At 70.8% G+C, this 56434-nt stretch carries 53 protein-coding genes and 3 tRNA genes (2 of these 56 running past the window's edge); 33 read left to right on the top strand and 23 right to left on the bottom strand.

Annotation, left to right across the window (positions count from 1 at the left end; all coding sequences use genetic code 11):
* A protein-coding gene (locus U5C87_RS00855; protein ID WP_330474774.1) for a CDP-alcohol phosphatidyltransferase family protein crosses the window boundary here: on the bottom strand, positions 1-384 show its 5' portion. Its footprint begins 444 nt before the window's first position; 384 of the gene's 828 nt are visible here — the first part of the coding sequence; it begins with the start codon at positions 382-384; the stop codon falls past the left edge of the window.
* An 84-nt stretch (positions 385-468) separates the two neighbouring features.
* Here U5C87_RS00855 and U5C87_RS00850 point away from each other — a divergent pair, with 84 nt between their 5' ends.
* The 10 genes from U5C87_RS00850 to U5C87_RS00805 all read left to right on the top strand — a co-directional run bounded on the left by U5C87_RS00850 (position 469) and on the right by U5C87_RS00805 (position 11631).
* Positions 469-1461, top strand: coding sequence for a zinc-dependent alcohol dehydrogenase (locus U5C87_RS00850; RefSeq protein WP_330474773.1), 993 nt, complete (start codon positions 469-471; stop codon positions 1459-1461).
* 11 nt (positions 1462-1472) lie between these two features.
* A complete protein-coding gene (locus U5C87_RS00845; RefSeq protein WP_330474772.1) occupies positions 1473-1871 on the top strand; it encodes a 6-pyruvoyl trahydropterin synthase family protein in 399 nt (132 codons plus the stop codon).
* A 56-nt stretch (positions 1872-1927) separates the two neighbouring features.
* Entirely contained in the window at positions 1928-2962 is a 1035-nt protein-coding gene (locus U5C87_RS00840) for a glycosyltransferase family 4 protein (protein WP_330474771.1), read from the top strand.
* Positions 2963-3022: 60 nt separating this feature from the next.
* Positions 3023-3988: a lysylphosphatidylglycerol synthase domain-containing protein gene (locus U5C87_RS00835; RefSeq protein ID WP_330474770.1), complete on the top strand. Its 966-nt coding sequence runs from the start codon at positions 3023-3025 to the stop codon at positions 3986-3988.
* On the top strand, positions 3981-4676 hold the full coding sequence (locus U5C87_RS00830; protein WP_330474769.1) for a RibD family protein: 696 nt from the start codon (positions 3981-3983) through the stop codon (positions 4674-4676). Before U5C87_RS00835 ends, U5C87_RS00830 begins: the two co-directional genes overlap by 8 nt.
* Positions 4677-4756: 80 nt before the next feature.
* Positions 4757-5392 carry a GTP cyclohydrolase II gene (locus U5C87_RS00825; RefSeq protein WP_443082118.1) on the top strand — a complete coding sequence of 212 codons (636 nt, stop codon included), beginning with the start codon at positions 4757-4759 and terminating at the stop codon, positions 5390-5392.
* Positions 5393-5486: 94 nt separating this feature from the next.
* Complete coding sequence (locus U5C87_RS00820) at positions 5487-7004, top strand: xanthine dehydrogenase small subunit (protein WP_330474767.1); 1518 nt, start codon at positions 5487-5489, stop codon at positions 7002-7004.
* Positions 6997-9480 carry a xanthine dehydrogenase molybdopterin binding subunit gene (gene xdhB, locus U5C87_RS00815; protein ID WP_330474766.1) on the top strand — a complete coding sequence of 828 codons (2484 nt, stop codon included), beginning with the start codon at positions 6997-6999 and terminating at the stop codon, positions 9478-9480. The genes U5C87_RS00820 and xdhB overlap by 8 nt, the downstream gene beginning before the upstream one ends.
* A 1-nt stretch (position 9481) precedes the next feature.
* On the top strand, positions 9482-10324 hold the full coding sequence (xdhC, locus tag U5C87_RS00810) for a xanthine dehydrogenase accessory protein XdhC (RefSeq protein WP_330474765.1): 843 nt from the start codon (positions 9482-9484) through the stop codon (positions 10322-10324).
* The gene (locus tag U5C87_RS00805) at positions 10321-11631 is read left to right on the top strand and encodes a guanine deaminase (RefSeq protein WP_330474764.1); all 1311 of its coding nucleotides are present in this window, start codon (positions 10321-10323) and stop codon (positions 11629-11631) included. The genes xdhC and U5C87_RS00805 overlap by 4 nt, the downstream gene beginning before the upstream one ends.
* 82 nt (positions 11632-11713) lie before the next feature.
* On the opposite strand, the gene U5C87_RS00800 is transcribed toward U5C87_RS00805, so the two are convergent.
* Positions 11714-13042, bottom strand: coding sequence for a glycosyltransferase (locus U5C87_RS00800; RefSeq protein ID WP_330474763.1), 1329 nt, complete (start codon positions 13040-13042; stop codon positions 11714-11716).
* The gene (locus U5C87_RS00795) at positions 13039-15276 is read right to left on the bottom strand and encodes a glycosyltransferase (protein WP_330474762.1); all 2238 of its coding nucleotides are present in this window, start codon (positions 15274-15276) and stop codon (positions 13039-13041) included. Before U5C87_RS00795 ends, U5C87_RS00800 begins: the two co-directional genes overlap by 4 nt.
* A gap of 184 nt (positions 15277-15460) precedes the next feature.
* Between U5C87_RS00795 and U5C87_RS00790 the strand changes: the two genes are divergently transcribed.
* Together U5C87_RS00790 and U5C87_RS00785 are read left to right on the top strand one after the other, a co-directional pair.
* The gene (locus U5C87_RS00790) at positions 15461-15736 is read left to right on the top strand and encodes a hypothetical protein (RefSeq protein WP_330474761.1); all 276 of its coding nucleotides are present in this window, start codon (positions 15461-15463) and stop codon (positions 15734-15736) included.
* 6 nt (positions 15737-15742) lie between these two features.
* On the top strand, positions 15743-16459 hold the full coding sequence (locus tag U5C87_RS00785; RefSeq protein WP_330474760.1) for a DUF6338 family protein: 717 nt from the start codon (positions 15743-15745) through the stop codon (positions 16457-16459).
* 154 nt (positions 16460-16613) lie between these two features.
* Here U5C87_RS00785 and U5C87_RS00780 read toward each other — a convergent pair whose 3' ends face one another.
* Entirely contained in the window at positions 16614-17447 is an 834-nt protein-coding gene (locus tag U5C87_RS00780) for a tyrosine-type recombinase/integrase (RefSeq protein WP_330474759.1), read from the bottom strand.
* 278 nt (positions 17448-17725) lie between these two features.
* Positions 17726-17926, bottom strand: coding sequence for a helix-turn-helix domain-containing protein (locus tag U5C87_RS00775; RefSeq protein ID WP_330474758.1), 201 nt, complete (start codon positions 17924-17926; stop codon positions 17726-17728).
* Between the two features lie 341 nt (positions 17927-18267).
* Here U5C87_RS00775 and U5C87_RS00770 point away from each other — a divergent pair, with 341 nt between their 5' ends.
* The 8 genes from U5C87_RS00770 to U5C87_RS00735 are packed head-to-tail and all read left to right on the top strand — an operon-like array spanning position 18268 to position 26631.
* On the top strand, positions 18268-19731 hold the full coding sequence (locus U5C87_RS00770; protein ID WP_330474757.1) for an MFS transporter: 1464 nt from the start codon (positions 18268-18270) through the stop codon (positions 19729-19731).
* Positions 19732-19766: 35 nt separating this feature from the next.
* On the top strand, positions 19767-20513 hold the full coding sequence (locus U5C87_RS00765) for an SDR family NAD(P)-dependent oxidoreductase (protein ID WP_330474756.1): 747 nt from the start codon (positions 19767-19769) through the stop codon (positions 20511-20513).
* On the top strand, positions 20510-21892 hold the full coding sequence (locus tag U5C87_RS00760) for an aldehyde dehydrogenase family protein (RefSeq protein WP_330474755.1): 1383 nt from the start codon (positions 20510-20512) through the stop codon (positions 21890-21892). The genes U5C87_RS00765 and U5C87_RS00760 overlap by 4 nt, the downstream gene beginning before the upstream one ends.
* 20 nt (positions 21893-21912) lie before the next feature.
* Positions 21913-23346, top strand: a complete 1434-nt coding sequence (locus tag U5C87_RS00755) for a UbiD family decarboxylase (RefSeq protein WP_330474754.1) — start codon at positions 21913-21915, stop codon at positions 23344-23346.
* Entirely contained in the window at positions 23339-24013 is a 675-nt protein-coding gene (locus tag U5C87_RS00750; protein WP_330474753.1) for a UbiX family flavin prenyltransferase, read from the top strand. The genes U5C87_RS00755 and U5C87_RS00750 overlap by 8 nt, the downstream gene beginning before the upstream one ends.
* Positions 24010-25209, top strand: a complete 1200-nt coding sequence (locus U5C87_RS00745; RefSeq protein WP_330474752.1) for a cytochrome P450 — start codon at positions 24010-24012, stop codon at positions 25207-25209. Before U5C87_RS00750 ends, U5C87_RS00745 begins: the two co-directional genes overlap by 4 nt.
* Positions 25210-25219: 10 nt before the next feature.
* The gene (locus tag U5C87_RS00740; RefSeq protein ID WP_330474751.1) at positions 25220-25414 is read left to right on the top strand and encodes a ferredoxin; all 195 of its coding nucleotides are present in this window, start codon (positions 25220-25222) and stop codon (positions 25412-25414) included.
* On the top strand, positions 25411-26631 hold the full coding sequence (locus U5C87_RS00735; RefSeq protein WP_330474750.1) for an NAD(P)/FAD-dependent oxidoreductase: 1221 nt from the start codon (positions 25411-25413) through the stop codon (positions 26629-26631). The genes U5C87_RS00740 and U5C87_RS00735 overlap by 4 nt, the downstream gene beginning before the upstream one ends.
* Before the next feature lie 10 nt (positions 26632-26641).
* Here U5C87_RS00735 and U5C87_RS00730 read toward each other — a convergent pair whose 3' ends face one another.
* Positions 26642-27175, bottom strand: a complete 534-nt coding sequence (locus U5C87_RS00730; RefSeq protein WP_330474749.1) for a PadR family transcriptional regulator — start codon at positions 27173-27175, stop codon at positions 26642-26644.
* A 71-nt stretch (positions 27176-27246) separates the two neighbouring features.
* Between U5C87_RS00730 and U5C87_RS00725 the strand changes: the two genes are divergently transcribed.
* From U5C87_RS00725 to U5C87_RS00705, 5 genes are read left to right on the top strand one after another with little or no spacing between them, the layout of a single operon-like run.
* Positions 27247-28821, top strand: a complete 1575-nt coding sequence (locus U5C87_RS00725) for a class I adenylate-forming enzyme family protein (RefSeq protein WP_330474748.1) — start codon at positions 27247-27249, stop codon at positions 28819-28821.
* Positions 28818-31220: a xanthine dehydrogenase family protein molybdopterin-binding subunit gene (locus tag U5C87_RS00720; RefSeq protein WP_330474747.1), complete on the top strand. Its 2403-nt coding sequence runs from the start codon at positions 28818-28820 to the stop codon at positions 31218-31220. The genes U5C87_RS00725 and U5C87_RS00720 overlap by 4 nt, the downstream gene beginning before the upstream one ends.
* A 1-nt stretch (position 31221) precedes the next feature.
* A complete protein-coding gene (locus tag U5C87_RS00715; RefSeq protein ID WP_330474746.1) occupies positions 31222-32001 on the top strand; it encodes an enoyl-CoA hydratase/isomerase family protein in 780 nt (259 codons plus the stop codon).
* Between the two features lie 7 nt (positions 32002-32008).
* The gene (locus U5C87_RS00710) at positions 32009-32917 is read left to right on the top strand and encodes an FAD binding domain-containing protein (protein ID WP_330474745.1); all 909 of its coding nucleotides are present in this window, start codon (positions 32009-32011) and stop codon (positions 32915-32917) included.
* Positions 32914-34143, top strand: coding sequence for a 2Fe-2S iron-sulfur cluster-binding protein (locus U5C87_RS00705; protein WP_330474744.1), 1230 nt, complete (start codon positions 32914-32916; stop codon positions 34141-34143). The genes U5C87_RS00710 and U5C87_RS00705 overlap by 4 nt, the downstream gene beginning before the upstream one ends.
* 14 nt (positions 34144-34157) lie before the next feature.
* Here U5C87_RS00705 and U5C87_RS00700 read toward each other — a convergent pair whose 3' ends face one another.
* A complete protein-coding gene (locus U5C87_RS00700; protein WP_330474743.1) occupies positions 34158-35597 on the bottom strand; it encodes a flavin-containing monooxygenase in 1440 nt (479 codons plus the stop codon).
* A 10-nt stretch (positions 35598-35607) separates the two neighbouring features.
* Complete coding sequence (cofG, locus tag U5C87_RS00695) at positions 35608-37803, bottom strand: 7,8-didemethyl-8-hydroxy-5-deazariboflavin synthase CofG (protein ID WP_330474742.1); 2196 nt, start codon at positions 37801-37803, stop codon at positions 35608-35610.
* A 972-nt stretch (positions 37804-38775) separates the two neighbouring features.
* Here cofG and U5C87_RS00690 point away from each other — a divergent pair.
* From U5C87_RS00690 to U5C87_RS00675, 4 genes are all read left to right on the top strand, one after another.
* The gene (locus U5C87_RS00690; protein ID WP_330474741.1) at positions 38776-39387 is read left to right on the top strand and encodes a hypothetical protein; all 612 of its coding nucleotides are present in this window, start codon (positions 38776-38778) and stop codon (positions 39385-39387) included.
* Between the two features lie 90 nt (positions 39388-39477).
* On the top strand, positions 39478-40644 hold the full coding sequence (locus tag U5C87_RS00685; RefSeq protein WP_330474740.1) for a helix-turn-helix domain-containing protein: 1167 nt from the start codon (positions 39478-39480) through the stop codon (positions 40642-40644).
* 207 nt (positions 40645-40851) lie between these two features.
* Positions 40852-41175: a hypothetical protein gene (locus U5C87_RS00680; protein ID WP_330474739.1), complete on the top strand. Its 324-nt coding sequence runs from the start codon at positions 40852-40854 to the stop codon at positions 41173-41175.
* On the top strand, positions 41168-41506 hold the full coding sequence (locus tag U5C87_RS00675) for a hypothetical protein (RefSeq protein ID WP_330474738.1): 339 nt from the start codon (positions 41168-41170) through the stop codon (positions 41504-41506). Before U5C87_RS00680 ends, U5C87_RS00675 begins: the two co-directional genes overlap by 8 nt.
* Before the next feature lie 326 nt (positions 41507-41832).
* On the opposite strand, the gene U5C87_RS00670 is transcribed toward U5C87_RS00675, so the two are convergent.
* Together U5C87_RS00670 and U5C87_RS00665 are read right to left on the bottom strand one after the other, a co-directional pair.
* Positions 41833-42216 (bottom strand): type II toxin-antitoxin system death-on-curing family toxin, encoded by a 384-nt coding sequence (locus U5C87_RS00670; RefSeq protein ID WP_330474737.1) that lies wholly within the window; start codon positions 42214-42216, stop codon positions 41833-41835.
* Positions 42213-42746, bottom strand: a complete 534-nt coding sequence (locus tag U5C87_RS00665; RefSeq protein ID WP_330474736.1) for a Panacea domain-containing protein — start codon at positions 42744-42746, stop codon at positions 42213-42215. Before U5C87_RS00665 ends, U5C87_RS00670 begins: the two co-directional genes overlap by 4 nt.
* A gap of 60 nt (positions 42747-42806) precedes the next feature.
* On the opposite strand from U5C87_RS00665, the gene U5C87_RS00660 reads away from it, so the two are divergent.
* Positions 42807-43235: a tyrosine-type recombinase/integrase gene (locus U5C87_RS00660; RefSeq protein ID WP_330474735.1), complete on the top strand. Its 429-nt coding sequence runs from the start codon at positions 42807-42809 to the stop codon at positions 43233-43235.
* A gap of 133 nt (positions 43236-43368) precedes the next feature.
* Here the strand turns inward: U5C87_RS00660 and U5C87_RS00655 are convergent.
* Positions 43369-43442, bottom strand: a tRNA-Phe gene (locus U5C87_RS00655).
* 223 nt (positions 43443-43665) lie between these two features.
* Here U5C87_RS00655 and U5C87_RS00650 point away from each other — a divergent pair.
* Entirely contained in the window at positions 43666-44241 is a 576-nt protein-coding gene (locus U5C87_RS00650; RefSeq protein ID WP_330474734.1) for a YceI family protein, read from the top strand.
* Between the two features lie 53 nt (positions 44242-44294).
* Here U5C87_RS00650 and U5C87_RS00645 read toward each other — a convergent pair whose 3' ends face one another.
* Together U5C87_RS00645 and U5C87_RS00640 are read right to left on the bottom strand one after the other, a co-directional pair.
* Complete coding sequence (locus U5C87_RS00645) at positions 44295-44816, bottom strand: hypothetical protein (RefSeq protein WP_030199468.1); 522 nt, start codon at positions 44814-44816, stop codon at positions 44295-44297.
* A gap of 118 nt (positions 44817-44934) precedes the next feature.
* Positions 44935-45966, bottom strand: a complete 1032-nt coding sequence (locus U5C87_RS00640) for a M12 family metallopeptidase (protein WP_030199472.1) — start codon at positions 45964-45966, stop codon at positions 44935-44937.
* A gap of 174 nt (positions 45967-46140) precedes the next feature.
* On the opposite strand from U5C87_RS00640, the gene U5C87_RS00635 reads away from it, so the two are divergent.
* Complete coding sequence (locus U5C87_RS00635; RefSeq protein ID WP_330474733.1) at positions 46141-47577, top strand: GuaB1 family IMP dehydrogenase-related protein; 1437 nt, start codon at positions 46141-46143, stop codon at positions 47575-47577.
* 211 nt (positions 47578-47788) lie between these two features.
* On the opposite strand, the gene U5C87_RS00630 is transcribed toward U5C87_RS00635, so the two are convergent.
* Genes U5C87_RS00630 through U5C87_RS00620 form a run of 3 tightly spaced genes read right to left on the bottom strand, consistent with a single transcriptional unit; the run spans position 47789 to position 50858 of the window.
* Entirely contained in the window at positions 47789-48475 is a 687-nt protein-coding gene (locus U5C87_RS00630) for an HAD family hydrolase (protein WP_330474732.1), read from the bottom strand.
* 4 nt (positions 48476-48479) lie between these two features.
* A complete protein-coding gene (locus U5C87_RS00625) occupies positions 48480-49772 on the bottom strand; it encodes a fatty acid desaturase family protein (RefSeq protein ID WP_330474731.1) in 1293 nt (430 codons plus the stop codon).
* Positions 49773-49787: 15 nt separating this feature from the next.
* Positions 49788-50858, bottom strand: coding sequence for a ferredoxin reductase (locus U5C87_RS00620; RefSeq protein WP_330474730.1), 1071 nt, complete (start codon positions 50856-50858; stop codon positions 49788-49790).
* 156 nt (positions 50859-51014) lie between these two features.
* Between U5C87_RS00620 and U5C87_RS00615 the strand changes: the two genes are divergently transcribed.
* Entirely contained in the window at positions 51015-52148 is a 1134-nt protein-coding gene (locus tag U5C87_RS00615) for a PucR family transcriptional regulator (RefSeq protein WP_330474729.1), read from the top strand.
* Between the two features lie 114 nt (positions 52149-52262).
* Here U5C87_RS00615 and U5C87_RS00610 read toward each other — a convergent pair whose 3' ends face one another.
* From U5C87_RS00610 to U5C87_RS00580, 7 genes are all read right to left on the bottom strand, one after another.
* On the bottom strand, positions 52263-53219 hold the full coding sequence (locus tag U5C87_RS00610) for a D-2-hydroxyacid dehydrogenase family protein (protein ID WP_330474728.1): 957 nt from the start codon (positions 53217-53219) through the stop codon (positions 52263-52265).
* 79 nt (positions 53220-53298) lie between these two features.
* Positions 53299-53372 (bottom strand) — tRNA-Asp (locus U5C87_RS00605).
* A gap of 32 nt (positions 53373-53404) precedes the next feature.
* Positions 53405-53477: transfer RNA gene (locus U5C87_RS00600), tRNA-Glu, on the bottom strand.
* Positions 53478-53569: 92 nt separating this feature from the next.
* A complete protein-coding gene (locus U5C87_RS00595; RefSeq protein WP_330474727.1) occupies positions 53570-54616 on the bottom strand; it encodes a PHP domain-containing protein in 1047 nt (348 codons plus the stop codon).
* Between the two features lie 50 nt (positions 54617-54666).
* A complete protein-coding gene (locus tag U5C87_RS00590; RefSeq protein ID WP_330474726.1) occupies positions 54667-55545 on the bottom strand; it encodes a hypothetical protein in 879 nt (292 codons plus the stop codon).
* Positions 55542-56045 carry a SigE family RNA polymerase sigma factor gene (locus U5C87_RS00585; protein ID WP_330474725.1) on the bottom strand — a complete coding sequence of 168 codons (504 nt, stop codon included), beginning with the start codon at positions 56043-56045 and terminating at the stop codon, positions 55542-55544. Before U5C87_RS00585 ends, U5C87_RS00590 begins: the two co-directional genes overlap by 4 nt.
* A gap of 135 nt (positions 56046-56180) precedes the next feature.
* Positions 56181-56434, bottom strand: partial view of an NUDIX hydrolase gene (locus U5C87_RS00580; protein WP_330474724.1) — the 3' end only. It continues 292 nt past the right edge of the window; only the last 254 of its 546 coding nucleotides appear in the window; the start codon falls outside the window, past its right edge; the stop codon is at positions 56181-56183.

Genomic DNA, 56434 nt, shown 5'->3' with positions numbered 1-56434 from the left:
GAAGCGGGCGCCGAAGGGGTGCACGGTCCCGGTGCGTCGCGCGACCCTGCCGTCCACGGCGTCGAGCACGAGCGCGACCGAGGCGAAGGCGACGAGCACCGCCGTCGAGACCGTCGTGCCCGAGACCCCCGCGGCGACGAGGGCGGCGACCCCGCAGGCGAGGACGGCACGCGTCAGGGTCACCCGGTCGGCCGGCGTCAGGTGACGGCGTCCGGCGCGGCGCAGCCCCATCCCGAGGAGCCCGCCCAGCGCGGCGGCGCAGGCGAGCCCGGCGGCCCATCCCGCGACCCCGAGGCCGTCGGTGGACACTGCCTGCAGCACGGCGAGCAGCGCCAGCACGGCCACGGGCCCGACGAGGGGGCCGGGAGGGATCACCTGACGCACCTGCTCCACCTCACCGGTTGGGGTTCGAACCAAGGACGACGTCGTTGCCGCCGTAGTTCACGGACGCCGATCTACTCTGGTCGCGTGTCCACCGATGCGCGGGCGTTCTGGGTGGTCGAGCCCGGCAGGGGCGAGATCCGCCCGGTCGGCGTGCCCGACCCCGGGACGGGTGAGGTGCTCGTGCGTGCGCTCCACTCGGGCATCAGCCGGGGCACCGAGACGCTCGTCTTCCGCGGGGCGGTGCCCGAGGACCAGTACTCCGTCATGCGGGCGCCGCACCAGGAGGGGTACTTCCCCGCGCCGGTGAAGTACGGCTACCTCGGTGTCGGCACGGTGGAGCAGGGGCCGGCCGAGCTCGTCGGGCGGACGGTCTTCTGCCTGCACCCGCACCAGACGGCCTACGTCGTGCCGGCCGAGTCGGTCGTCGTGGTGCCCGACGGTGTGCCCGCTCGCCGGGCCGTGCTGGCGGGGACCGTCGAGACGGCCGTCAACGCGCTGTGGGACGCGGCGCCGCGGGTCGGCGACCGGGCTGCCGTGGTCGGCGCCGGGATGGTGGGGTGCTGCGTGGCCCGCCTGCTCGCCGGGATCCCCGGGTGCCACGTGACGCTCGTCGACGTGGACCCGAGCCGCGCCGAAATCGCCGCCCGGCTCGGCGTCGCCTTCGCCCGACCGGAGGGCCTCGCGGCCTCGCACGGAGACCACGACCTCGTCGTCCACACGAGCGCGACGGGCGCCGGCCTGCAGCTCTCGCTCGACCTGCTCGCGCCGGAGGCCACCGTGACCGAGCTCAGCTGGTACGGCGACACCCGGGTCGAGCTGTCGCTCGGCGGGTCGTTCCACTCGTCACGGCTGCGCATCCGGGCCAGCCAGGTGGGTTCCGTTGCGGCGTCTCGGCGCTCGCGCTACACGTATGCCCAGCGTCTGGCGCTGGCGCTCGACCTGCTGCACGACGAGGCCTTCGACGCGCTGCTCACCGGCGACTCGGCGTTCGACGAGCTGCCCGAGGTGATGCCGCGCCTCGCGGACGGGTCGCTGGGCGCCGTCTGTCACACGATCACCTACCGATCCACCGACTGAACGGGGAGCCGATGTTCAGCGTCACCGTCCGGGACCACATGATGGTCGCCCACAGCTTCCGGGGGGAGGTCTTCGGGCCGGCCCAGCGGCTCCACGGCGCCACCTTCGTCGTCGACGTGACCTTCCGGGGCCCCGAGCTCGACTCCGACGGCATCCTCGTCGACATCGGCCTCGCCACGGAGCACGTCCACGAGGTCATCGGCGCCCTCGGCTACCGCAACCTCGACGACGAGCCGGCGTTCGCCGGGGTCAACACCACGACGGAGGTGCTGGCCCGCCATGTCGCGGACCGGGTGGCGGAGCGGGTGCGGGCCGGAGACCTCGGTGCGGCCAGGGACCAGGTGACCGCCCTGGCCGTCACCCTCCACGAGTCGCACGTCGCGTGGGCGACCTACGAGTGCGACCTCTGACGGAGGCGCCGGCGCAGGGGGAGTGGCCGGGTGAGGCGCCTCGGGAGGTGCAGGCCGTGGTCCCCGCCGACATCGACGACCCCGACCGCGTGAGCGGCGGCAACGCGTACGACCGCCGGGTCCTCGACGGGCTCCGAGCCACCGGGTGGATGGTGACCGAGCACCCGGTGACGGGTGGGTGGCCCCGACCCGACGCGGCGGCCCTCGAGCGGCTCGCGGGCGTCGTCGCCGCCGTGCCCGAGGGTGGCCTGCTCCTCGTCGACGGGCTCGTCGCGTCCTGTACCGCCCCGGTGCTCGTGCCGGAGGCAGGGCGGGTGAGCCTCGTCGTGCTCGTCCACCTCCCGCTGGGCGTGTCGGATCCCGTTGCAGCGCAAGGTGAACGGGACGTGCTCCTGGCCGCCTCGGCCGTGGTCGCGACGAGCGAGTGGACGCGCGGGGTGCTCCTCGACACCTACGCCCTCGCCGCCGACGCCGTGCACGTCGCCCAGCCGGGTGCCGAGCGCGGGGCGGCGTCGGAGGGCACGCCCGAGGGCGGCCGGCTGCTCTGCGTCGCCGCCGTCACCGCGCACAAGGGCCATGCCGACCTCGCCGAAGCGCTCGGGCTCGTCGCCGACCTCCCGTGGTCGTGCGTCGTGGCCGGCTCGCTGGACCGTGAGCCGGAGGTCGTCGCCCAGCTGCTCCAGCGGCTCACGCGGTCCGGTCTGGCCGACCGGGTTGCGCTCGTCGGGGCGCTGCGCGGCAGTGCCCTCCAGGAGGCGTACGCCGCCGCCGACCTCCTCGTGCTGCCCTCGCACGTCGAGACCTTCGGGATGGTCGTCACCGAGGCCCTGGCCCACGGCGTCCCCGTGGTGGCGAGCGACGTCGGCGGGGTGCCGGAGGCGCTCGGCGACACCGGAGACGCGCCTCCCGGTCTGCTCGTGCCGGCCGGCAGGCCCGACGTCCTCGCGGCTGCGCTCCGGTGCTGGCTGACCGACCCGGACGAGCGCGACCGGCTGCGGCGGCGGGCCCGACGGCGCCGGCAGGACCTGTCGTCGTGGGCGCGCACCGTGGAGCAGGTCTCGGCCGTGCTCGTGGGGGTACGGGACGCCTGAACCCGATGGGTGCGCCCGACGTCCTCACCATCGGGGGTCCTGGCAGAAAGGTCGGAGCAGATGCACCGCGACCGGTCGTGGCTGAGCCCCGTCGGGGGGCTCTGCATCGTCGCGTTCCTCGTCTGGCGCGTCGGGGCCGACCCCTTCGTCGACGCCGTGCGCCACCTCGACGCGGGTTCGGTTGCGGTCGCGGCGGCCATCGCCCTGGTCACGACCGTCTGCGGAGCATGGCGCTGGGTGATCGTGGCGCGCGGGCTCGGTGCTGAGCTGACACTGCGCTCGGCCGTCTCGGAGTCGTACCGGTCCCAGTTCCTCAACGTGACCCTGCCCGGCGGGGTGCTCGGTGACGTGCACCGCGGCGTCCGGCACGGCCGGGACGGTGGAGACCTGGGACGTGGGCTGCGCTCGGTGGTGTGGGAGCGCTCGGCCGGCCAGGTCGTCCTCGCCGTGGTGACCGGCGTCGTGCTGCTCCTCGTGCCCGTCACGCCCGGGATGCGTTCCGGCACAGGCGTCCTCGTCGTCTGCGTCGCGGCGGTCCTCCTCGCTGCCGCACTCGTCGTCGTCCTGGTCAGCAGCCGGACCCACGGTCCGGACTCCCGGGTCGTACGCGTGGTGCGGGCCGTGTCGGCAGACCTCCGTGCCGGGGTGCTGGGGCGGCGCACGTGGCCGGGCGTGCTCGGGAGCTCCACGGCCGTCGTGGTCGGGCACGCAGCCACCTTCGTCGTGGCGGCCCGCGCCGCAGGAGTCTCCGCGCCCACCACCCGCCTGCTGCCGCTGGCGCTCGTCGTGCTCGTGGCGATGAGCCTGCCACTCAACGTCGCCGGGTGGGGGCCGCGCGAAGGCGCGGCGGCCTGGGCCTTCGGCGCAGCGGGGCTCGGCGCCGCTGCGGGGGTCGGCACGGCTGTCGTCTACGGCGTCATGGTGCTCGTCTCCAGCCTGCCGGGAGCGGTGGTGCTCGCGCTGGGCCGGCGTGACCGGGCGAGGCCGTCGGGCCTCGCCTGCGCGGAGGGGGTCGCCGGTGGCTGACCGTCCCTACACCCTGCTCAGCTGCGGCATGTCGATCGACGGCTACCTCAGCGCGGCGACCCCGACGCGGCTCCTGCTGTCCAACGACGCCGACTTCGACCGCGTCGACGGGGAGCGCGCCGCGAGCGACGCGATCCTCGTCGGTGCCACGACGATCCGCCGCGACGACCCGCGGCTGCTGGTCCGGTCGGCGGAGCGGCGAGCAGCACGGGTCGCACGCGGCCTGGCGCCGTCGCCGCTCAAGGTGACGGTGACCCGCGAGGCCGGGCTCGACTGTGCGGCAGCGTTCTTCGCGCCCGACGGTGCCGACAAGATGGTCTATGCGCCCAGCAGCGCTGTCCCCGCGCTGCGTGCGCGGCTCGGCGCGGTGGCCACGATCGTCGGTGTGGGGCACCCCGCGACGATGCGCCGCGTGTGCGAGGACCTCGGCGAGCGCGGCGTGGGCCGGCTCATGGTCGAGGGCGGCGGCTCGGTGCACACCCAGATGCTGACCGACGACCTCGCCGACGAGCTGCAGCTCGTCGTGGCGCCCTTCTTCGTCGGGGACTCGGCCGCGTGCCGCTTCGTGGGCGACGGCCGCTACCCGTGGCACCCGGGGAGGCGGGCGACCCTCGCCGAGGTACGCCAGATCGGGGACGTCGTGCTCCTGCGCTATGCCCTGTCGCCCCGCTTCCGGGAGGAGCCATGAGCAGCGGGCTGCCGAAGGACGTCGCCGGGGAGAGGGCCCCGCTGGGTGCAGGTCCCGCGCCGGCCCGGATCCGCACCCACGTGCTCGTGCCGCTGGCCTTCGCGGACGGCTTCGCGACGACGGCTCGCGTCTTCACCTTCGAGGGTCTCGCCGACGGTCGCGAGCACCTCGCGCTCGGGCTCGGCGAGCGGGCCGCGCCACCGGGGCCGACGACGTGCGACGCCGACGCGACACCGACCCGGCTGCACAGCGAGTGCCTGACCGGTGACGTCTTCGGCAGCCAGCGTTGCGACTGCGGTGCCCAGCTGCGCGAGTCCGTCGAACGGCTCGACGCGTCGGGCGGGTTCCTGCTCTACCTCCGGCAGGAGGGCCGCGGCATCGGGCTGTATCCCAAGCTCGACGCATACGTGCTCCAGGACCGCGGGCTCGACACCTACGAGGCCAACGTCGCCCTCGGCTACGGGGAGGACGAGCGGGACTACACCGTGGCCGCCCAGATGCTCGGCGCGCTCGGTGTCGACCGCGTCGCCCTGCTGAGCAACAACCCCGACAAGGCCGAGCAGCTGCGCCGGCTCGGTGTCACAGTGGCGCACCGGGTGCCCACCGGCGTGCACCTGTCCGACGCGAACGCGCACTACCTCGCCACCAAGGTCGAGCGCGGCGCCCACACCCTCGACCTGCCGGCCGAGGGGTGGTTCGGGGCGCCCCTGCGTTGATCGCCGAGCGTGCCGCACGTCCGCCGCTGGGCGAGGGCGGCGGCAGCGAGCGCCCCGCAGTGCATCATGGTGCCGTGGACCACGGGACGATCGGATGACGGCGGAGCAACGCCACGCGGCGCAGCGACACTCGGTGACGGTCAACGGCGCCGACCGCAGCCTGTCCGGGGTGGAGCCGGCGACCAACGCCTTGGACTGGCTGCGCGGGGAGGGCCTGACGGGCGCCAAGGAGGGCTGCGCCGAGGGGGAGTGCGGTGCCTGTGCCGTCCTCGTCGCCCGGTCCGACGGCGCCTCGGGCACGGAGTGGACCGCGCTCAACGCCTGCCTCGTCCCGGCCGCAGCCCTCGCCGGGCAGGAGGTCGTCACCGCGGAGGGACTCGGCACGCCCACCCGGCTGCACCCCGTGCAGCACGAGATGGCCGTCCGCGGCGGGTCGCAGTGCGGCTACTGCACGCCCGGCTTCGTCTGCTCGATGGCTGCCGAGTACTACCGCGACGGCCGCGTGGCAGAGGCCGGGCCCGCCGGACCGGCCGGGCCCGCCGGGCCTGCCGGACCGAGGGCTCACGCGCCGCGGGCCTGCGGCCCCAACGGCTTCGACCTCGAGGCGCTGTCGGGCAACCTGTGCCGCTGCACCGGCTACCGCCCCATCCGCGACGCCGCGTGGGCCCTGGGTGCGCCGGGCGCTGACGACCCCCTCGCCACCCGACGCGCGAGTGCACCTCCCCCGGCGACCTCGACCCGGCTCGAGGGGCGGACCGGCACGTACGCCCGCCCCGCGGACCTCGCCGAGGCGCTGGCCCTGCTCGCCGAGCACCCCGAGGCCGTCCTCGTCGCCGGGTCCACCGACCGCGGGGTCGAGGTGAACCTGCGCGGCGCCAGGTCGCCGTTCGTCATCGGGATCGACCGGTTGCCGGAGCTGCGCGGGCTCACGGTCACGACGGACGCGGTCGAGATCGGCGCGGCCCTGACCCTCACCGAGGTCGAGCGCGCCCTGGCGGGACAGGTCCCGCTGCTGGACCAGGTCTTCCCCCAGTTCGCCTCGCGGCTGATCCGCAACGGGGCGACCATCGGTGGGAACCTCGGCACCGGCTCGCCCATCGGCGACCTGCCGCCGGCGTTGCTCGCTCTGGAGGCGGTGGTCCTGCTCGTCGGCGCAGAGGGTGAGCGGGAGGTCGCCCTGGCGGACTACTTCACCGGCTACCGACAGAGCGTCCGGCGCGCCGACGAGCTGGTCCGGGCGGTCCGCATCCCCCTCCCGCTCGCCGGCACGACCGCCTTCCACAAGATCGCCAAGCGCCGCTTCGACGACATCTCCAGCGTCGCCGTCGCCTTCGCCCTCGACGTCGTCGACGGCATGGTGCAGCGGGCCCGCATCGGGGTGGGGGGCGTGGCGGCCACCCCGGTGCGCGCCCTGGCCACCGAGGCGGCTCTCGAGGGACGCGCCTGGTCCGCCGAGACGGTGCAGACGGCATCCGAGGTCATGGAATCCGAGGGCACGCCCCTCGACGACCACCGCGCCAGCGCCGCCTACCGGCGAGCGGTGCTCGGCACCGCCCTGCAGCGCCTGCACGCAGAGAGCGTCCCGGACGGCGAAGGAGCCGCGCATGAGTGACCTCTCGCTCCGACCCGCCGACCCCGTTGTCGGACGAGCCATCCCGCACGAGTCGGCCGGCCTGCATGTGACGGGCGCGGCGCTCTACACCGACGACCTCACGGTGCGCACCCACGGCATACTCCATGCCCACCCCGTCCAGGCGCCGCACGCGCACGCGAAGGTTACCCGCCTGCACACGGCTCCCGCCCTGGACGTCCCCGGAGTCGTCCGGGTGCTGACGGCCGACGACGTGCCCGGGGTCAACGACGGCGGGGTCAAGGGCGACGAGCCGCTCTTCCCGTCCGAGGTGATGCTCTTCGGGCAGGCCGTGTGCTGGGTGCTCGGCGAGACGCTGGAGGCGGCCCGGCTCGGGTCGCTGGCCGTCGAGGTCGACTACGAGCCGCTGCCCGCGATCATCACGGTGCGCGAGGCGATCGAGCGCGACTCCTTCCAGGGCGGCGCGCCGAGGCTCGAGCGCGGCGACGTGGACAACGCCCTCGCCGGCGCGCCGCACGTCTTCAGCGGCGAGCTCGACCTCGCCGGGCAGGAGCACTTCTACCTCGAGACGCAGTGCGCCGTCGCCCACGTCGACGAGGCCGGACAGGTCTTCGTCCAGAGCAGCACCCAGCACCCCAGCGAGACCCAGGAGATCGTCGCGCACGTGCTCGGACTGTCGAGCCACGCCGTCACCGTGCAGTGCCTGCGGATGGGAGGAGGCTTCGGGGGCAAGGAGATGCAGCCGCACGGGTATGCCGCCGTCGCCGCTCTCGGAGCGAGCCTGACCGGCCGGCCGGTGCGCCTCCGGCTCAACCGCAGCCAGGACCTCACCCTGACCGGCAAGCGCCACGGCTTCCACGCCCAGTGGCGTGCCGGCTTCGACGGCGAGGGGCGGCTGCTCGCGCTCGACGCGACCCTGACGTCGGACGGCGGGTGGAGCCTCGACCTCTCCGAGCCCGTGCTCGCCCGGGCCCTGTGCCACGTCGACAACGCGTACTGGATCCCCAACGTGCGGGTCAACGGGCGGATCGCCTTGACGCACAAGACGTCCCAGACCGCCTTCCGCGGTTTCGGTGGCCCCCAGGGGATGCTCGTCATCGAGGACGTCATCGGTCGGTGCGCGCCGCGCCTCGGCATCGACCCCGCCGTGCTGCGACGCCGCAACTTCTACGCCTCGGGCCAGGAGACGCCGTACGGCCAGCCCGTGCGTCACGCCGAGCGCGCGGTCGCGTGCTGGGAGCAGGTGCTCACGACCGGCGACGTGGCAGCGCGCACGGCGCAGATCGCCGCCCACAACGCGAGCCACCCGCACACCAGGCGGGCACTCGCGATCACCCCGGTGAAGTTCGGGATCTCCTTCAACTTCACCGCCTTCAACCAGGCAGGCGCGCTCGTGCACGTCTACAAGGACGGCTCGGTGCTCGTCAACCACGGCGGCACCGAGATGGGCCAGGGCCTGCACACCAAGATGCTGCAGGTCGCCGCCACCTCGCTCGGGGTGCCGTTCGAGTCCGTGCGCCTCGCGCCGACGCGCACCGACAAGGTGCCCAACACCTCGGCTACCGCAGCCAGCTCGGGCGCCGACCTCAACGGCGCGGCGGTCAAGAACGCGTGCGAGCAGGTCGTCGAGCGCCTGCGGGTCGTCGCGTCGGCCCGGCTTGGCGTGCCGCCCGACGAGCTGCGCTTCGGCGGAGGGTTCGTGCGCGGCCCCGGCGAGGGGCAGACGCTCGCCTGGGCCGACCTCGTGGCCGAGGCCTACGTCCAGCGGGTCCAGCTGTGGGCGGCCGGCTTCTACCGGACGGAGGGGCTGCACTGGGACTCCGCGGCGATGGCGGGCTCGCCCTTCAAGTACTTCTCCTACGGCGCCGCCGCGGCCGAGGTCGAGGTGGACGGCTTCACCGGCGCCTACCGGCTGCTGCGCGTCGACATCGTGCACGACGTCGGCGACTCGTTGTCCCCGCTCATCGACATCGGCCAGGTCGAGGGCGGCTTCGTGCAGGGCGCCGGGTGGCTCACCCTCGAGGACCTGCGCTGGGACGAGTCGTCGGGCCCGACGAGGGGACGGCTCGTCACCGCGTCGGCCAGCACCTACAAGCTGCCGAGCCTCTCCGAGATGCCCGAGGTCTTCAACGTGGCGCTGCTCGAGCGCGCGCACGAGGATGGCGTCGTCTACGGCTCCAAGGCCGTCGGCGAACCGCCGCTCATGCTCGCGATATCGGTGCGTGAGGCGCTGCGGCAGGCGGCATCCGCGTTCGGTCCGCCCGGCACGGTCGTCGACCTCGCGTCGCCGGCGACCCCCGAGGCGGTCTTCTGGGCCGTGCGCCAGGCCCGCGGCGGCGCACAGCCCCCGCACATCGTGCCGGTGCTCGAGGGCGGCGTCGGCGTCGTCCCGGAGCAGCCGGATGCCGACGCCCAGCCGCTGCAGCCGCGCTCCGAGCAGGTCGCACAGGACGAGCAGGTCGCGCAGGTCGCGCAGTCCTCCGGTCGGGGTGGCTGACGTGCACTGGCTCGCAGCGGTCGAGCAGCTCCGGGTGGATCGGGTGCCCGGCGTCCTCGTCACCCTCGTCTCGGTGCGGGGGCACGCGCCCCAGAAGGCCGGCGCCAAGATGGTCGTCTCCGCCGAGCGCACCTGGGGCAGCATCGGGGGCGGCAACCTCGAGGCCACCGCGGTCGATCGCGCGCGGGAGCTGCTCGGGGCGCTTGGCGCCGGGAGTGGCGCCGCCGATGCCGCGCCGACCCAGCTGTCGCTCTCCCTCAACGAGCACGCCCCCGTCGAGCACGGCCAGCAGTGCTGCGGCGGTGAGGTGTCCGTCCTGCTCGAGCCGCTCGCCGTCGTGCCCTCGGTCGCCGTCTTCGGCCTCGGCCACGTCGGGACCGAGCTCGCGCGCATCCTCAGCCGCCACGACCTCGAGCTGCACCTCGTCGACGGCCGCAAGGACCGTGTCGAGCCGGAGCGCCTCGCGGGTCTGGGCGACGCCGTGGCGCGCATCCACCTCCACCACGCGCCGGTCCCCGAGCTGGTGCTCGGGCAGGTCCCGCGCGGCACCCACGTGCTCGTCATGACCCACGACCACGCCGAGGACGTCGCCCTGTGCGATGCAGCCCTGAGGTGCTCCCATCTCGGGTCGATCGGCTTGATCGGGTCGTCTGCCAAATGGCGGCGCTTCGAGCAACGCCTTGCGGCAGAAGGCCATTCGGCGGATGCGCTGCGTCGGATCCAGTCGCCCATCGGCCTTCCCGGCCTCACCGGCAAGACCCCGGCCGTGATCGCCGTCGCCGTCGCCGCCGACCTGCTCGCCACCTTCGACCGCGAGCGGGCCGCCCAGGACGCACGGTCGTGACGCTCTTCAGGGCTTCCGTCCTCGACACGCCGGCCAACCCCTTCACCGGGGGCCGGCTGCGCTCGGACGAGGACTGCGGGCTCCTCGTCGAGCAGGGCGTCATCACCGCGCGTGGACCGTTCGAGACCCTCCGGACAGCCCACCCCGACGAGCCGGTCCTGGACCTGCGCGAAGGGATCCTGCTGCCGGGGATGGTCGACACCCACGTCCACTTCCCGCAGGTGCGCATCATCGGTGGACTCGGTCTGCCGCTGCTCGACTGGCTCGACCAGTGCGCGCTCCCTGAGGAGATGCGTCTCGCGGACGTCGACCACGCGCGCGGCGTGGCGCACGACTTCGTGTCCGGACTCGTCGACGCCGGGACGACGACCGCACTCGTCTTCGGGGCGCACTTCGCCGGGGCGGTCGACACGATGTTCGAGGCCGCCGACCAGTGGGGCCTGCGCGTGACCACCGGGCTCGTCACGTCCGACCGCCTCCTGCCCGAACCCCTCCTCACCACACCCGAGCGCGCCCGGGCGGAGTCACGCGAGCTCGCCGGCCGTTGGCACGGCAAGGGACGCCTGAGGTATGCCGTGACGCCGCGTTTCTCCCTGTCGGCGAGCGACGCTCTCCTCGAGTCCTGCGCGCAGACCGTCGCCGAGGTGCCAGGCGCGTTCTTCACCTCGCACGTCAACGAGAATGTCCACGAGATCCGTGAGGTCGCAAGCCTTTTCGACGGTGCGGCCTACGTCGACACCTACGACCGGCACGGCCTGCTCACCCCGCGGTCGGTGCTGGCCCACGACGTGCACCCGACCGACCGGGAGCTGGCCACCCTCGCGGGCCGTGGGACGGCGGTCGCGCACTGCCCCACGAGCAACGCAGCGCTCGGCAGCGGCCTGTTCCCCCTGCGTCGGCACGTCGAGGCCGGGGTGCGGGTGGCCCTGGGCTCCGACGTCGGTGCGGGCACCGGCTTCTCCCTCTTCAAGGAGGGCCTGCAGGCCTACTTCGCGCAGCAGCTGCTCGGCGAGCAGGGCCTGCCACTCACCTCGGCGCACCTGCTTTGGCTGTCCACGGCCGCCGGCGCCGACGCCCTGGGGCTGGCCGACGAGGTGGGAGTGCTGTCGGTGGGCCGGCAGTTCGACGCCATCTGGGTGCTGCCCGAGCCCGGCGACCCGCTCGCCGTCGGCCTGGCCAACGCCGCGTCCGCCGACGACGCGCTGTCCAAGGTCTTCGCCCTCGGCACCACCTCCGACGTGGGTGGCGTGTGGGTCGGCGGCGACCAGACCGCAGCCGGCCGCTGGCGCCGACCCCGCCACCGATGAGACCGACCGCGGCCCGTTGCTCTGAACCGCTGTCCCCGCGATCCGACGCACGGACGAGGGCCGCGGCACACGGCATACGGAATCAGGCGTGCGGCCGGACCGCCTTGTCCGACAAGGCAGCCCGCGCCCGGTGAGGACCCGGGCGCTCGCGCAGGGACGCACTGAGGCGGGCGAGCTCGGCCGCTCGGTCGGCGTGGTCCGGGGCGGCCCCGAGCAGTCGTTCGGCGGCCGCACGCAACTCGGAGGCGCCCACCCGGTTGGGGTCGAGCACCTCACCGAGTCCGCGCCGCTCGACCGCGGCAGCTCCCGCGAACTGGTCGGTCGACAGGGGGAGCAGGAGCAGGGGCACGCCCGCGGTCAGGGCCTCGGTGACGCTGTTGTTGCCGCCGTGCGAGACAGCGAGCGACGCGTGCCGCAGGAGCGTGACCTGCGGGAGCATCTCGCGCACCAGCCAGGAGTCCGGCAACGGTCCGAGCAGCGCCCGGGGCGTCGAGCCGTTGGCGAGGGCGACGCGCACGTCAAGGCCGCGCAGCGCCTCGACGATCCTCCCGAGCAGGTCGGAGCGGGCCGAGAGGAAGCTGCCGAGGCTGACGTAGACGACCGGCCCGTCACCGCTCGCCAGCCAGGACTCGACCTGCTCGTCGGGCCCCTCCTCGCGCACCGCCGACCCGAGGAAGGTGTGGCGCGGCAGCAGTGCCGTGCGGTGCGGCTCGTGCAGCTCCTCGGGGTAGTTGAGCAGCAGCACGTCGCCGGTCTCGGCGAACGCGTCGACGCTGGGCGTCGCGCCCGGGCTCAGCTGTGCCAGAGCGGAGTTCCACTGCGAGGTGAAGTCGTCACGCACCTGCTCGGACAGCAGGCGCAGCTCCTCGAGCGCGGCGGGCTCGGGCTCGAAGGCGCGCGGCCACTCGGGCGGGTAGCCGTAGACCTCGTCACCGAGCGTCAGGGCCGAGGGGTGGCCAAGGACGACGTCAGCGTGGCTGATGCCACTGCTCGCGAGTCCCAGCCGGGCCCCGAAGGCGAGGTGGTCGACGATGATCGTGTCGGGGCGCACCCGCTCGACGACGTCGTGCACCGCGCGGGCGACACCCACGGCGTTCCAGAGGAGGTCGTCGCCACGAGCGCGGGCCTGGTAGGCGAGCGTCTCGACCGCGCCGACCCTGGTCGCCTCGAAGAAGCCACGGAGAGAGTCGTCCTCACCCTCTGGCTGCTCCTCGGCGCGGATGATGCCGGGGTTGGATCCGCGGCCGAGCTGTAGGTGCTCGCGGGTGAAGCCGAACTCGCGCACGAGGGCGTCGGTCGCGGGGCCGGTGGCGACGACGACGCGCTCACCGGCGTCGCGCCACGCGGTCGCGAGGGTGGCGAGCGGGTAGAGGTGCGAGGCGTAGTCGGGACTGATGACGAGCAGCGTCACGACGCCCCCTCCTCGGCGACCGGCGACGAGAGGTCGCCCGGGACGGATCGGGAGCTGCCTCGTCGGTAGACGGCGGTGAGCTCCGCGGCCATGGTGTCGATGCCGAACCTCGCGTGGATCATGTCCTGAGCCTGCCGTACCCGCGCAGGGGAGTCCGGCGAGGCGGCCAGGTCGAGCGCCGCCCGGGTGGCCGCAGCGACGGACTGCGCGCTTGAGGTGTCGGTGAGGATGCCGGTCTCGCCCTGGGCGACGTAGGTCGCCGGGCCGCCTCCCGCGGGCGCGACGACGACGAGTCCGGCCGCCATGGCCTCGAGGATGGCGATGCCGAACTCCTCCTTGAGGCTGGCGCTCACGTAGACGCCGCGCGGGCTCCCGGGGGCACCGGCCGCGGCGCCGAGGGCCGCGAGCCAAGCGGTCGCCGTGGCGTTGGGACGGTGGCCCGCGAGCAGCAACCCCTGGGAGGTCGCGTCGTCGGCCGGGACGACGGCATGGATGCGGGCCAGCTCGGCCGCCTCGTCGTCGTTCGGCTGGTCCAGGTCGCCACCGACGACGAGCACGTTGCAGCGTGCGGCCAGCTCGGGGTCCTCCCGCCAGGCGCGCACGAGGGTGGCCATCCCCTTGACCGCGTTGAGGCGGCCGACCGACACGACGACGGGCAGGTCGCGACGCTCGGCGGGCAACCTCGCGAGGAGGCGCCCGAGCTCCTCGACGGCTGCCGAGACGGCAGGCCCGCGCACCGTCGCGTCGCGCACCTCCCGGACGACGCGGTCCAGGGCCGAGACGTCGATCCCCTCGCCGACGACGGTCGCCTGCTGCGCCGTGAGGTCGAGGCCGAGGAAGCGGTGCAGGTCGCGCTCGACGTTGGGCCGGGGGAAGAGCACGAGGTGGTCGGCCTGGTCGGCCAGGTCGAGGAGCAGGCGGTCGCGGAACCACAGGTGCTCGACGAGGTCGGCCTCGCCGAACGTGGTGCGCGTGAGGGTCCCTGCCGTGTCGCGCGCCTCGATGAGGGCGTGGGGGTCGGGGGCAAGGGTGAGCACGACCGGGATGCCGAGCTCGGCCGCCGCCTCCGCCGCGGCCATCGACCCGACGTCGGCCATCCGCAGGTGGATGGCGTCGATGTGGCCTGCAGCCCGCAGGATCCTGCGTATGCCGCGTCGTGTCGACACGCGCGTCGGCCAGGCCTGCGCGACGCCGAGGGGTGCACCCAGCCGCGGCACGTGGGCGTAGTGGTGGCCGGGCGCGAGCAGGCCGGAGGGGGGCGACTGGCCGGCGAGCGGTGCCGCACCGCGTCCGACAGGGAAGTGCGCCGGGTCGGGGGTACCGCCCGAGATGGTGATGACGCGCCCGACGCCCGGCTGCCGCAGCAGCGCGTCACCGAGGTGGACGAGCAGCGTGGCGATGCCGCCGGTGTCGCCCTGGCCCGAGTGGTTGAGCTGACCGTCGATGTCGGAGTGCAGGAACAGCTGGGCGATCGTGAGGCCGGCGCGACCGGGTGCCGTCGGGGGAGTGGCTGTGGCTCTTGGCCGCGTCGGCGACGACCCTCTCTGCACCGAGGAGAGGTCGTGCAGGGCGAGCCGGGCGGTGCGGGCCAGGGGGCCGACGCTCCGCGTCAGGGCGACGAGCAGGGGCTCCGCGCTGCGGTCGGCTGCCGGGCCGTCACCCAAGGCTGCGAGGGCCGTCGTGCGGACGGCGAGGGGCTCCGCGTCATCCCCGGCGAGGTCGATCAGCACCCGAGTCGAGGCTGCGCCGGGCACCAGCCCGAGCGTCTCGACGAGGCGGGCGCGGGATGCTGCGGCGAGGGCACTCGGCAGGGCGCCGGTGAGAGCCGCGCGCACCTGGTCCGGAGCGGCAGCGGCCCACCGCTCGAGGGTGCGCTGGGCCAGCATCCCGGTGAAGCCGCCGTCGTGGCAGGCGCGCACGAGGGTCGGGAGAGCCGCGTCGACTGGCGGCACGTGCCGCAGGGCGTCGACGGCGTGCTCGGCGACGAAGCCGCGCTCGTCGGCGAGAAGCTCCGTGAGGTCCTTCGCTGCCGACAAGGCGCCGGTGGCTCCCATGGCCTGGACCGCGGCGATGGCGGTGAGCGGGTCACCGGTCCGCACCTCGTGGGCGAGCAGCGAGATCGCATCACCGTCAGGGTGAGCCGCGGCGGCATCGGTCAGGGCGCGACCAGCACGCAGACCCTCGAGGATCGTTGGGGCGCCGCTGACCGTGGCGAGCGCGGGGCCGACGTCCATGTCGACAACCCTAGGTCGGTGTCGGCTTTCGCGTCGGCGCGCTGTCCAACGTTGGCAGGCGGCCAGCCGGCGCTGGGTCGGCGACTCCGGCCTGGGCCTGGTGGCATCCGTCCGCATTTCGCCACCGACGCCACGGGACGGGAGGACCATGGTGGTAGGGAGCAGCGCGAGAAGGGGGGACCCGATGACCGAGCAGCACCAGGGGTCGGAGAGCGACGCGCTTCGGGAGGCCAGGGAGGCCACGAAGGACGCCGTGGAGGCCGCGCAGACGGCGGAGCAACGGGTGGCAGCCGCGCAGCAGGAGCAGCAGGTGGCCGACGAGCCCGGCGAGGACGACGCCGAGCTGTCCCGCGACCTCGACGAGTTCTCGACGTCGTGGGGCACGCGCCGCCCGGACGTCGAGGGCATCGACTCGGGCGGCGGGGGCGGTTCCTCCGCCGGCGGCACGACCGACGACTGACACGACATGGTCCCCGAGACGCTCGGCGCGATCCTCGTCTTCCTCGCGTTCATCGCTCCGGGTCTCGCCTTCGAGCTGCTGCGCGAGCGTCGGCGTCCGTTCATCGAGGAGACCGCCTTCCGCGAGGCGAGCCGGATCGCCCTGACCAGCATGCTGTTCAGCCTCGGAGGGCTCTCGGTCCTCGCGGTGGCGCAGGCGCTCGGCGCGACGTGGGTGGTCGACAGCAGCCGGTGGCTGGCCGACGGACAGGCCTACGTGTCGGCCCACCTGGGACAGGTGACGGCGAGCGTGCTCGTCTTCGTCGGCATCTCGCTCGGGCTGTCGCTGCTGGCGGACTGGCTGCTGCGCCGCTCGGCGCCGGGACGGATCGTGCCCGGGAGCGTCTGGTTCGCCCTCTTCCGGCAGCACCGTCCCGACGGCGCCACGCCCTGGGTTCACCTGCGCCTCAAGGACGGGACGGAGCTGTGGGGCTTCGTGGGGGACTACACCCCCGACCAGAAGCTCGAGAACCGTGAGCTCGTCCTGGAGCAGCCGCGGCTGCAGTACCGCCGTCCGGGGCAGGACCAGAACGTCATGCTGCCGACCTGGTCGTTCGTCTCCGTCCGCGGCGAGGACATCGCCTGGATGAAGGTCCAGTACATCGAGGACGGCCCTCGTGGCGGCGTCGTGCCGGCCCGCTACAAGCACCCGCCCGCCACATCGTACGGCCAGCCCGGGAGATGACGGAACCGCCGCCCGGACGGGTCCGGACGGCGGTTCCAGGTGTTGTGGCCAGGGGCGGGGTCGAACCGCCGACCTTCCGATTTTCAGGGAGACGCATAGGTGCAGGTCAGCGCCGGGTTCCGCGGGGGCGTGCGATCCGGCGTGCGATGGGCCATCAGTACGTCCTCGGGAGTCTGCTGGCGTCTCCGCCCTCGGCGAGCTTCGAGAGAGCGTCGGCGATCTGAGCATCCCGCCCCTCGACCGCGTGCATATAGCGCTGCGCCGCTGCGGTCGAGGAGTGTCCGAGCCGCTTCTTGAGGTCGACGAGGCTGGCGCCGGTAGCGGCCGCCAGTGACTGCCCGGTGTGGCGCAGGTCGTGGAATGCGATCGTGAGGCCCACCTGGCCCCGGGCGCGCACGAAGGCCTGGTAGATGGTGTTGCCCCGCACCTGCCCTCCGTTGCGATCGGCGACGAAGTAGACCACGCCGCTGTACTCGCGGGCGTGGTGCTCGAGCAGGGGCAGGATGTGCGGCGGGATGGTGACCGTCCGCTTGCCGGCGTCGCTCTTGGGATCCTTCTCGAACTTGCGGGGTGCTTCGAGCAGCTCGACGTAGTTGCGTCGCACCGTGACTCGGCCAGCATTGAGCTCGACGTCGGTGACGCGGAGTGCGCAGATTTCGCCGCGCCGAAGCCCGCACCAGGCAGCCAGGGCCACGGCTGCTCGGAGGCGAGGGGTCGTTGCCTCGATCAGCTTCGCGACCTCGCCGGGCGTGGCGATGCCCCGCTCGGCGGATCGTTGAGCACCAGCCCCCGGAATGTGGCACGGATTGCGGACGATAGCGCCGTCCTGGACGGCGACCTTGAGGACCGCGCGGATGAACCGATAAGACTGGCTGATGGAAGTGCGACCTCCTGTTCCTCGGAGTGCCTTCGCATGCCAGGCGCGGATCATCGGGGGCGTGATTGTCGCGATGGGCCGGTCGAGCAGGTCCCCCAGGTGGAGTCGCATGTTGCGACGGCACGTCTCCGCCCACCTTTCGCCGACTCGCGGGTTCTATTCCAAGTAGGCCTCGCAGCAGTCGCGGAGCGTTCGCTGCCCGAGCCGCGCATCGGGCTGCCAGTGTCCTCGCTCCAGCTCCTGCTGCATGCGGTCGAGGAAGCGGGCCGCGTCGGCGGCAGTGCGGTAGGTCTCGGGGGCGTTGTGTCGACTGCCGTCCGGTGTCCGGAAGCTGGCGTGGAAGCGACCGGACGGAAGTGGCCGGATGTATCCGAACCGACGACGCACCATCAACCCGAACCTGTCGGGTAGAGGCGGAGGGGCTCGACAGTGCCCTCGTTGATGAACTCCTGGAGTTCCGACTCCGGGATTCGAACGTGCCTGCCCACACGCACGAACCGAATTCGTCGCTCCGCAATGAGACGCCGCGGAAACCTGGCGGTGGTTCCCAGGACCTTGGCAGCATCCTTCACGGTCAGCAGTCGCTCCATGCCCGCTCCCTTTCGTGAGACCTCTGCATGACGCACGCAGCGGGTCACGATTTGCGGTCGGCGCACCACGGGGTGCTTTCTGTCCCTTCAGGACCCGGGGCTGAGGCACCTCACTTGTCACGCGGTCAAGCCACGTGGCTGCATCCGGGCACGCTGCGGAGCCGTGCTCCGAGGCCCAAGGACCGAGAGTGCCGGATCCGAGCCACTTCAGCGCCCCGGTGGGTCTGAGCGCCTGGAAGGAACCCTTGACTGCCCCGAAGAGCGCCGGGTAGGTTCCAGTCATCCGATGCGGACGGTATGTTTTGGATGATCCATTCCGGAGCCTCTGCGCGGGGAAGGGCATGGACATGTCTAGAAGTCTCGACACAGGAAAGGGCCGAGCTCAGGCGGAGACCTCCGGCGCACCGCTCGCGGCCGCCTTCGCCTCAGTGGCCGGGTGGTCCTTCGACCTCTTCGACCTTTTCCTTCTGCTCTACGTCGCAGGTCCGGTCGGCAAGCAGATCTTCCCCTCGCACAGCCCGACGCTCAGCCTCGCTGCCGTCTTCGCGTCGTTTGCCGTGAGCATCGTCATGCGACCAGCTGGGGCGGCTTTCTTCGGAGAGCTCGCCGACCGCAAGGGACGCAAAGCCATCATGGTGACGGTGCTCGCCGGAGTTGGCTTGGCGACGGCGGCCATGGGGCTCGTGCCCACGTATGCCGCCATCGGCGTCGCATCTCCCGTCATCTTCTTGCTCCTACGCGTGGTTCAAGGCCTCTTCGTCGGCGGGGTCACTGCGACCACTCACACGTTGGGCACTGAGAGCGTGGCGCCCCGGTGGCGCGGCCTCATGAGCGGACTCATCGGCGGCGGCGGGGCAGGCCTGGGCGCCGCCCTAGCGAGCGTGGCGTTCATCGCCGTCAACCACTTCTTCCCTGGTCCGGCCTTTGACGACACCGGTTGGCGCGTCATGTTCTTCACCGGCCTCTTGGGTGCGGTGCTCAGTCTCTTCGTGCTGATGAAGGTCGAGGAGTCGCCGCTCTGGGAGGAGCAGCAAGAGGCTGCCAAGCAGAACCCGGCAGTGGTGGACCCCAAGCGAGTCCGGTTCAGCGACCTCGTCGCCGGCAGGTACCGCAAGATCCTGCTGATCAACATCGCCGTGGCCGCCGGCGCCGGCGCCCAGTACTACCTGACGTCCGGCTTCCTGCCCACCCTTCTTGGTTCGGTCGTCAAAATGCCGACCGGGAGCCGCGGTGAGGTTCTTCTGATAGCCAGCCTCGTGGTCGTCATCTCCGCCACGGGGGCCGGAGAGCTCAGCGAACGCATTGGCCGACGCAAGACGATGTTGTGGATCGGGGGGGCCAACCTCGTCCTGCTGCCGGTGCTCACTTGGATCCTCGGCAAGTCCAGCCCTTCTGACACCGGGCCGATCCTGCTCTACTCCTGCCTGCTGGCCTTCTTCGCGAACGCCGCTTACGCGCCGGTGATGATCTTCCTCAACGAGCGCTACCCCACAGTCCTGCGGTCTCGCGGGACGGCGGTCTCCTGGAATACCGGCTTCATGCTCGGCGGACTCCTGCCGACCTTCGTCAACCTCTTCAGCCCGACGCTCATGGATGTGCCCAGCCGGCTCGTCCTGTTCATCATCGGCTCGATCATCGTCTTCCTCATCGCAGTCGGGGTCAGCCCCGAGACCCGCGGCAACATCGACCGGAAAACGGTGGTATCCGAGCTCGGAGCCAGCGGCGCAGACACCTCGGGCGCTGAACGCCGCCACAACGGGCCGCCCGCCGCTGGCGTCTCAACGGCCAAGCGGGGCGAGCGATGACCGCCGCCGCAGGCCTCGACCTGAGCGACCGGGTTGTGCTCGTCACCGGCGTGGCCGGCGACATCGGCACCGCGTACGTGAAGGCCTTCACAGCCGCAGGTGCCAAGGTCGTCGCCGCCGACCTTCCCCACCTCACGGACGCCGGCGAGCGGATCACCGCGCAGGCCAGCGACGACGGCCCGGGCCGCGCCATCTTCAAGCCCTGCGACATCACCGACGAGGCGTCCGTTGAGGCTGCCGTGCAGAGCGCCGTCAAGACATTCGGAGCGCTGCACAGCGTGGTCAACAACGCCGCGATCTACCGCACCCTCGGCGGGAAGCGCTCGCTCACCGAGCTGACCACCCCCGACTGGGATCTTGTTCTGCGCGTCAACGTCATTGGGATGTGGCAGGTCATCAAGGCGGCGGCGCCGGAGCTCGCGGCGACCGGGCAGGGGCGAATCGTCAACATCGCCTCCGTGGTGGCGCGCAACGGAGCACCGGGCTTCGCCCACTACGTGGCCTCCAAGGCCGCGGTCGAGGGGCTGACCCGAGCCGCGGCGCGGGAGCTCGGCGTCAACGGAACGACGGTGAACTCGGTGTCACCGGGCCTCGTCGACGACGCTGCGACGCGCGACCTCAACACGGGTGACTACCTCAAGGCCGCTGCTGGGGCGCGCGCGATCCCGCGCCCCATGGTGCCGGAAGACCTCGTAGGAGCGGTCACCTGGCTGGCAGGCCCGTCGTCGGGTTTTGTGACCGGCCAGACGCTGATCGTCGACGGAGGCGGGGTGTTCGTATGAGCCTGACCGACCTGCAGCCGCTCGACCCTGTGACCCTCGAGGAACTGCCCCCAGTGGCGACGGCCTCCCTCGACGACGTCGACTCCGCCGCCACAAGCAGCGCTGCGGCGATGGCCAGTTCCTGGCCGACGGACCACAGGCGGCGAGCCGAGGTGCTCCACGCGTGGGCGGATCTGCTCCGGACGGAGTCTGAAAGCCTTGCTACCGACCTCGTGCGCGAGACCGGCAAGACCCGCTCCGAGGCCGACGCCGAGATCCTCGGAAGCATCGACTCTCTGAGGTTCAACGCAGGTCTGGCCAGACTGCCACTCGGCAGCGCGGGTTCGCTGTGGGACGGGACCGAGGCCCACCTCGTGCGTCAGCCCGTCGGCCCCACAGTCTTCATCACCCCATGGAACTGGCCAGTCCTCCTCCTGCTGCGCGACCTTGCACCGGCATTCGCCGTGGGGGTCACCGCCCTGGTGAAGCCCGCGCCGCAGACGACCCACATCACCAGCCGGATCGTCGCACTCGGACACCGGGCTGGCGTCCCCAACGAAGTTCTCCAGGTCCTGCCCGGCGGAGCCGACGTCGGCTCGGCGCTCGTCCGCCACCCGGCCACGGCCGCGGTCGCCATCACCGGATCGACGACGGCCGGCCAGGCCGTGATGCGCGACGCGGCGGAGACCATGACCCGGCCGCTGCTCGAGCTCGGAGGCAAGGCCTCCATGCTCGTCCTGCCCGACGGCGACCTCGAGGCCGCGCTCACGCAGGCGGCCCGGGCTGCAATCGTGACGAGCGGACAGATGTGCATGGCCTGCACCCGGGTGCTCGTGCACCAGGACCAGCTCGCCGCCGCTGAGAAGATCCTCCACGACGCCTTCTCGCACCTCACGCCGAGCGACCCTCGCCGACCCGACAGTCTGCTGGGGCCCCTCGTGTCCGAAGCCGCCATGGAGAAGGTCTCCGGTTATGTGGATCTGGCCCGTCGCGACGCCCGGCTCGTCGTGGGTGGGGAACAGGTGCACCCGGATGGGTTACCGGGCCACTTCTTGGTGCCCGCCCTTGTCGCCGACGTCGACCCGAGCTCCCCGCTCGTCCAAGACGACATCTTCGGCCCCTTGCTGACGCTCGAGTCCTACGGCAACGACGAGGACGCCCTCGCGCTTTCCAACGCAACCCCCTTCGGTCTCGCCGCCTCGGTCTGGTCACGAGACCTGTCCCGCGCCATCTCCACAGCACGCCGGCTGCAGGCCGGCACGGTCTGGGTCAACGGCTACAACCGGTCCTACGCCGAGATGCCCTCCGGGGGCGTTCGGATGTCGGGCTTGGGCCGTACGCGCGGGGTCGACGGGCTGGCCCAGTTCTCCGAGCTGAAGCACATCCACCTGTCGGTATAGGCGGTCAGCCCGGTCCGCAGATGACGCACGCAAGGAGAGGCGCCGTGACGGCACAGCAGGAAGCGAACGTAAGCGCACCGGGCGTGTGGCCAGCCCGGCCTGACCTCAGGGGGTGGCTTGGCCTGCTGCAGCAGCGGGGTGAGCTGTGCCGGCTCCCTGCTGAGGTCGACCCCGACCAAGAGGTCGCCGCCGTCCTCGAAGAACTGGACGGTCGCAGCGCGGTGATCTTCGAGTCGGTACGCGGAGCCAGCTTCCCCCTGGTCGGAAACACCGTGGCGACGCGGGAGGACTTCTCCGTGCTCCTCGGCTGCCCCCCGCAGGACGTCGTTCGACGACTCGGGGCTGCGATCTCGTCCCCGGTGAGCTGCGAGGAGGTCGGGCTCGCTGACGCACCGGTGGCCGCCGTCCACGAGACCGGCCCCGACCTTCTGCACGACCTGCCCCTGCCGGTGCAGCACGAGCACGACGCCGGTCGCTACCTGACGTCCGCCCTGCTGACCGTGAGGGATGCGCGCAGCGGGCTGACCAACCTCTCCATCAACCGGCTCCAAGTGACCGGCCCCCGGGAGCTGCGGGCACTGCTCCTCCCCGGCCGGCTCCGGTCCATCTTCGAGGCCTCCGAGCGGCGGGGAGAGGACCTGTCGATCGCGCTCTGCCTGGGAGTCGACCCGGCACTCGTACTTGCCTCGCAGTCGCCTGCCGACCGCGACATCGATGACCTCGAAGTCGCGAGCGCCCTGCACCCCCGGCCGCTGGAGGTGGTCCGGCTGCCGGGACACGACACTCCCGTGCCGGCTCGAGCCGAGGTCGTGCTGGTCGGGACGATCACGGCGGGGGAGCGGGCGCCAGAAGGACCGTTCGGGGAGTACCCCCGCACCTACGGCCCGGGCGGGCCGGCCCCGGTCATCCGACTCACTGGCCGATGGCGCCGATCCGACGCCATGCTGCAAACGATCCTGTCGGGAGGGCGCGAGCACTTCTGGGTAGGAGGACTGCCCCGCGAGGCTCGGCTGCTGCGGGCGCTCGAGGCCGCCGGGACCAAGCCGTATGCCGCGCGACTCACTGAGGCCGGGTCGTGCCGCCTGCATGCAGTGGTTGCGCTGCGCGACCCGGCGCCTGGCAGCGCGAACCATGCCGCGATGGCGGTCTTCGCCGCGTTGGCTCCAGTCAAGCTCGTCGTCGTTGTCGACGAGGACATCGATGTCTTCGACGACGAGATGGTGGGCTGGGCGGTGGCCACCCGGTTCCAGGCAGACCGCGACCTGCTCGTGATCCCCCACACCCGCAGCGGCGGTCTCGATCCCTCGGCGGAAGGGGGCCCCACGGCCAAGCTCGTCGTCGACGCGACGGTCCCGGCCGAGAAGCGGCAGAACCACGCCCGTATGAGATCCACGACCACCGGTTCAGCCCGGTTGTCCGAGCTGATGGACCATTTGGAGCCAGCGCATGCATGAGCCCGCAGCCAGGAACAACGAACCGACCCGCGTCATCGTCGCCCTCACGGGCGCATCGGGTGTCATCTACGGGATCCGAGCCCTCGAGCTACTCGGCGCAGCAGGCGTCGAGACCCACTTGGTGATCACCAGGTCGGGAGTCGCCACGCTTGCCCAGGAAAGCTCGAGGTCCGCGTCCCAGGTCAAGGATCTGGCGTCCGTGGTCCACTCGCCGCACGACCTGGGGGCATCGATCTCAAGTGGCTCCTTCCCGGTGGCCGGGATGCTGGTCGCGCCCTGCAGCGTTCGGACCCTGTCCGGCATCGCGAACAGCTACGACGAGAACCTCGTCGTACGAGCCGCAGACGTGACTCTCAAGGAGCGACGCCGGCTTGTGCTCCTGCTGCGGGAGACGCCCCTGCATGCCGGGCACCTGCGGCTGATGACCCAAGCGACCGAGGCGGGCGCCGTCATCATGCCCCCAGTCCCCGCCTTCTACACGCGTCCCGGTTCGGTGCAGGAGATCGTCGACGACACCGTGCACCGGGCGCTGGACCTGCTCGGGCTCAGCCAGGAATCTGCGCGCAGATGGGGTAGCGACCGGCGCGACCGCGACCTGAACGCCACCACGGAACGAGGCGTCCCCGCCGTGGGGTCTGCGGCACTTCTCCAGGAGGTTCAATCATGACCGAGGGACAATGCCCGAGAGACGCGACCGCCGTCGAGGACACGCTCGTCTTCGACCCGCACTCGCCCGATTTGACTCCGGAACGCGCATACGAGCTCTACGAGGAACTGCGCTCGACGTGTCCGGTGGCGCATGGTGAGAAGTACGGGGGTTACTGGTCGCTGGCGCGCTACGAGCACATCAAGGCCGTCGCGTCCGATCCGAAGCGCTTCTCGTCGACGGGCGGCGTCTACGTCCCCGCGGTGTCCGAGCACCGGTTCCCGCCGATCGACGTCGACCCGCCGGAGCACGCAGCCTTCCGCAAGCTCATTGCGCCGCTAACGAGCGCGGCCGCCGCGAAGGCGATGGAACCGGCCATCCAAGCCACCGTCGACCGGCTGATCGATGCCTTCATCGACGAGGGTCGTGCCGAGCTCGTCGAGCAGATGGCGCTACCCCTGCCGCTCGACGTCATCACCCAGCTCTACGGACTTCACCCCGAGCAGGCAAACGACATTCGGGAGTATTCGCTGCAGTTCCTCGAGCACGCCTCGGACCCCGAGGGCCAGCGCGTGATCACGCGCGTGGCGGACTACTGGATGAGTGTCTTCCGAGAGCGCCGCAAGAACCCGGGCGACGACTTCATCTCACAACTCCTCGCGATCAACTCCGAGCTGAAGGTGCCCGACGAGGAGCTGGCCAACATGATGTTCATCCTCACTTATGCCGGTCACGACTCCACCGCACTCGGCCTCGGCAACATGCTGCTCTACCTGGCCGAGCACCCTGAGATCCACGAGCACCTCCTCGAGGACGAGCGGCGCATTCCCACGGCCATTGACGAGATCCTGCGCTTCCACGCCCCACTGCAGTGGTTTCCGCGGCTGGCCACCGAGGATGTGAGCGTCGGGGATCAGACGGTCCGTGCGGGGGAGCGGGTGATGCTGCTCTTCGGCTCGGCGAATCGCGACGGCGACGTCTTCCCGGAGCCGGACCGCATCGTTCTCGATCGCACACCCAACCGGCACCTCGCCTTCGGCGCCGGCATCCACTCGTGCCCGGGCATGCCGTTGGCAAAGACGGAGATGCGGGTCGCGGTGACCTCCATGCTGAAGCGCTTGCCGGGGTTCCGTCTGTCTGGGCCCGCCCAGCGAACCTCGCCTCTCGAGGGTGGCGGCCGACACCTCGGGGTCCGAGTCATGCCGGTGACCTGGTGAAGGCGGCGAGATGATGCGGATCACCATCGATTCCGACAAGTGCTGCGGCTACGGAGACTGCGTGCTCGCTGGGCCGGAGGTGTTCGACCTCGGCGACGACAACGTCGCGCGCCTGCTCGTGGAGGATCCGGGGCCGGATCTCCACGAGCAGGCCGCGGCAGGCGCCGCGGCCTGCCCGGTCGAGGCGATCGAGATCACCTCGTGAGCCGACCCCTGAGCCGGGTCGTGATCGTCGGCAGCTCACTGGCCGGGCTCCAGGCGGCTGAGTCCCTCCGGGCGGCGGCCTACGCGGGGCACATCACCATGGTCGGGGAAGAGCGCCATGCGCCCTACGACCGGCCACCACTGTCCAAACAGCTCCTCAGCGGCAGCTGGGACCCCGGCCGGACGCGGCTACGACCCGGTGACGCCATCGACGGGCTGGGTCTCGACTGGCGGCTCGGCCTTGCCGCCGTCGCGCTCGACCCCGAGCGCCGGCAGGTCCGGCTCGCCGACGGGAGCGTCGAGGATTACGACGCCGTCGTCATCGCGACCGGCACTACGCCTCGGCAGGTGCCGAACCCTCTGCGACTCTCCGGGATCCACACCCTTCGCACACTCGATGATGCCGTCGCGCTGAGGACCGCGCTCGACGCGGAACCCCGGGTCGTCGTCGTGGGTGGGGGATTCATCGGTGCCGAGGTGGCGGCGGAGGCGCGTCGCCGGTCCCTGCCCGTCACGATGGTCGAAGCGCTCCCGGTGCCCCTGTCCCGAGGTCTTGGATCGCGGCTGGGACAGATGTGCGCCGACCTGCATGTCGCCCAGGGGGTGCACCTGCGCTGCGGCGTGGGGGTGAGCGGCTTCGAGGGCGACGGGCGTCTGGAGCGGGTGGCGCTGAGCGACGGGTCGGTCATCCCTGCAGACCTTGCCGTGGTGGGGATCGGCTCAGAGCCGGCAACGGCATGGCTCGAGAGCTCCGGACTGACGATCGCGGACGGAGTGGTCTGCGACCCGTTCTGTCGGGCGAGCCGACCGGGTGTGTATGCCGCGGGCGATGTGGCGCGGTGGCGCAACCCGCTCTTCGACGAGGTCGTCCGCATCGAGCACTGGACGAATGCGCGTGAGCAGGCTGCGGCCGCGATCGCAACACTCCTCGCGGACCACGGTCTGGGGCCGGAACCGGCGCCCTACGCCCCGGTGCCCTACGTGTGGTCGGACCAGTACGGGCGCCGTATCCAGGTGGCCGGTCGAACGGTTGGTGCGGAGGAGGTCACCGTCGTCCATCATGAGCCCGACAACGGCTCCACGCTCGCCCTGTACCGATTCGGTGCGCGGCTCGGCGGTGTGGCCGGCATCAACGCCTCACGCCGGCTGCTCCCCTTCCGCACGATGATCGCGGCCCGGGTCGGTTGGGACCAGGCCCTGGCAGCAGCCGCCGCCTGAGCCCGACCGCTCAGCTGCGCTCCTTCTGCAGGTCCTGCCAGAACTGCAGGGCGGCATACTCCATGGCGAGCCCCAGCCGGAGCGGGACCATCCGGTGGGCCAGCTCCCCCCGGTCGCCGAAGCGGGCCTGCATGTCCTCGTACGTCGCGATCCGCTCCTCGTGCTGGGCGACCTGTCGCGCCGCGAGAGCCAGGACGTCCGCCGGGTCCGTGAGCTCGGCGAAGAACAGCTTCAGCTCGCCGACATCGCGGACCTGGAGGGGCTCCTCGGTGGGCTCGCGCAGCCATTGGGTCAAGGCAGTCAGGCCGGCATCCGTCACGCTGAAGGTCTGCCGCCGACGCCCCTCGTCCTCCGTCTGCACATCGAGCAGCCCCAGCTCGACCAGGCGCTTCGGCTCCGAGTACAGCTGCGCGTGCGGGAAGGGCCAGAAGTACCCCACCGACCGGCCTACGGCCCGCTTGAGCTGGTAGCTCGTCGAGGGGCCTCGCATCGCGAGCATGCCGAGCACGACGTAGGAGGTGGTGGTGAGCCGCGGCGTTGACATGGTACGAAGCATATCGTAGCCTCATGATGGTCTGGATTGGATCATTCAAAACGTATGGTTAGGAGCGGAGAGTGGACGTTGCAAGGGCTCTGCGCTGGACCGCAGCCCGCTACCCACATCGTCGTGCCGTAGGGGGAGCCGCTCCGCTGACCTACAGCGAGTGGGACGCCCGCACGGAGCGCGTCGCGCATGCTCTTCACGAGCTCGGCGCCGCCGAGGGGAGCCGAGCTGCCCTCCTGCTGGCGGGAGGAGAGCCCCTCGCGACGCTTCACCTCGCCGCCCAGAAGGCGCGTGTCGTCTCCCTCCCGCTCTCGACCCGGTTCAGCTCGGAGGAGGTCGCCTACTGCCTCGCCGACAGCGAACCGTCGCTGGTCGCCGTGGACGAGTCGACCCTCACCGTCGTGAGCCAGGCAATCGACAGCCTCGACGGCCCGCCCCCGGTGGTCGTGTGGGCCGGTCGGCCCGAGAACTCGCCACCCGGTATGCCGTCCATCGATGCCGCTGCCCGGCGCTCTCCCTCGACGCCGGTGCCGTCCACCCCCACCGAGGACGACATCAGCGTCATGCTCTACACCTCGGGCACGACCGGCCGCCCGAAGGGCGTGCCCCGCACCCACCGCGCGGAGCACTATGCGGCGCTGGCCCACCTCATCCAGACGGGGCACCGGCCGGGTGAGGTGACCCTCGGCGTGATGCCGATGTTCCATACGATGGGCCTGCGGACCCTGCTGGCCAGCGTCCTTGCCGCTGGAACCTGGGTCCCCCTGGCCAAGTTCGAGACGCAGGCGGCGCTGCACCTCATCACGTCGGAGAGCGTGGGCGCGCTCTACCTCGTTCCCACCATCTACTGGTCCCTCGCGGAGACCGGCCGGCTCGAGGACGCGACATCGGTGCGCCGAATCGCCTACGCAGGAGCGTCCATGACGCCCACGCTGGCCCAGCAGCTCGGCGACACGCTGAGTCCCGAGCGTTTCGTGAACCACTTCGGCAGCACGGAGATCTACACCTTCACCATCGGTCCCGACGCAGCCACCAAGCCGGGCTGTGCCGGTCGTGCCGGCATCTTCTCCAACGTGCGCCTGGTGGACCCAGACCCCGGCGCGTCCCCGGCAGACGTCGTCGCACCCGGTGAACAGGGCCAGGTCGCCGTGTCCCTGCGCAGTCCCGAGGCGTTCAGTGGCTACTGGCGCCGACCGGACGCCGACCGCAAGTCGATCCGGGACGGGTGGTACTTCACCGGTGACCTGGCCACGACAGACGACGATGGAGACATCTGGGTGTCGGGGCGGGTCGACGACATGATCAACTCCGGCGGGGAGAACATCTACCCCGAGGAGATCGAGCACGTCCTAGCGTCGTGCCCTGACCTGCGAGAGGTCGTCGTCGTCGGGACTCCCGACCCCAAATGGGGCTCGGCGGTCACCGCGTTCGTCGTGGGGGCGAGAGACGACTCGCCGAGCGAGACCCTCGCCAAGGCCGAGAGGTTCGCCCGCTTCGAGTCCGGGCTGCCGTCGATGAAGCGGCCCAAGCGTTTCGTCGTCGTCGACCGGATCCCCAAGTCGGCCGTCGGAAAGATCCTGCGCCGTCGACTCGTCGATGGCGACTTCACCCAACTAGCCGACTCGAGCGAGGGAACCCCCACATGACGACATCGGCCCGCATCGAGGACGCCGCCCTGCTGACTGGGCAGGGACGCTTCCTCGACGACCTGGACCCGTTGCCCGGCACGCTCGTGGCCACGGTGGTGCGTAGCCCACACGCGCATGCCCGCATCCGCAGTGTGAGTCTGGAACGTGCCCGACGCCACCCCGGGGTGGCGGCGGTGATCGGCCCGGACGAGGTTCTCGCAACCCTCAAGCCGTTTCCCCTCTCCGTGTCCGCACCCACTCCGTACTACGCGACCGGAACAGACAAGGTGCGGTTCGTCGGCGAGCCGGTCGCCGTGGTCGTCGCTTCGGACCGCTACACCGCCGAGGATGCGGCCGAGCTCGTCGACATCGACTACGAGCCGCTCCCGGCCGTCGTCCGCACGGATGCGGCAATGGAGCCCACCGCTCCTCGACTCCACGACCAGGCCGACAGCAACGTGGCGACCGATCGGACCTTCGACTTCGGAGACGTCGAAGGAGCCTTCGCAACGGCCAGCCACGTCGTGACCAGCAGCTACTCCTTCCCGCGCTACTCCTCGACTCCTATGGAGTGCTACTCGGTGGTGGCCGACTGGCGCGATGGGAGCGAAGGGCCGGAGGTCGTCGCCCACGCCAACTTCCACGGGCCCTTCTCCATGGCTCCCGTCCTGGCCGGGGCGCTGGGCATCCCGACGTCCTCACTGCGCCTCATCGTCCCGGGTGACATCGGTGGCAGCTTCGGCATCAAGTCGGCCATCTACCCCTACATCGCGCTCATGGCCGTGGCGAGCAAGTATGCGGGTCGGCCGGTGAGGTGGACGGAGGACCGGTTGGAGCACCTGCTGGCCAGCTCATCCGGCTCCGACCGCCTCATGACCCTCGAGGCCGCTGTCGACGACGAGGGGCTGGTCAGCGCCCTGCGCGTCGACCTCATCGACAACGTGGGAGCGTACCTGCGCCCACCCGAGCCCAGCACGCTCTACCGCTGCTTCGGCAACATCACCGGCGCCTACACGATCGACAACGTCACGATCCGCGCTCGCGGCGTCGTGACCAACAAGGCGCCGACCGGGCTCAACCGTGGCTTCGGCGGGCAGCAGCTCTACTTCGGGCTCGAGCGGCTCATGGACAAGGTCGCGTCAACCTGCGGCATCGACCCGGCTGAGCTCCGCAGTCGAAACATGGTTCCCGCGGACTCCTTCCCCTATGCCACCCCGAGCGGCGGCATCTACGACTCCGGCGACTACCACGCTGCCCTGCAGCTCGCCCTCAAGAATGCCGACTACGAGGCCCTCCGTGCGGAACAGCGGTTGGCGCGCGAACGAGGGGAGTGGATGGGGATCGGCGTAGCCACCATCGTGGACCCCTCGGCGACCAACATCGGCTACGTCGGTCTGGCCACGCCGGTCCAGGACCGGACCGCCAAGCGCGGCAAGTCCGGTTCGACGGAGCACGTCCGCGTCAGTGTGGACCTGCAGGGGGTGGTCTCGGTCCTCCTCGGCACCGTGCCGCAAGGTCAGGGGCACGCAACGGTCGCCCGAGACATCGTGGCGCGACACCTCGGACTGCCCGTCGAACAGGTGCGCCCCCGGGTGGAGATGGACACTGCGACGACGCCCTGGACGATCAGCTCCGGGAGCTACTCCTCCCGTTTCGCGCCGCTGCTCACCAGCGCGCTGCTCGAGGCCTGCGACCGGATCGCCGAGACGATCAAGATCGCCGGTTCGGTGCTCCTCGAGGTCGACCCCGAGTCGCTCGAGCTGGCGGACGGCAAGGTTCGCGTCGTCGACGAGCCCGACCGTGCCGTCGCCTTCCGGCACGCTGCCGGACTGGTCCACTGGGACCCCGGCTCGCTGCCCGACGGGGTCTCGGCTCGGCTCTACGAGGAGGCGGCCTTCACCCCACCGCAGTCCAAGGCGCCGTCCCGCACCGACCAGGTCAACTCCAGTCTCTGCTACGGCTTCGTCGCCGACGTGGTGGCTGTCCGCATCGACAAGGAGACCCTGTCGGTGACCATCGAGAAGCTCTCGACGGTGCACGACGCGGGGACGATCCTCAACCAGACGCTCGTGGACGGCCAGATCCACGGCGCCATCGTCCAGGCTATGGGCGGCGCGATGTTCGAGGAGATGACCTACTCCGACTCGGGCCAACCGACGGCCGGAACGTTCATGGACTACCTGTGCCCTACCTCGGCGGAGTCCTGCTTCCCCGTGGTCAGCGACCACCTCGAGACGCCGTCGCCACTGACCCGACTGGGCGCCAAGGGCTGCGGCGAAGGGAGCTCCATGAGCCTCCCGGTGGCCATCGCCAACGCCGTGGCCGACGCGCTCGAACCGGAGGGCATCGAGATCACCTCACTGCCTCTTCACGGAAACGTCCTGCACCAGCTGCTCAACACGAGAGAAGGAAAGTGACATGCCACTGACCGGAGGCCAGATCCGGCTCGACCGCACCCACGACGGACGGGTTGCCAACCTCACCATCGACCACGGTCGGTACAACGTCATCACGATGGAGACCCGGCGCCTCATGCAGGACCGCTTCACCGAGATCGACGCGGACCCCACGGTCCAGGTCGTCGTCATCCGCGGCGAGGGCGAGCACTTCACGTCCGGGGGTGACATCGCCGGGTTCATGGAGGTCGACCCCATCGACCTGACCGACCTCGGCCAGGACGTCACGGCGGCAGCGAGGAGTCCCAAGCCGGTCATCGTGGCGATCGACGGCTACTGCTTCGGAGTCGGCCTCGAGCTCGCCCTGGCGGCCGACATCCGGATCGCGACCGACCGATCCCGCTTCGCCCTGCCCGAGATGAGGCTCGGGATGATGCCGGGCAGCGGCGGAACCCAGCGCCTGGCCCGTCTCATCGGCCTGTCCAGGGCGAAGTACCACATCCTGACGGGCGAGCGGATCACCGGGCAGCAGGCGCTGGACTGGGGCCTGACCTCGCACAACTGCGCCGACGCCGACGAGCTGGAGAAGCGCGTCGACGAGGTCGTCACGATGCTCCTCGGCTACTCGCCCGTCGCGCTGCGGACGGCCAAGGAGGTCCTCGACCGAGGCGTCGACGGCCCGCTCTACACCGGGATCGAGCTCGAACGGAAGGCCTACGCGATGCTGCGGTCCACCAAGGACTTCGCCGAGGGCGTCGCCGCGTTCGGGGAGAAGCGTCCCCCCGTCTTCCAGGGGAGGTGACCCAGCGATGAAGCCGGCCTCATTCGCCTACGTGCGCCCGGCCACGGTCGAGGACACCCTCGCCGAGCTGGAGCACGAGGGCGCCAAGGTGCTGGCCGGCGGTCAGTCCCTCGTGCCGGTGCTGGCGATGCGTCTGGGCCGGCCGTCGACCCTGGTCGACCTGGGCGCGGTGCCCGAGCTGAAGGAGCTCGATCTGGACGGAGGCCACCTGCGAGTCGGGGCCATGGTGCGTCAGCGCCAGGTGCAGCACGACCCGGCCGCGCAGTCGGTGCCCCTCCTGCGGCTGGCCCTCCCGTGGGTCGGTCACCGGGAGATTCGCAGCCGAGGGACGGTATGCGGCAGCCTGGCCCACTCTGACCCGTCGGCCGAGCTGCCTGCCGTGGCCACCTGCCTGGACGCCACCATGACGCTGCGCAGCTCACGCGGCAGTCGTGACGTGGGAGCCTCCGAGTTCTTCGCCGGCGCGATGACGACGGTGATGGAGCCGGACGAGCTGCTCACGGCTGTGCGGTTCCCCGTGGCCGAGGCGGGGGAGGGGTTCGGCTTCGGAGAGGTCGCCCGCCGCCATGGCGACTTCGCGTTGGCGGGGGTGGCGGCCCGGGTCAAGGCCGTCGCCGAGCACGTCGAGGCCTCCATCACCTGCTTCGGCGTCTCCGACCGTCCGGCGAAGGCGGACGTCTCTGCGGAGCTCGAGTCCGCCCTCCAGCAGGTCGGTCGCACGCCCAGTGAGTCGGACCTGCGCCGCGCACTGGCTGAGTCGGCCGAGGAGGTGGCGGCCCGGGTGGTCGACACCGTGGGCGACGCCCATGCAAGCCAGGCCTACCGCCGGCAGCTCACCGCAGGGCTGCTGTCGCGCGAGATCAGCCGCGCGTACCTGAAGTCCGTCAACCCCCGTCACGAGGTGTCATCCGCATGAGCTCCCCCAGCGCACAGCCCCTGACCGAGGCTGGCAGCGAGATCGAGGTGAACCTGACGGTCAACGGCACGCCGACCTCCATGAGGTTGCCGGCCCGCGTCACCCTGTCCGACGCTCTTCGTGACCATCTGGGTCTCACCGGGACGCACGTCGGGTGCGAGCACGGGATCTGTGGCATGTGCACGGTCCTCGTCGACGGGCAGGCGGCCCGAGCCTGCCTGCTCTTCGCGGTCCAGCTCGACGGCGCGCAGGTGACCACGGTCGAAGGTCTGGGACGCGTCGATGATCTCCATCCCCTGCAGGAGTCGTTCGGGCGCCATCACGCCCTGCAGTGCGGCTTCTGCACACCAGGCTTCCTCATGAGCTCCTACGACCTCCTCTCCCATGAACCAGATGTCACGAGGGAGGACCTGCCCGCCGAGCTGTCCGGGGTGCTGTGCCGCTGCACCGGTTACCGCAACATCATCGATGCGGTCGATGAGGTCGCCGAAGCCCACCGCGACGGGATACCCGGCCCCGGCAACTGCGCCGCACGCACCCTCGTGGGCCGCACTCCCGCGGGCGGCTCGGGCGCCACTGGCGTGACGGCCGAAGAGCCGCTCGCGCCCGACGACACGTCTGCGCCGCAGCGCATCGAGCTGCCCTCGGGCGAGCCCACCATCGCCATCGACCTCACGAGCGAGCTGACCTCGAGTCCAGCCGACGTGGCCCGCGTCCTGGGCGACGTGCGGCTGCTGGCCCGATGTCTCCCGGGCGCCGAGCTGACGGAGGAGCTGGGCGACGACCGGTACCGCGGACGGGCCAGGATCGCGCTCGGGCCGGTGCGACTCTCCTTCCAGGGTCTGGCGCAGGTCCTCGAGCAGCGGGCGGACCGCATCGTCCTCAACGCCCAGGGCAAGGACACGGGCGGCGGCAGTGCGCAAGCCGGCATCATCATGGCCGCCACGCCATCAGGGTCGGGCACGTCGCTGCACGCGGAGGCCAGCGTGTTCCTCACCGGCCGGATCGCGGGGTTCGGCCGCTCGCTCGCCGGAGACGTGAGCAAGCGGATGTTCGAGGACTTCGCCCGCGCCATCGACCAGGCGGCCGCAGGCGCCGAGCCCGAGGTGAGTGCTCGTCCCCCGAGCGTCTTCGTCCTGCTGGCCGGCGTTCTCCGGTCGCGTGCCAGGGCCCCCTTCGTCAGGCTAACGAGGGCACTCCGACGGCGGCGATCCCAAGACCGCTGAGCTCCGTCCCCCACTCACCGGCGGGGATCGTCGACCGCGCGCGCCTCGTAGGGGGCGGGGTCGAAGGTGGCGAACCGTTGGCGGAACTCCGTCGCCCGGCCCGGCCAGAGCAGGCTCTGGCGCCCGCTGCGGGGGTCGACGTACCAGTTGGAGCACCCGGCGGTCCACGGCCTGTCGATGCTCCGGACGGTCATCTCGCGCGCGTACGCGTCTTCCGCCGCCCCCGACACCTCGAGGGCCATGCCGGGGGCGGTGCGGTGCAGCGCGCCGAGGAGGTAGTCGATCTGGGTCTCGATCATCACGACGGCGGAGTTGTGGCTCAGGCTCGCGTTCGGCCCGCCGAGGACGTACATGTTGGGGAAGTCCGCGACCGCGGTGGACGCGTAGGCCTGCATCCCCTCGGCCCAGTGCTCCTCGAGCGTGCGCCCCGAGCGACCCCGGACGAGGCGGGCGTACGGCTGGCGGGTGGTGTGGAAGCCCGTGGCCATGACCACGACGTCGACCTCGTGGCGGTCGTCCTGGGTGAGGACCGCGCCGGCCTCCAGACCGGTGAGCGGCCCGGTCACCGCGACGTGGGGCAGCGCCGCGGCCGGGTAGTAGGCGTCGGAGAAGAGCACCCGCTTGCAGCCGAACTCGTGGTCGGGGGTGAGCCGCCCCCGCAGCTCGGCATCGGGGACCTGGGCGGCCAGGTGTTCCAGCGCGCGTGACCTGGCTGCGTGGCGGGCAGCCGGGTCGCCGACGCGGGCGTCGTAGAGGCGCTCGGCCTCGGTGAAGAGGCCTTCACGCAGCGCCGCGAGCTCCTCGGGCCGGTCGGCGAAGCGCGCGCGATCCTGCTCGCCGTAGGTCTTGTCATCGCGCGGGAGGATGTACGGCGCGCTGCGCTGCATCAGCACGACGGACCGGGCCCGCGCGGCCACCTCCGGGAGCAGCTGGACGGCCGAGGCGCCGGTGCCGACGACGGCCACGCGGGCACCGTCGAGCTCGACGGAGTGGTCCCACGCCGAGGAGTGGAAGACGGGTCCGTCGAACGCGCCCGGCACCTCGGGCACCCGCGCCGCCGTCAGGCGGCCGGCAGCGAGCACGAGGACGTCGGCAGTCACGGGGCCCCTCGAGGTGGTGAGCTGCCAGTCGCGGCCAGACCATTCGGCCGACTCGACCTCGGTCCCGAGGCGCAGGTGGTCCCGCACCGAGTGGGCGGCGCGCTCGAGGTAGTCGCGGATCTCGTCGCCGGGCGCGAACCGGCGCGAGAACGACGGGTTCGGCAGGAACGAGAAGCAGTAGAGGTGGGCCGGGACGTCGCACGCGACGCCGGGGTAGGTGTTGTCCCGCCAGGTGCCACCGACGGCCGCGGCCCGCTCGAGCACGACGAACGAGTCCTCACCCGCCGCCTGCAGGCGCAGCGCGGTGCCGAGGCCGGCGAAGCCGGCCCCGACGACGGCGACTCGCACCCTCACCGGCGCGTCGTCACCGGACCGCCGTGCCGGCATACGTGGTGGTGCGCAGCCGCAGCGTGCGCCCCAGGGTGCGCGCCAGCTGACGGGCCGTCTCCACCGGCAGCTCGCGACCGAACTCGACCCCCGCCTCGGGCAGCACGCGACCGTCGAGCAGCGTGCCGCCGAGATCGTCGGCGCCGGAGCGGAGCGCGGCGACCGCCCCGTCGAGACCGAGGCGGGTCCACGGCGCCTGGTGGTGGTTGATGCTGCCGTGCAGCATGAGCCTGGCCACGGCGTGGACGGCTCGGGCGTCGTCGAGGTCCACCGGCGAACCGGGCAGCGGCATCGGCACGAACTCGGTGAAGCCGCCGGTCTCGCTCTGGAGCGCCCGCAGCGCCCGCAGGTGCGCCACGCGCTGCAGCGGCGTCTCGCCGTGCCCGTAGAACATCACCGACGTCGACCGGAACCCCACCCCGTGGGCGGCCCTGACCGCGGCGAGCCACTGCTCGACCGGCAGGTCCGCAGGGAAGGCGCGCAGCCGGTACGCCTCGTCGAGGATCTTGACCCCGGTGCCCGGCACGGTGTCGACCCCGGCCGCGGCGAGGGCTCGCAGGTGCTCGTGGAGACCGCGGCCCGTCCGGCGCGCCCCGTCGACCACGTCGGCCGGGCGGAACGCGTGCAGGTGGATGTCCGGTGCTGCTCGCTTGACCGCCGCAGCGACCTGCTCGTAGACGTCGTCGGGTGCGGTGTCCGGCGCCGTGCCCTGGATGCAGAGCTCGGTGGCGCCGAGGTCCCAGGCATCGGCGGCGACCTGCTCGACGAGATCCGGGTCGGTGCACAGGTCCGAGCCCAGGTTGCGGTTCACGACCAGGCTCACGGTGGCACCGACGACCGAGCGCCGCAGGTCGTCGGCCACGGCGGCGAGACGGTCGAGCTCCGCTCCCCGCAGCGCGAGGAGAGCGGCGTAGTCGGCGTCGGACAGCCCGGACGGGTCGGCCGCCGCCCGCCTCACCAGGTCGTTGCCGCCCGGGCTGCCGGCGTCGACCGTCGCCGCGCGCGAGGGCACCGGGGAGGCCTGGTGCGGACCCGAGCCGGCGCCTGCGGCGAGCACCGCCTCGTGCAGCCCGGCGTCGATCCACTGGTCACGGGCGTCGACGTACGGCTGGTGGACGGTGAGCCGCTGGCGCAGCGTGAAGCCGGACTCACGCGTGAGCCGCTCGAGGTCGTCGAGCCGGGGCCAGGGCCGCTCCGGGTTGACGTGGTCGGCGGTCAGCGGGCTCACCCCGCCCCAGTCGTCGACGCCGGCGGCGAGGAGCGCGGCCAGCTCGGCCGGGTCGCTGAGGTTCGGGGGCGCCTGGATCCGCACGTCCGGACCGAGGACGATGCGTGCGGTGGCCACGGTCGCGAGATACTCGTCCGCCTCGGCGTCGTCCACGTCCTGCATGGCCGTCTCCGGCTTCGCACGGAAGTTCTGGATGATGACCTCCTGCAGGTGGCCGTGTCGCGCGTGCACGTCCCGCAGGGCGACCAGCGACTCCGCGCGGTCCTCGAGGGTCTCGCCGATGCCGACGAGCAGGCCGGTCGTGAAGGGCACCTTCGCGCGGCCGGCGTCCTCGAGCACCGCCAGCCGCACGGCGGGATCCTTGTCCGGGGAGCCGAAGTGCGCGCCGCCCGGTCGCTCGAAGATCTCTCGCGACGTGGTCTCGAGCATCATCCCCATCGACGGAGCGGTGGGGCGCAGCGCCTCCAGCTCGGCGAGGCTCAGCACCCCGGGGTTGAGGTGGGGGAGCAGGCCGGTCTCGGCCGTGATGCGGCGAGCGAGGTGACCGACGTAGTCCACGGTCGAGGCGAAACGGTGCTCACGCAGCCACTCGCGAGCCACGTCCCACCGGTCCTCGGGTCGGTCGCCGAGCGTCAGCAGCGCCTCCCTGCACCCCAGTGCCGCGCCCTGGCGGGCGACGGCCAGGACCTGCTCCTCGGAGAGGTAGGGGCTCAGGCCCTTCCGGGCCAGCTTGGCGGGCGTGTCGACGAAGGTGCAGTAGTGGCACCGGTCCCGACACAGCGTCGTCACGGGGACGAAGACCTTGGGCGAGTAGGTGACCACCCCGGGACGGCCCGCGCGGCGCAGCCCCTCGTCGCGGACGTTCGCAGCCCGGTCCATGAGGGCAGCGAGGGACTCGCCGCGAGCGGACAACAGCCCGACCAGCTCGGCGACCTCCTGAGGCACGGCACTCCCATCATGATCTGCAAGGACGCGGTGACGCAGATGCGACGCCGGTAGAAGCAATCTCCACCCCACATCATCCGGGTGGGCGGTGCCCCTGCCGTTCGCGGGTCGGAATGCCGGCTCCACGACGGCGTGCGCACCACGGGTTGGGGAGGGCCCCGTGACGGTCCTCGGCGTGCCATGGTGCTGGCGGCCACCCAGGGCGCTGGGCCGCCTGCGGAAGGAGCCGGGGAACGACAAACCGCAGGCCAGACGCTTCTGACCTGCGGTTTCGGGTTGTGGCCAGGGGCGGGGTCGAACCGCCGACCTTCCGATTTTCAGGTGTTGGCGGTTCGCTGGGCGAGTCCCGATGCGTCGTCACCCGAGCTGTGGTCGGCCGACGGGGTCCCCGCGACGGCTGACGCGGTCTGGTCGTGTTGCTATCAACGGCGCTATCACCGCGCGCCACGCGCCATAGCTGCCCGGCACTCTCATAGCGGCCAGCACCAGGGCCCCGGTCAGCGGGTCAAGGGTCGAGCTTGCTCGAGCGCGAAGGGACGCGTTGCGCCCTTGACGCGTTGGCCGGGGTCCGGACGATCTGGCTGCAGGGTGTCGGGCTTCGTCGAGCCCAGGTCCAGTTGTGGCTGGGCCCGTGCGAGGACGGCGCGTTAGCGCCGCCCGCAGCAGGGCCGTGCGCCGGCGGAGCCGGCGCCTTGACGGAGAAAAGACAATCCTCACGACCGCGCTTCGTCCCGAACTCGCGGCAGTGTCATCGAGAAGGGCCATCCACGCGAGAGGGCCACCGCTCGGCGGCGCTGAGTACCCACGACGGGGTGTCGGTCCTGCGGTACATCCTTGCTGTACTTAGGGGAGCGCCCACGGCCATCGGCGAGCGGCCTGATGCGACAGCCAGGCCCGCGCAGGCCAGGGGAACGACGCGCTGAAGTGTGACATCTGTTTGAAACTCTTTCTCGGATATGTCACACTCTCCGCATGGACAGACTCCACTCCTTGGCCGACGAACTTCGCGAGGTCTTCAGCGAGCGCGGTCATGCGATCGATAAGGCGTTGAGCAGGGACGTCGCCTTCCGGCGGACGAAGCGGCCCAAGTCCACTCTTGTCCGTGAGCTGGTCCTGACTGGCGTCGAAGGGGCAACTACCAAGCTTGGGCTTTCCTGCATCCCCGTGGTTGGCGGGAGTTGCGACGTCCAGGACATCGTCGAAGGTGTGGACCGACGTTTCCGCGTTTTGAAGGCGGGGATCGCGCCTGAGACCGGTGAGTACGACATTGTGGCGAGCAGCGATGCGATCTTGACGGTCACGGAAGCTGAGCCCGACGCACTCTTTCCCACAGAGCGCTGGGTGCTGGGCTACACCGTTGATGACGAGGGCATGCTCGTCGATCTGTTCGCCGCCAAAGTCCTAGGGCTTTCGGAGGACTCTGTTCCGCGACTTGTTCTCGGCCCCGTCACGGAGCTCGGCCTCTCGGGTTCACGACCAACTCCCACCGGCGGCGGCTTTCATCCTGTGGACGAGGACGACCTGGAAGGTATGGATGCGGGCGAGGTTGGCGAGGACGAGGACGGATTGGCCTCTGGCGCTTGATTCGCTGCTCTTCGGTCAATCGTCGATGACTTCTTCATTCTTCGTCCCGCGCATTTCGCGGGCTCGCTCTTCCAGCGGACAGGGCCAAAAGTGAGCACCTTTATAGACACCCAACGAGTTCAGCTTCTTCGGAGTGCGCGAGGGCTGACGCAAACAGATCTCGCCAACGCATTGGACGTGCCCTCAAGCACGTTTGCGAGGATCGAGAATGGCCGCCTCGAGGCGGATGAATCGGTGATTGAGGTAATTGCCCGAAGCCTTGGTTGCTCCCCAAAGGTCCTCACTACTCCTATCTTCGATGTGCTTTACACCCGCCCGTGGCTGCGCGCCTACGCTGATGCCCCGAAGAAGACTGTTGATCAATACGTGGCCGACACGCTTCTAGCGGTGGAGAACATCGACTCGTTGCATCTGCGCCGGATGCCAGATCGGCTTCCCGCCTTTTCGGGTGACCCGCAGGACGAAGCCGACGTTGACGACTTTGCCCTCGAAGTCCGTCAGGCAGCAGATGTGCCGATGGAGAGCGGGGTGCCGAATGTGACCCGTGCCGCGGAACGCCTTGGATGTGTGGTCCTTCCGATGGACCATGAGCTAGGCAAGCACCTAGGTTTGTCGACACGTGTTGACGACGTCCCAGTGATTCGGGTGAGCCGTGCTGGTGAGCGGGTGCCCGGCGATCGTCAGAGGTTCACGATGGCGCACGAGCTGGGGCATATTCTTTTGCACTCTACGTGTCCTCCTCCGGACTCGTCAGAGCAGGCTAGGGAGATTGAGAAGCAGGCGCATCGATTTGCGTCGGCGTTCCTCCTCCCCGGGGACGCTTTCCTTGAGGATCTATCCACCGCGAGGGGTAATCGCGTCACGCTGTCATCGTTGCTTGCGCTGAAGGAGCGATGGGGTGTCGCAATTAAAGCGATGGTTGTGAGGTTGCAGCAACTGGGGCGGATCGACTCAGACCAAGCGCGTAGCCTCTACAAGCAGATCTCGGCGCGCGGATGGAACACGGGGGAGCCTATCTTCGTGGGCAACGAGCGCGCGGTCTGGTTGACGAAAGCCCTCGATCGTCGCTTCCCAGGCGGGACTGCGTACGCAGATGCCGCTCGAGTGGCTGGGCTCGATGTGTCCTGGTTCGAAAGCTGGACGAACTGGGATGAGCTCTCGGAGCCGTCAGCAGAAGTGCTGGCTTTCGCGCCGCGGGCGGGGAGGCGCACAAGGGTGGGCACGGGGGGCTCGGTTACTCGCCTAGGGCAGCAATAGCGACGACCTTGTCAGCCCCGCGACGCGCCCGTTTCTCTTCCATGCCTGCTCATCGAGCTGATGGGCAGGTGACCCAGTCACGGGCTGGCTCGCAAAGGCGTCTGACCCGGGCTCACCTGGTGGCGGGTGGCAAGACTTTCCACCCTAGCGCGAACTTCGGGTGGTCCAGTAGCCTTCAGTCCCGGGGCTACAGGGGAGGGGATGTCCATGAGTCAAGAGGTGGTAATCGCCCAGAGCGTGCAGGCGGTCAGCACGGCTCTGGGTGAGGTGCTCAAGACCTACCAACTCAGTCGAACGGTGCGGCGTGCGGAAGTCGTGGCATTGCGCGAGAAGGTGACGGAGGCGCGCGCGGCCGCGGGCGCACATGCGCGCGGCCGGTTGATCAGGACCAACTTGGAAGAATTGATCGAGACCCAACGGTTGATCGATTCTGAAGGACTTCGCGGGGATGCCCTTACCTACGCAATGGAGCAGTTGCGCCTCCTGAACATTGAGTTGAAGCGTAACTTTGAGGCGTTTGCACGTGGCTAGCATCTGGAAGCGCGAGAAGAAGGTCCCGCCGTCCGAGAATGTGCCTGACATCACGATAACGAGCACTGCGACCTCGACGAGTGCTCCCATGCCGTCAGAGGGAAGGTCTACCCCCAAGACCATTCCCGGGGTGCCGGAGATCAGGCCCTCCTCGGTGGGGAGTGATGACCTCACCCTAGATCTAATGCGTCTCATCGGCTCCGCGATCGACGAGTGGTCGCGCAGGCATGGATTAGAGAATATGCCCCGAGACATAGTCTTTGAACAGGCTCTCTTGGCGCTGAATGAGGTTCAGCGCGCTGCCGACCAGCGTGGGCAAAAGGAGCACTGACAGGCATATGGCATATTTCCTCGTAGCTGCTATCGTCTTAATCACTCTCATTTTTTGGTTTTTAGGCGGATTTGATTGGCTTCATGAGATTTACCGCCATGAACGGGCTCGTCACCTTGGAGCCCAGGCAAGGTCTCGCATACGCGCTCGTCGCCGAGGGCGCTAAGCTCTGCACCAGTAGCTCTAGTTCCTCCACCGGAGGCGGCGAGGACGGCGCGACAGCCCCGCCCGCAGGCGGCGCGCCGGCGCAGCCGGCGTCTTGATCTGATAGAGGCCAACTCTGCAGCGGCCCGAGGCGAGCGTGTCGTGGAAATCCCGAGGCGCGGCTAGTTCGCGCCGGCGAGCCGATCGTTGAACCAGACAGCCGCCCGAATCTCTGGTGCTTCCGCGCCCGCAAGGCTACGCACGAACTCGTCGACCTCTTCCTGCGAGGTGTCGACGACGTATTGGCAATTAAGGGACAAGAACGCGACACTTGACAGCCATGCCAAGCGCTTGTTTCCGTCTGTGTATGCCTGAACCCGCTGGATGCCATCCAGAAGTTTGCCGGCCTTCTGGGCGATCGTTGGGTAAGGGTTATGGCCGAAGGGCGTCTGGAAGGGCGCTGCGACGGCGCCTTCTAGCGCGCCGGGATCGCGAAGAAGGCCCGCGGCGATCTGCTCTACGTAGATGCCGCGGACCCTCTCCGCTGTGATGACTACGAGAGTCACTCAGACAGCAACTCCAAGGCCCTCCGCCACTCGTCGGCGCCCTGAGCCGCGGCGGCCGACGTCTCCTCCGCCGTCGCCTCTCGCTGGGCTTCAGTCATTTCGGGCCTCTCCGGGCCACGCCCTGCGATGGCCTCAGACGTGTAGAAGCGCCTCATGGCGTCCTGCGTGATCTCGTCGCTGCACCGTGAGTTGGTTGGCCGGTCCCCCCAAACGTCCTTCCAAGGGGCCTCGTTGTGCGATAGCCGCCCGAGTTGCCAGCCCCACTGCGAGCCGTAGTACTCCAAGACAGCGTCCACCGTCGCCGCTTCCGACGGCGTCAGCGTGGTCGCATCTGGCGCATCGTCGCGGTGGCGGATGGTGGGCACAACCGGACCGAGCTGCCACGCCTCGATGCGCTCGGCGAACAGAGGACGACCGTCCCAAGCAAGCGCCCAGGACTGGGCGTAGTACATGAGCTTCTGCAGTTGAACCTCTCCAGAGATGTCCTTCTTCGCGGTGATGTATCGCATCACGTCGACTGCGGTGGCCATGCGCCCCTCCCCTCATCGGCATACTCGTCAATCGGACCGTTTGAACCGGTTCCTATAGCCATGGTGGCACAACTGGTCAAATTCGCTACGTCGCACACAGAAGATGTCGCAGGTGCGCCACCGTGTCCCGCGCCCTTAATCGACGTGCCCGCGGCTAAGATCGCGCAGAGCAAGGAGCGGCTGGCTGCCGGCCCCGCGTGGCACGAGACGGGCATGGTCTTCGCCTCGGCGGTCGGCACGCCGATGGAGCCGGACAACCTCCGGCGCAGCTGGTACCGGGTGCGCCAGGTCCTACCGGAGCCGTTGCCTCGCTTCCACGACCTGAGACACACCTGCGTGACGCTCCTGCTGACCGAGGGGGTGGCGCCACACATCGTCCAGGAAATCGTAGGGCACAGCGCGATCGACGTGACGATGACGATCTACGCGCACACGTCGCTGGACGAGAAGCGAAAGGCTCTCCAGCTGCTGGGGGAGCGGCTCGCCTGATGCCCGCTGCTATCACCGCTGCTATCAACCGGTCGCAAAAGGGACAAGAAACAGCCGCTGTCCGCGGCCCGGGGGCCGTGCGGAACGACGAAGCCGCAGGTCAGCGTCATACTGACCTGCGGCTCCGGTGTTGTGGCCAGGGGCGGGGTCGAACCGCCGACCTTCCGATTTTCAGTCGGACGCTCGTACCAACTGAGCTACCTGGCCGGGACAACGAGTGGAACTATAGCCGACCGCTGCGCCCATCCCGCAAACCGTCTGCGCCGGCGCCACCCGGGGCCGCCGGCCCGCGAGCGGGTATGGGCAGGACGGCCGTTCGGGGGCCGCGGGCCAGGCGTACTTGCGATCGCCGCTTGGGAAGTGAAAGATTCAAGCATCCCGGTCGTGAGAGGATGCCGCGACTCATCAACCGACCCGCAGGGGAGAGATCATGACCGACCACGGATCCGCGCTCAGCGGGGACTGGGACTTCGACCCGGCCCACACCCGTATCGGGTTCTCTGCGCGCCACGCGATGGTGACGACGGTCCGTGGCTCCTTCAACGACGTGACCGGCCGCCTCTACGCCGACGTCGAGGACATGTCCAAGTCCTACGCCGAGGTCGTCCTCAAGGCCGCCAGCGTCGACACCCGCAACCAGCAGCGGGACGACCACCTGCGCAGCGCCGACTTCTTCGACGTCGAGAAGTGGCCCGACATCCGCTTCGAGAGCACGCAGATCGAGGAGGTCGAGGAGAACGCCTACATGGTCTCGGGCAACCTGACCATCCGCGACATCACCAAGCCGGTCACGATCCCGATCGAGCTCGTGGGCGTGCAGGCCGACGCGCAAGGCGCCCTGCGCGCGGGCTTCGAGGGGTCGCGCCGCATCAACCGCCGCGACTTCGGCCTCGAGTGGAACATGCCGCTCGATGCCGGCGGCGTCCTCGTCTCGGAGAAGATCTCGCTCGAGTTCGAGATCTCCGCCGTCAAGCGCGGCAGCGACCAGTCCGCAGACCAGGGCTGAGCCCGCAGTCCACCGAGCCCGACAAGCCCGACAAGCCCGCCGAGTCCGGCGACTCAGGCAGCAGGACCCTTGGTGCGCACGTCCGCGACGTGCGACATCGCCTCGCGCAGCTCGCCGAGCCAGTCGCTCTCGTGCTGGCCGACGAGCTTGACGCACCACGCCAGCGCCTCCGCGCGTGACCGGGCGACGCCCGCGTCGACGAGCGTGTCGAGGACGAGCCGCTCGCGCTGGCGCAGCCGCGTCATCGCCGGTGCCGCGACGTGGGTGAACAGCTCCGTGCGGTCGCCGACGCGCACGGCCCACGAGACCTTGCGCTCGAAGCGGTGCTCGGCCTCGCGCGCGATCTCGATCCGCCGCGCCCGCGTGTCCTCGCGGAAGGCCTTGGTGCGCCCGGCGCGCGCCTCGTCGCGCTCGGCGTCGCTCGACCCGTCGGGCAGGTCGACGTCGGCGACCGTGAGCACGACGGTGATCTCCTCGCGGTCGACGGTGATCTCGGGTGGCGTCGCGCGCCACTCCTCGGGCAGGCGGCCGACGAACCAGCCGCGTACTCGCTCCAGTGCTTCGTTCGTAATCATGTAATCAGGATTACTCGATTACGAACGACGGTCAACGCCTTACGCCCGAGGCGAAGAACGAGGACGTATGCCGGCGGGTGGCGGCCACGCGGCATACGTCCTCGGTGGAGGGGTGGCGTCAGCGGCGGCGGGCTCGGATCGAGTAGGCACCGGTGCCGCTCGCGGCGTGGTGGCGCACCTGGGCGACGTAGCGTCCCGGCGTCAGGCCGGCCCGCACGCGCGCGTTGACGCCGTAGCCCCCGTCGTCGTCCTCGCCGACGAGGTCGGTCTCGCTGTTCGGCCCGAAGAGCGTCAGGAAGACGTCGGTCGAGCCGCGCGTCGTCACCTCGTAGAGGCCGTCGCTCGCGACGTCGAAGGCGTAGAGGTCCTCCTCGCCGGCCGCCCCGATGCTGGCGTCGACCTTCGGCCCGTCGACGGTCAGCGTCACGGCGTCACCGACGACGGGCGCGGACCGCGGGTACATCGCGGCGCCCGAGACGAACGCCTTGTCGAGCGCCGAGGGCACGTCGTTGGCGTGAGTGGCGACGCCGTTGAGCGTCCACGACGCGGGGAAGGAGTAGAGCATGATCGAGTCGGGGTCGAACTGGGTGCCCTTGATCTGGTCCAGCGCGTACTTCATGAAGACGTTGTGGCGCACCTTCGCCTCGTCCCACCGGTTCGGCGGGCCGGCGAGGGCCGCGATGACGACGGGCTCGTTCCACTGGATGCCGCCCTGCGGGTTCGAGTGCTCGTGCGCGAGCCCGATGGCGTGGCCGAACTCGTGCCCCGCCGTGCCGCCGTCGAGGAAGCCGAGGTTCATCGTCGCCTCGTCGGCCGGGATGCTCTTGATGTCGGTCCCGACGTAGGACCACGCGCCGTCGTTGGGGTCGAAGGAGATCCGGATGTCGGCGTCCGGGTGGTCGCCGAAGTCGAAGGCGATGTTGCACGCCGCCTGCCACCAGGCGGCCTGCTCGCGCGCCGTCGCCTGCTGCTGGGGTGTGCCCTCGAGGAAGCGCACCTTGAGCGTCGTCCCGTTCATCCACGCCTTGCCGATGGGTGAGATCGCGCGGTCCGCGCCGTTGGGCCCGGGGAGACCACGCTCGCGCCGGTGAGGGCGCATCAGGTCCCTGGGAAGGATCCGGTCGAAGCACACGTGCGGTGCATCCGTCATGGCGATACCCCAATCCGTCCGGGGCGCAAGCGCGTCCACCGACCATCGTCCTCCCGAGGGGCGTCCCGCACAGGCGAAACGGGCGTATGCCGTCACCCCGGGTCAGGCCGTCCGCCGCGGTCCGCGTGCCGTCCCGCGTGGTGGGGCCGGGAGGGGCGCCTAGAGTTGGTGACCGTGCAGTTCCTCAACGGCCTCCAGCCCCAGCTCGACCTCACCTACGACGACGTCTTCATGGTGCCGAGCCGCTCGTCGGTGACGAGCCGCCTCGACGTCGACCTGTCGACCGTCGACGGGTCGGGCACGACGATCCCGCTCGTCGTCGCCAACATGACGGCCATCGCCGGCCGCCGCATGGCCGAGACGGTCGCGCGGCGCGGCGGCATCGCCGTCATCCCGCAGGACATCCCCGTCGAGGTGGTCCGCGACGTCGTCGGCTGGGTCAAGCAGCGCCACCTCGTGCACGACACCGCGATCACGCTCGAGCGGCACATGACCGCCGGTGAGGCGCTCGTGCTCATCGGCAAGCGCGCCCACGGCGCAGCTGTCGTCGTCGACGGGCCCAAGCCGGTCGGCATCGTCACCGAGAAGGACCTGACCGGCGTCGACCGCTACACGCAGGTGCACGACGTCATGCGCGAGGACATGCTCGTGCTGCCCGACTCGGTCGAGCCTCAGGAGGCCTTCGAGCGGCTGTCGGACGCGCGTCGCAAGGTCGCCCCCGTGGTCTCCGAGCACGGCGAGCTCGTCGGCATCCTCACCCGGGGCGGGGCCATCCGGGCCGGGCTCTACCAGCCGGCCGTCGACGACGACCGACGCCTGCGCGTGGCCGCTGCCGTCGGCATCAACGGTGACGTCGCGGCCAAGGCCGCCGAGGTGCTCGACACCGGCGCCGATGTCCTCGTCATCGACACCGCCCACGGGCACCAGGACAAGATGATCGAGGCGCTGCGGGCGGTGCGTGCGCTCGACCCGCGCGTGCCGGTGGTGGCCGGCAACGTCGTCTCGGCCGCCGGCACCCGCGAGCTGATCGAGGCAGGCGCCGACATCGTCAAGGTCGGGGTGGGTCCCGGCGCGATGTGCACGACGCGCATGATGACCGCCGTCGGTCGCCCGCAGTTCTCCGCTGTGCTCGAATGTGCCACGGCTGCAAGGGATCTCGGCAAGCACGTCTGGGCCGACGGTGGCGTCCGGCACCCGCGCGACGTCGCGCTCGCGCTCGCGGCCGGCGCGTCCAACGTCATGATCGGGTCGTGGTTCGCCGGCACCCTCGAGTCGCCCGGCGACCTCTACACCGACAACGACGGGCGGCAGTACAAGGAGTCGTTCGGCATGGCCAGCTCGCGGGCGGTGCGCAACCGCACGGCGAGCGACACGGCCTACGACCGCGCGCGCAAGGCGCTCTTCGAGGAGGGCATCAGCACGGCCCGGATGTACGTCGACCCGTCGCGCCCGTCCGTCGAGGACGTCATCGACGAGATCGTCGCCGGGCTGCGCAGCAGCTGCACGTATGCCGGTGCGCGCACTCTCGAGGAGTTCCACGAGCGGGCGGTCGTCGGCCTCCAGAGCACGGCCGGCTTCGCCGAGGGTCGCCCCCTGCACACCTCGTGGTGACACCAGGGATGAGGCGGTTCTCGTAGCGAACTGGGCACTCGACTGGTTCCTCTCGTCGAGTGCTCGTCTCCCGACGAGCGGTTCTCGTAGGAAACTGAGCACTCGACTGGTTCCTCTCGTCGAGTGCTCGTTTCCCGACGAGCGGTTCTCGTAGGAAACTGGGCACTCGACGGAGGCCCGGGGAGCGCGCGGCATACGCCCTCGGTGGGGTTCAGTGGCGCTTGCGTCCGACCTCGACGACGCGCCAGCCACGCTCCCGGGCGAGCTCGCGCAGCTCCCCGTCGGGGTTGACGGCGACGGCGGTGCCGACTCGCTCCATCATCGGCAGGTCGCTGATGGAGTCGCTGTAGGCCGTGCAGCGCTCGAGGTCGTAGCCGCGCTCGGCGGCCAGCTTCTCGATCTCGATGACCTTGCCTGCGCCGTAGCAGAACTCGCCGGCCAGGTGCCCGGTGTAGCGGCCCTCGTCGTCGAGCTCGCTCCGGGTGGCGACGGCCCCCTCGAGCCCGAGCGCGGTCGCGATGCGGCTGACGAGCTCGATGGGCGAGGCGGACACGACGATGCGGTCCTGGCCGAGCGCCTTGCAGTCCGACAGCAGGGTCATTGAGGCTGGGATGGCCTTGCGGACGATGCCCGGGGTGATGGCGTCGGTGAGGTGGATGATGTCGGACTGCCGGATGCCGGCGACGGCACGGAGGATCCGCTCACGCAGTGCCTCCGAGCCCTCGTCGGTGGATCCCTTGCGGTGGAAGGAGATCGCGTTGAACGTGTCCTTGACGAGGTCCTTCCACGGCACGTGGCCGCTGCGGAAGGCGGCGATCGCGAGCGGGTAGTTCGCAGATCCGCGGATCAGGGTGCGGTCGAGGTCGAAGAAGGCGGCCGTCGGCACGGGTCGTGCCACCGCCTCACCCGACACGCGCCACCATCGGCAGGGCGGCGCTGCGGCGCGGCGGGACCGGTGCGTTGACGGCATCGGTCGCACCCTTGGGCAGCGGGCGCGGGCGGTTCGGCAGGGCGAGGCGGAAGACCTTGGCCCACGCCTGGTAGACCTGCTTCGGCATCGGCCCGGTCGTGTAGGGCAGGCCGTAGCGCTGACAGATCTCGCGCACCTCGACGGCGACCTCGTGGTAACGGTTGCTCGGCAGGTCGGGGAAGCAGTGGTGCTCGATCTGGTGGCTGAGGTTGCCGGTCATCAGGTGCATCAGCTTGCTGCCGGAGATGTTGGCCGAGCCGAGCATCTGGCGGATGTACCAGTCGCCGCGGGTCTCGCCCTCGATCTCCTCCTCGGTGAAGACGTCGACGCCGTCCGGGAAGTGACCGCAGAAGATGACCGAGTGAGCCCAGACGTTGCGGATCGCGTTGGCGGTGAAGGTGCCGAGGAGGGCCTGCTTGCCCGATCCGAACGGCACAGCGGCGAGCGGGGTCGCGGCGTAGTCCTTGGTGAACTGGCGGACCACCTTGCGGCCCAGCGCCTTGAGGTCCTTCTTGAGGTCCTCCTTCGACTTCTCGCCCTCCTGGACTGCCTCGAGCTCGAGGTCGTAGATCGCGATGCCCCACTCGAAGAAGGGAGCCAGGATCCCGTTGATGACGGGGTTGAGGATGTTGAAGGGACGCCACGGCTGGTCCTCGGCCATGCGGAGCGTGGAGTAGCCCACGTCCTTGTCCTTGCCCAGGACGTTGGTCCACGTGTGGTGCAGGTCGTTGTGGGTGTGCTTCCACGCCGCCGCGGGAGTGACGAAGTCCCACTCCCAGGTCGTGGAGTGGATGTCGGGGTCGCGCATCCAGTCCCACTGGCCGTGCAGGACGTTGTGGCCGATCTCCATGTTCTCGAGGATCTTCGCGACACTGAGCATCGCGGTGCCGGCGACGAAGGCCGACTTCTTCTTCGACAGCAGGAGCGTGGCCCGGCCGGCCACCTCGAGGGTGCGCTGGACGCGGATGACACGCCGGATGTAGGCCGCGTCCTTGGCGCCGCGCGAGGCGATGATGCGGTCGCGGATGGCGTCGAGCTCCTGGCCGAGGCGCTCGACATCGGCCTCGGACAGGTGCGCGGCGGCGCTCGGGCGCTTGACAGGTCCGCCGGACGCCGCGAGGACCGGCTTCTTGGGCCGGATCGTCGTCGCGGTGCCTGCAACGGCACCGACGGCGTCGGCGGCGCCGGTGGGCGTCGTCGTCGGTCGGTTCGTGGTGGCGGTCATGGGGTGTTTCCCTTCCTAGATGTCCAGGTGGACGGGTCCGGCGGCCGCGTTGACGCAGGTCTGGATGAGCTCGCCCTCGTCGCCGTGGACCTCGCCGGTGCGCAGGTCGCGGACCTTGCCGGCCACGAGCGGGACGAGGCAGCTGCGGCAGATGCCCATGCGGCACCCGCTCGGCATGACGACGCCGCACTCCTCGCCGGCCTCGAGGAGGGGGACGTCGCCGCCCACCTCCAGCTCCTTGTCCGACTTCTCGAACGTCAGCAGGCCGCCCTCGCCGCCGGATCCCTCCAGCAGCACGGGGGCGAAGCGCTCGATGGTGAGGTGGGGGTGGGCAGGGTCCTCGCCGTCGCGCAGCCACAGCTCGGTCGCCGCGTCGAGGAAGTCCGTCGGACCGCAGGCGTATGCCGCCCGCTCACGCCAGTCGGGACAGAGCGTCTCGAGGTCGGTGACGTCCGAGAGGTCGAGGCGCCGGCCGCCTTCCTCGCGGGTGAACCGGTGGCGCACCGTGAGGCCGGGGAACTGGTCGGCCAGCTCGAGCAGCTCGTCGTGGAAGAGCGCTTCTTCGCGGGTGCGTGCCGAGTGGATGAGCACGACGTCGGCGTCGGGCCGGCGCGGCACGAGCGTCCGGATCATCGACATGACCGGTGTCAGGCCGCTGCCGGCCGTGAGCATCAGGAGCGGGCGCGGGTGCTCGGGGAGCACGAAGTCGCCCTGCGGGGTGTCGAGGAAGAGGATGTCGCCGACCTTGGTGTCCCGGGCCAGCGCGGTCGAGACGACGCCGATGGCGGTGACCGTGATGGCCGGGTCGTGGCCGACGGCGGCGGACAGCGAGTAGCTGCGCCACTGGCGCACGCCGTCGATCTCGACGCCGATGCGGGCCCACTGGCCGGCGGCGTGGGGGTTCCAGCCGCGGCCCGGGCGGAAGTGGATCGTCGTCGAGTCGGCGGTCTCGCGGACCACCTTCGTCACGACGCCGCGCAGCTGCCGGGCCGATGCCAGCGGGTTGACGAGGTTCAGGAAGTCCTCGGGCTCGCGCGGGGTCGTCAGGAGCGACGCCACACGTCGGAGAGCACGGAACTGAGTCATGGTTCCATCATGGTGTTCACAGGGCCCGCGCGTCTTGGGGCGACGCGTACTCTTTGAGTCAAGAAACTGTTGCGTCACGACAATTTGCTGGAGGCCGACGTGGCACAGGACACATCAGACCCACCGTGGTTGTCTCTGCCCGCCGAAGTGGCAGTCGTGCTCCGACCGGTCGTGCGCGACATCGTCGAGGCCATCATCGACGGCATCCCGCGCGACGTCCCGGTCTACGCGATGCCCATGGAGGGCCGCTTCGGGCAGGGCGTGCGCCAGGGCGTGACGATCGCGCTCAACCGCTTCCTCGACCTGCCCGGCACGCGTCTGCCGGCCCTGTCCGACGACGGGAAATGGGTCTACGAGAATCTCGGCCGCGGCGAGGTGCGGTCCGGCCGCAGCCTCGAGTCGCTGCTCGCCGCCTACCGCTACGGGGCACGCGTCACCTTCCGCGCCATCTCGCGCACGGTGGACGTCTCGCAGATGCCGCCCGACGCGCTGCTCGCGCTGGGGGAGTCGCTCTTCGCCTACATCGACGAGCTGTCGGCGGCGAGCGCGCAGGGCTACGCGCAGGAGCAGTCCGAACGGGCCGGCGAGCAGGTGCGGCTGCGTGGTGAGCTGCTCGAGATGATCCTGCGCGGTGACTCCAGCGACGGCGGCGTTCCTCGCCTGGCCGCCGCCGTCGGGTGGACGCTGCCGGAGGTCGTCGGGGTGGCGCTCGTGCCGTTCCCGCACGTCGACGGGCTGCGGACGGCTCTGGGGCCGGACGCTCTGGTCGCCGAGCGCGGCACCGACGTCGTCGTCGTCTTCCCGTATGCCGCTCGCTCGGCCCGCCCTCGTGACCTCGACCGCGCCCTGCGGGGTCGTCGGGCCATCGTCGGGCCGCCCCGGCCGTGGCAGCAGGCGGGGGAGTCGCTGCACCTCGCGACGTCCGCGGGCGCGCACGGCGTCGGGCCCGCCCCGGACCAGGCCGACGCCGAGACCTCGCCGGTCTGGGTCGAGGACCACCTCGCCGAGCTGGTCGTGCACGCCGAGCCGCTCGCCACCGACGACCTGGCGCGCACGCGCCTCGCGCCGCTCGACGGCCTGCGCCCGGCCGCCCGTGAACGCCTCACCGAGACGCTCCTGGCCTGGCTGCGACACCAGGGCCAGCGCGCCCCGATCGCCGAGGAGCTCTTCGTGCACCAGCAGACCGTCGGCTACCGCGTCGCCCAGCTCAAGGAGCTCTTCGGTGACGTGCTCGACGACCCCGAGGTGCGGTTCGAGCTCGAGCTCGTCCTGCGCGCGGGCCACCGCTGAGCGGGACGCGGCCACCCCGCATACGCCCTCGGGGACCGGTGAGGTCGGGCGCGAGATCGCGCACCTGACGTCGCCAGGGCGCACCGCGCGCCCGATCTCGCGCCGGATCTCGCGTCAGAGCAGGCGGATCGGGGACCCCACGAGGTAGGCCGTCACGTCCTCGACGACGCCGCCGAAGAAGGTCGCGTAGACGTCGCTCGTGACGTAGCCGAGGTGGGGCGTCAGGAGCGTCCGTGGCGCGGTGCGGAGCGGGTGGTCGGCGGGCAGCGGCTCCTCGTCGAAGACGTCGAGCCCGGCGCCGCCGAGGTGGCCCCGCTCGAGGGCGGCGAGCAGCGCGTGCTCGTCGACGATCGGCCCGCGTGAGGTGTTGACGAGCAGGGCGTCGGGGCGCATCAGGGCGAGCTCGCGGCCGCCGACGAGCCCTCGCGTGCCGTCGGCGAGCGGCAGGTGGACCGAGACGACGTCAGAGGTGGCCAGGAGCTCGTCGAGCGCGACGGCCCGGGCGCCGGCGGCCTCGGCTCGGGCGGGCGTGAGGTTGCGGCTCCACGCCACGACGTCCATCCCGAAGGCGCGCCCGACGGCCGCGACCTGCGAGCCGATCCGGCCGAGTCCCAGCAGGCCCAGGGTGTGGCCGCTGAGGTCGCGCCCGACCGTCGTCTGCCAGCCACCGTCCCGGACGGCCGTGGCCTCGGGGACGAGGTGCCGCGCCAGCCCGAGGACCAGCGCCCAGGTCAGCTCCGCGGGGGCCGTCGCGAGGCTCTCGGTGCCGCAGACGGTGATGCCCGCGGCGCTCGCGGCGGCCACGTCGATGCTCGGGTTGCGGCGGCCGGTCGTGACGACGAGCCGCAGGCGGGGGAGGGCGGCCAGCACGTCAGCCGGCAAGGGCGTGCGCTCGCGCATGACGACGACGGCGTCGTAGGGCTCGAGCCGCTCCACGAGCGCGTCCGGCTCGCTGACGTGGTCGCGGAAGACCTCGACGGTGCACGGCGTGCGGGGGTGGTCGGTCACGGCCGACCAGTCGGCACTGGTCAGGGCCACGCCCTGGTAGTCGTCGAGCACCGCGATCCGCACGCGCCCACCCTAGGAGACGGGCAGGCCCCCGGAACGGCAGAAGCCCCGCTCTCTGGTGAGAGCGGGGCTTCTGTGCGAGCGACCCCGACCGGGCTCGAACCGGCGACCTCCGCCGTGACAGGGCGGCGCGCTAACCAACTGCGCTACGGGGCCTTACTGGGTGGTGCGTGTCGAACTGTACTGCGTATCCCCAACGGGATTCGAACCCGTGCTGCCGCCGTGAAAGGGCGGAGTCCTAGGCCGCTAGACGATGGGGACCTGCCCGACCTATCCGTTGGGACGTCGAAACTATATGGGAGTTTCCGGCACCGTCCAAATCGGCTCCCGAGGCCGCTCCGAGGGGTGCCGGATCAGCCCTTGGCCCAGGCTCGGACGTCGTCGACGGGCCACGTCGTGACGATGCGCTCGGCGGGGATGCCGAGCCGCTCGGCCCGCTCGCAGCCCAGCGACTTCATGTCGAGCTGGCCCGGCGCGTGGGCGTCCGAGTCGATGCTGAAGAGGCACCCGAGGTCACGGGCGAGCTCGATGAGCTCGTCGGGCGGGTCGCAGCGCTCGGGGCGGGAGTTGATCTCGACGGCGACGTCGTTCTCGAGGCAGGCTCGGAAGACCTTCTCGGCGTCGAACTGCGACGGGGGCCGCTTGCCGCGGCCTCCGGTCACGAGCTGTCCGGTGCAGTGGGCCAGGACGTTGGTGCGTGGGTTGCGCACGGCGGTCACCATGCGGGGGGTCATCTCGAACGACGGCTGGCGCAGCTTGGAGTGGATCGAGGCCGTGACGACGTCGAGCTGGTCGAGCATGTCGTCGTCCTGGTCGAGGCTGCCGTCGAGGTGGATGTCGACCTCGATGCCCCGCAGCAGCGTGAAGGAGTCGCCGAGGCTGGCGTTGATCGCGTCGACCCGCTTCAGCTGGTCGGTGAGGCGCTCGCGGCTCAGGCCGTTGGCGACCCTGAGCCGCGGCGAGTGGTCGGTCAGGGCCATCCACTCCTGGCCGAGCTCGACGGCCGCGAGCACCATCTCCTCGATGGGGCTGCCACCGTCGCTCCAGTTGGAGTGCGCGTGCAGGTCGCCCCGCAGCGCGGCGTAGAGAGCCTCGCCCCCGCGGGTCAGTGGCTCCCCGTGCTTCTCCTCGGTAGAGACGAGGTAGGCAGGCAGGACCCCGCGCACCGCCTGGCCGATGATCGCGGCGCTCGAGTCGCCGATTCCCTTGATCTGCTTGAGAGTTCCGGCCTCAACCCGCTCACGCAGCTCGTCGTCGCTGATGAGCGTGATCGCCTCGATCGTCTTGCGGAAGGCGTCGATGCGGTAGCTGCTCTCGCGTCCCCGCTCGAGCAGGAAGCAGATGCGGCGCAGCGCGTCGATCGGGCTGATCGGGGCCTGCGGAGGGGTCGGCTGCTCCATGTCCGGCAGCCTAACCGCGCCGACCGACGCGAGATCGGCTCAGGGCGGGCTCACTGCTGCAGGGGCGGCAGCGTGCTCCCGTCCGGCAGCTTGCCCGGCGCCGTCTGCGTGGACGGGACGACCCGGACGATGTCGCCGTACTGCTGCGCGATGAGACCGGGGGAGGAGCCCTCGTCCGCCATGACGACGACCTGGTCGGCGCGGGCGTCCTGCGTGACGGCGATGATCTCGATTCCCTTGGAGCGCCACAGCATCCGCTGGTCGACGATCTCCTTGGCGACCTTCTCCTTCTCGGCCAGCGTATGGCTCATGACGACGAACTCCACATCGGTCGGTGACGGCATCGCACGCGTCACGAGGTCCTCCAGGGCGGGGTCGTGGCGGGTGACGACGACGGCCAGACGGGCACCCCCGGCGTCGACGGCATACGCCCCCGAGAAGACGTCTGGCCATCGGGAGGCCACGGTCGGCTCGACGGCCGTGAATGCGGTGGTCTGCGGCGTCGAGAGGGTGCCGAACCACCGCGTCGTGTCGCGCGCCGGCGGGACTGATGGAGCAACGCCGGGGCTGCCCGCCGCGCCGTGCCCCGAGAGCGACTGCGGACTGCGGGCACCGTCGCCCGCGCCGGCACTTGACGACGAATCCTTCATGACCTCAGCCGAACCCGCGCTCGTGGCGCTCGACGACCCGCCGTGACTGCCGGCCAGCCACGTGCCGCCGACGGCCCCCACGACGACCACCGCCGCTGCTGCGCCGAGGAGCGCGGAGCGGCGCCGCGAGGTGCGCGCACGGCCGCGCATCAGGGCGCGCTGGGCGAAGAGGTCGTCGCGCGGTGGTTCGAGGTCGTTCATGGTGGACAGCGCCTTTCGCAGCTGCAGCTCGCCCTCCTCCGGGGCGGTGGCGGGGCCCCGCGTCGTGTCGTCGCTCATGGAAAGGCTCCCGCCCCGGTCAGTGGTGGTTCGGCGAGTCGGTCGCGCAGGACGGCGAGCCCGCGCGAGATCTGGCTCTTGATGGTGCCTTCGGCGACGCCGGTGCACTCGGCGATCTGGGGCACCGTGAGGTCCTCCCAGAAGCGGAGGACGAGGACGGCGCGCTGCTTCTCCGGCAGGTCGCGCAAGAGGTCGGCCAAGGTCAACGCGAGCTCGCGGTCGTGGTCGGTCGTCGCGGGCTCGGGGGCCTCGTCGGTGAGGATCTCGCGGCGCCGCTTGCGCTGGTCGTTGAGGTAGAGGTTCATCATCGTGCGTCTCGTGTAGGCCGTCTCGGCACCCGTGGCGATGCGCGGCCAGGCGACGTAGACGCGGGCCAGCGCCTCCTGGACGAGCTCGTCGCCGTCGGCCCAATTGCCGCAGAGCAGGTAGGCGCGTCGGCGCAGCATCGTCTGCCGCTCCTCCACGAAGCTGCGGAACGCCGCCTCGTCCCTGCGTCTCATGTGTCCCCGTCGGTTCCGGTGGTCAGGGTGTGAGTCTCTCGTACACCCCTATGGACACGTGGCCACCACGATCCGTTGCAGGCGCCGACGACTTCTTTCGTATGCCGTGTGCCGGGCTCGCGCAGGCCCTCGCCCTCAGCCCACCCGGCCGAGGGCAAGGAGCGCGAACATCAGGGCCGCGACCGTCTCGGCGTCGTCGATGGCGCCGTCACGGACCATGCCCAGCACCTCGCCGACGGGGACGCGCCGGACCTGACCGATGCCCTCCTCGGCGCGGGCGGCCTCGTCGTCGACGGCCAAGGGCGACAGGCCGGTGGCGAGGTAGACGACCTCGGGAGCCTGGCAGATGCCGTTGAGGGCGTTCATCGTGCCGACCTGCCGCCAGTGCT

The sequence above is a fragment of the Terrabacter sp. C0L_2 genome (assembly GCF_036352015.1).
In the GTDB taxonomy this organism is placed as follows: domain Bacteria; phylum Actinomycetota; class Actinomycetes; order Actinomycetales; family Dermatophilaceae; genus Terrabacter; species Terrabacter tumescens.
The sequence above is the reverse complement of the archived record's forward strand: the minus strand, read 5'-3'. Positions and strand labels throughout refer to the sequence as shown.

What these genes read in the sequence shown, in the direction of transcription:
- U5C87_RS00780 (WP_330474759.1), bottom strand. Translation starts at nt 17,447, where the DNA reads ATGCGACTCCACCTGGGGGACCTGCTCGACCGGCCCATCGCGACAATC.
- U5C87_RS00590 (WP_330474726.1), bottom strand. Translation starts at nt 55,545, where the DNA reads ATGAGCGACGACACGACGCGGGGCCCCGCCACCGCCCCGGAGGAGGGC.
- U5C87_RS00785 (WP_330474760.1), top strand. Translation starts at nt 15,743, where the DNA reads ATGGTCCCCGAGACGCTCGGCGCGATCCTCGTCTTCCTCGCGTTCATC.
- U5C87_RS00595 (WP_330474727.1), bottom strand. Translation starts at nt 54,616, where the DNA reads ATGGAGCAGCCGACCCCTCCGCAGGCCCCGATCAGCCCGATCGACGCG.
- U5C87_RS00770 (WP_330474757.1), top strand. Translation starts at nt 18,268, where the DNA reads ATGGACATGTCTAGAAGTCTCGACACAGGAAAGGGCCGAGCTCAGGCG.
- U5C87_RS00710 (WP_330474745.1), top strand. Translation starts at nt 32,009, where the DNA reads ATGAAGCCGGCCTCATTCGCCTACGTGCGCCCGGCCACGGTCGAGGAC.
- U5C87_RS00845 (WP_330474772.1), top strand. Translation starts at nt 1,473, where the DNA reads ATGTTCAGCGTCACCGTCCGGGACCACATGATGGTCGCCCACAGCTTC.
- U5C87_RS00745 (WP_330474752.1), top strand. Translation starts at nt 24,010, where the DNA reads ATGACCGAGGGACAATGCCCGAGAGACGCGACCGCCGTCGAGGACACG.
- U5C87_RS00720 (WP_330474747.1), top strand. Translation starts at nt 28,818, where the DNA reads ATGACGACATCGGCCCGCATCGAGGACGCCGCCCTGCTGACTGGGCAG.
- U5C87_RS00640 (WP_030199472.1), bottom strand. Translation starts at nt 45,966, where the DNA reads ATGACGGATGCACCGCACGTGTGCTTCGACCGGATCCTTCCCAGGGAC.
- U5C87_RS00660 (WP_330474735.1), top strand. Translation starts at nt 42,807, where the DNA reads ATGGTGGCACAACTGGTCAAATTCGCTACGTCGCACACAGAAGATGTC.
- U5C87_RS00755 (WP_330474754.1), top strand. Translation starts at nt 21,913, where the DNA reads ATGACGCACGCAAGGAGAGGCGCCGTGACGGCACAGCAGGAAGCGAAC.
- U5C87_RS00715 (WP_330474746.1), top strand. Translation starts at nt 31,222, where the DNA reads ATGCCACTGACCGGAGGCCAGATCCGGCTCGACCGCACCCACGACGGA.
- U5C87_RS00645 (WP_030199468.1), bottom strand. Translation starts at nt 44,816, where the DNA reads ATGATTACGAACGAAGCACTGGAGCGAGTACGCGGCTGGTTCGTCGGC.
- U5C87_RS00775 (WP_330474758.1), bottom strand. Translation starts at nt 17,926, where the DNA reads ATGGAGCGACTGCTGACCGTGAAGGATGCTGCCAAGGTCCTGGGAACC.
- U5C87_RS00620 (WP_330474730.1), bottom strand. Translation starts at nt 50,858, where the DNA reads ATGACTCAGTTCCGTGCTCTCCGACGTGTGGCGTCGCTCCTGACGACC.
- U5C87_RS00835 (WP_330474770.1), top strand. Translation starts at nt 3,023, where the DNA reads ATGCACCGCGACCGGTCGTGGCTGAGCCCCGTCGGGGGGCTCTGCATC.
- U5C87_RS00730 (WP_330474749.1), bottom strand. Translation starts at nt 27,175, where the DNA reads ATGTCAACGCCGCGGCTCACCACCACCTCCTACGTCGTGCTCGGCATG.
- U5C87_RS00650 (WP_330474734.1), top strand. Translation starts at nt 43,666, where the DNA reads ATGACCGACCACGGATCCGCGCTCAGCGGGGACTGGGACTTCGACCCG.
- U5C87_RS00665 (WP_330474736.1), bottom strand. Translation starts at nt 42,746, where the DNA reads ATGGCCACCGCAGTCGACGTGATGCGATACATCACCGCGAAGAAGGAC.
- U5C87_RS00790 (WP_330474761.1), top strand. Translation starts at nt 15,461, where the DNA reads ATGACCGAGCAGCACCAGGGGTCGGAGAGCGACGCGCTTCGGGAGGCC.
- xdhB (WP_330474766.1), top strand. Translation starts at nt 6,997, where the DNA reads ATGAGTGACCTCTCGCTCCGACCCGCCGACCCCGTTGTCGGACGAGCC.
- U5C87_RS00680 (WP_330474739.1), top strand. Translation starts at nt 40,852, where the DNA reads ATGAGTCAAGAGGTGGTAATCGCCCAGAGCGTGCAGGCGGTCAGCACG.
- U5C87_RS00795 (WP_330474762.1), bottom strand. Translation starts at nt 15,276, where the DNA reads ATGGACGTCGGCCCCGCGCTCGCCACGGTCAGCGGCGCCCCAACGATC.
- U5C87_RS00705 (WP_330474744.1), top strand. Translation starts at nt 32,914, where the DNA reads ATGAGCTCCCCCAGCGCACAGCCCCTGACCGAGGCTGGCAGCGAGATC.
- U5C87_RS00625 (WP_330474731.1), bottom strand. Translation starts at nt 49,772, where the DNA reads ATGACCGCCACCACGAACCGACCGACGACGACGCCCACCGGCGCCGCC.
- U5C87_RS00760 (WP_330474755.1), top strand. Translation starts at nt 20,510, where the DNA reads ATGAGCCTGACCGACCTGCAGCCGCTCGACCCTGTGACCCTCGAGGAA.
- U5C87_RS00750 (WP_330474753.1), top strand. Translation starts at nt 23,339, where the DNA reads ATGCATGAGCCCGCAGCCAGGAACAACGAACCGACCCGCGTCATCGTC.
- U5C87_RS00585 (WP_330474725.1), bottom strand. Translation starts at nt 56,045, where the DNA reads ATGAGACGCAGGGACGAGGCGGCGTTCCGCAGCTTCGTGGAGGAGCGG.
- U5C87_RS00740 (WP_330474751.1), top strand. Translation starts at nt 25,220, where the DNA reads ATGATGCGGATCACCATCGATTCCGACAAGTGCTGCGGCTACGGAGAC.
- U5C87_RS00820 (WP_330474767.1), top strand. Translation starts at nt 5,487, where the DNA reads ATGACGGCGGAGCAACGCCACGCGGCGCAGCGACACTCGGTGACGGTC.
- U5C87_RS00690 (WP_330474741.1), top strand. Translation starts at nt 38,776, where the DNA reads ATGGACAGACTCCACTCCTTGGCCGACGAACTTCGCGAGGTCTTCAGC.